At 37.8% G+C, this 49,887-nt stretch carries 61 protein-coding genes; 16 read left to right on the top strand and 45 right to left on the bottom strand.

Going from position 1 to position 49,887, the window contains the following annotated elements; all coding sequences use genetic code 11:
- The coding region (locus CTN07_RS22965; protein ID WP_211315305.1) for a hypothetical protein at window positions 1-227 on the bottom strand (227 nt) is incomplete at its 3' end.
- Between the two features lie 1,665 nt (window positions 228-1,892).
- Between CTN07_RS22965 and CTN07_RS18445 the strand changes: the two genes are divergently transcribed.
- Window positions 1,893-2,549, top strand: a complete 657-nt coding sequence (locus tag CTN07_RS18445; RefSeq protein WP_036766424.1) for a hypothetical protein — start codon at window positions 1,893-1,895, stop codon at window positions 2,547-2,549.
- On the opposite strand, the gene CTN07_RS18440 is transcribed toward CTN07_RS18445, so the two are convergent.
- From CTN07_RS18440 to CTN07_RS18420, 5 genes are all read right to left on the bottom strand, one after another.
- A complete protein-coding gene (locus CTN07_RS18440) occupies window positions 2,546-3,205 on the bottom strand; it encodes a hypothetical protein (protein ID WP_005307129.1) in 660 nt (219 codons plus the stop codon). The two genes, CTN07_RS18445 and CTN07_RS18440, sit on opposite strands and share 4 nt — an antisense overlap.
- 326 nt (window positions 3,206-3,531) lie before the next feature.
- Complete coding sequence (locus tag CTN07_RS18435) at window positions 3,532-3,810, bottom strand: hypothetical protein (RefSeq protein WP_036766422.1); 279 nt, start codon at window positions 3,808-3,810, stop codon at window positions 3,532-3,534.
- Window positions 3,811-3,909: 99 nt separating this feature from the next.
- Entirely contained in the window at window positions 3,910-4,059 is a 150-nt protein-coding gene (locus tag CTN07_RS18430; RefSeq protein ID WP_080551821.1) for a Hok/Gef family protein, read from the bottom strand.
- Between the two features lie 221 nt (window positions 4,060-4,280).
- Window positions 4,281-6,464: a DNA topoisomerase gene (locus CTN07_RS18425; protein WP_005307127.1), complete on the bottom strand. Its 2,184-nt coding sequence runs from the start codon at window positions 6,462-6,464 to the stop codon at window positions 4,281-4,283.
- 477 nt (window positions 6,465-6,941) lie between these two features.
- Complete coding sequence (locus CTN07_RS18420) at window positions 6,942-7,475, bottom strand: hypothetical protein (protein WP_036766420.1); 534 nt, start codon at window positions 7,473-7,475, stop codon at window positions 6,942-6,944.
- A gap of 117 nt (window positions 7,476-7,592) precedes the next feature.
- Between CTN07_RS18420 and CTN07_RS18415 the strand changes: the two genes are divergently transcribed.
- Genes CTN07_RS18415 through CTN07_RS18395 form a run of 5 tightly spaced genes read left to right on the top strand, consistent with a single transcriptional unit; the run spans window position 7,593 to window position 9,525 of the window.
- Complete coding sequence (locus tag CTN07_RS18415) at window positions 7,593-7,973, top strand: DUF6943 family protein (protein WP_232282501.1); 381 nt, start codon at window positions 7,593-7,595, stop codon at window positions 7,971-7,973.
- Window positions 7,974-8,029: 56 nt separating this feature from the next.
- Entirely contained in the window at window positions 8,030-8,302 is a 273-nt protein-coding gene (locus tag CTN07_RS18410) for a hypothetical protein (RefSeq protein WP_050787875.1), read from the top strand.
- 11 nt (window positions 8,303-8,313) lie between these two features.
- A complete protein-coding gene (locus CTN07_RS18405; protein ID WP_036766416.1) occupies window positions 8,314-8,595 on the top strand; it encodes a hypothetical protein in 282 nt (93 codons plus the stop codon).
- Between the two features lie 54 nt (window positions 8,596-8,649).
- Window positions 8,650-8,928, top strand: a complete 279-nt coding sequence (locus CTN07_RS23445) for a BrxR family helix-turn-helix transcriptional regulator (protein ID WP_470381926.1) — start codon at window positions 8,650-8,652, stop codon at window positions 8,926-8,928.
- A 9-nt stretch (window positions 8,929-8,937) separates the two neighbouring features.
- Complete coding sequence (locus CTN07_RS18395) at window positions 8,938-9,525, top strand: hypothetical protein (RefSeq protein WP_005307124.1); 588 nt, start codon at window positions 8,938-8,940, stop codon at window positions 9,523-9,525.
- Window positions 9,526-9,565: 40 nt separating this feature from the next.
- On the opposite strand, the gene CTN07_RS18390 is transcribed toward CTN07_RS18395, so the two are convergent.
- The 31 genes from CTN07_RS18390 to CTN07_RS23335 all read right to left on the bottom strand — a co-directional run bounded on the left by CTN07_RS18390 (window position 9,566) and on the right by CTN07_RS23335 (window position 34,838).
- Complete coding sequence (locus tag CTN07_RS18390; protein WP_005307121.1) at window positions 9,566-9,946, bottom strand: H-NS family histone-like protein; 381 nt, start codon at window positions 9,944-9,946, stop codon at window positions 9,566-9,568.
- 295 nt (window positions 9,947-10,241) lie between these two features.
- Window positions 10,242-10,766 (bottom strand): lytic transglycosylase domain-containing protein, encoded by a 525-nt coding sequence (locus tag CTN07_RS18385; RefSeq protein ID WP_036766410.1) that lies wholly within the window; start codon window positions 10,764-10,766, stop codon window positions 10,242-10,244.
- Window positions 10,767-10,773: 7 nt separating this feature from the next.
- Window positions 10,774-11,298 (bottom strand): conjugative transfer signal peptidase TraF, encoded by a 525-nt coding sequence (gene traF / locus CTN07_RS18380; RefSeq protein WP_036766409.1) that lies wholly within the window; start codon window positions 11,296-11,298, stop codon window positions 10,774-10,776.
- The gene (locus tag CTN07_RS22840; RefSeq protein WP_153274594.1) at window positions 11,285-11,452 is read right to left on the bottom strand and encodes a hypothetical protein; all 168 of its coding nucleotides are present in this window, start codon (window positions 11,450-11,452) and stop codon (window positions 11,285-11,287) included. The genes traF and CTN07_RS22840 overlap by 14 nt, the downstream gene beginning before the upstream one ends.
- Before the next feature lie 116 nt (window positions 11,453-11,568).
- Window positions 11,569-12,591, bottom strand: a complete 1,023-nt coding sequence (locus CTN07_RS18375) for a trypsin-like serine peptidase (protein ID WP_005307118.1) — start codon at window positions 12,589-12,591, stop codon at window positions 11,569-11,571.
- A 175-nt stretch (window positions 12,592-12,766) separates the two neighbouring features.
- On the bottom strand, window positions 12,767-13,234 hold the full coding sequence (locus tag CTN07_RS18370) for a hypothetical protein (protein ID WP_107183738.1): 468 nt from the start codon (window positions 13,232-13,234) through the stop codon (window positions 12,767-12,769).
- Between the two features lie 15 nt (window positions 13,235-13,249).
- Window positions 13,250-14,179 (bottom strand): type II secretion system protein, encoded by a 930-nt coding sequence (locus tag CTN07_RS18365; RefSeq protein ID WP_005307202.1) that lies wholly within the window; start codon window positions 14,177-14,179, stop codon window positions 13,250-13,252.
- Window positions 14,176-14,667 (bottom strand): type II secretion system protein, encoded by a 492-nt coding sequence (locus CTN07_RS18360; protein ID WP_015389006.1) that lies wholly within the window; start codon window positions 14,665-14,667, stop codon window positions 14,176-14,178. The genes CTN07_RS18365 and CTN07_RS18360 overlap by 4 nt, the downstream gene beginning before the upstream one ends.
- A 1-nt stretch (window position 14,668) precedes the next feature.
- Window positions 14,669-15,232 carry a hypothetical protein gene (locus CTN07_RS18355; RefSeq protein ID WP_005307199.1) on the bottom strand — a complete coding sequence of 188 codons (564 nt, stop codon included), beginning with the start codon at window positions 15,230-15,232 and terminating at the stop codon, window positions 14,669-14,671.
- A gap of 11 nt (window positions 15,233-15,243) precedes the next feature.
- Window positions 15,244-16,233: a hypothetical protein gene (locus tag CTN07_RS18350; RefSeq protein ID WP_005307196.1), complete on the bottom strand. Its 990-nt coding sequence runs from the start codon at window positions 16,231-16,233 to the stop codon at window positions 15,244-15,246.
- Window positions 16,230-17,789 (bottom strand): GspE/PulE family protein, encoded by a 1,560-nt coding sequence (locus tag CTN07_RS18345; RefSeq protein WP_005307192.1) that lies wholly within the window; start codon window positions 17,787-17,789, stop codon window positions 16,230-16,232. The genes CTN07_RS18350 and CTN07_RS18345 overlap by 4 nt, the downstream gene beginning before the upstream one ends.
- Before the next feature lies 1 nt (window position 17,790).
- On the bottom strand, window positions 17,791-18,342 hold the full coding sequence (locus CTN07_RS18340; protein ID WP_015389009.1) for a hypothetical protein: 552 nt from the start codon (window positions 18,340-18,342) through the stop codon (window positions 17,791-17,793).
- Window positions 18,343-18,352: 10 nt separating this feature from the next.
- The gene (locus CTN07_RS18335; protein ID WP_005307186.1) at window positions 18,353-19,486 is read right to left on the bottom strand and encodes a hypothetical protein; all 1,134 of its coding nucleotides are present in this window, start codon (window positions 19,484-19,486) and stop codon (window positions 18,353-18,355) included.
- Complete coding sequence (locus tag CTN07_RS18330; protein WP_005307184.1) at window positions 19,483-20,943, bottom strand: type II secretion system protein GspD; 1,461 nt, start codon at window positions 20,941-20,943, stop codon at window positions 19,483-19,485. Before CTN07_RS18330 ends, CTN07_RS18335 begins: the two co-directional genes overlap by 4 nt.
- Window positions 20,943-21,875, bottom strand: a complete 933-nt coding sequence (locus CTN07_RS18325) for a hypothetical protein (protein ID WP_005307180.1) — start codon at window positions 21,873-21,875, stop codon at window positions 20,943-20,945. The genes CTN07_RS18330 and CTN07_RS18325 overlap by 1 nt, the downstream gene beginning before the upstream one ends.
- 13 nt (window positions 21,876-21,888) lie before the next feature.
- Complete coding sequence (locus tag CTN07_RS18320; protein WP_005307178.1) at window positions 21,889-23,076, bottom strand: TraB/TrbI/VirB10 family type IV secretion system protein; 1,188 nt, start codon at window positions 23,074-23,076, stop codon at window positions 21,889-21,891.
- Window positions 23,066-23,491: a conjugal transfer lipoprotein TrbH gene (locus CTN07_RS18315; protein WP_036766460.1), complete on the bottom strand. Its 426-nt coding sequence runs from the start codon at window positions 23,489-23,491 to the stop codon at window positions 23,066-23,068. The genes CTN07_RS18320 and CTN07_RS18315 overlap by 11 nt, the downstream gene beginning before the upstream one ends.
- Window positions 23,488-24,360, bottom strand: a complete 873-nt coding sequence (trbG, locus tag CTN07_RS18310; RefSeq protein WP_005307175.1) for a P-type conjugative transfer protein TrbG — start codon at window positions 24,358-24,360, stop codon at window positions 23,488-23,490. Before trbG ends, CTN07_RS18315 begins: the two co-directional genes overlap by 4 nt.
- Complete coding sequence (locus CTN07_RS18305; protein ID WP_005307173.1) at window positions 24,360-25,058, bottom strand: VirB8/TrbF family protein; 699 nt, start codon at window positions 25,056-25,058, stop codon at window positions 24,360-24,362. The genes trbG and CTN07_RS18305 overlap by 1 nt, the downstream gene beginning before the upstream one ends.
- Window positions 25,059-25,068: 10 nt before the next feature.
- The gene (gene trbL / locus CTN07_RS18300; protein WP_005307169.1) at window positions 25,069-26,364 is read right to left on the bottom strand and encodes a P-type conjugative transfer protein TrbL; all 1,296 of its coding nucleotides are present in this window, start codon (window positions 26,362-26,364) and stop codon (window positions 25,069-25,071) included.
- 8 nt (window positions 26,365-26,372) lie between these two features.
- Entirely contained in the window at window positions 26,373-26,591 is a 219-nt protein-coding gene (locus tag CTN07_RS18295; RefSeq protein ID WP_036766459.1) for a hypothetical protein, read from the bottom strand.
- A 244-nt stretch (window positions 26,592-26,835) separates the two neighbouring features.
- Window positions 26,836-27,777, bottom strand: coding sequence for a P-type conjugative transfer ATPase TrbB (gene trbB / locus CTN07_RS18290; RefSeq protein WP_005307167.1), 942 nt, complete (start codon window positions 27,775-27,777; stop codon window positions 26,836-26,838).
- Window positions 27,778-27,889: 112 nt separating this feature from the next.
- On the bottom strand, window positions 27,890-28,666 hold the full coding sequence (gene trbJ, locus CTN07_RS18285) for a P-type conjugative transfer protein TrbJ (RefSeq protein ID WP_005307163.1): 777 nt from the start codon (window positions 28,664-28,666) through the stop codon (window positions 27,890-27,892).
- Complete coding sequence (locus CTN07_RS18280) at window positions 28,659-31,061, bottom strand: VirB4 family type IV secretion/conjugal transfer ATPase (protein ID WP_005307161.1); 2,403 nt, start codon at window positions 31,059-31,061, stop codon at window positions 28,659-28,661. Before CTN07_RS18280 ends, trbJ begins: the two co-directional genes overlap by 8 nt.
- Before the next feature lies 1 nt (window position 31,062).
- Window positions 31,063-31,350, bottom strand: a complete 288-nt coding sequence (gene trbD, locus CTN07_RS18275) for a conjugal transfer protein TrbD (RefSeq protein ID WP_050787877.1) — start codon at window positions 31,348-31,350, stop codon at window positions 31,063-31,065.
- Between the two features lie 9 nt (window positions 31,351-31,359).
- Window positions 31,360-31,680 (bottom strand): TrbC/VirB2 family type IV secretion system protein, encoded by a 321-nt coding sequence (locus CTN07_RS18270; RefSeq protein WP_036766457.1) that lies wholly within the window; start codon window positions 31,678-31,680, stop codon window positions 31,360-31,362.
- 78 nt (window positions 31,681-31,758) lie between these two features.
- Window positions 31,759-32,097: a hypothetical protein gene (locus CTN07_RS18265; RefSeq protein ID WP_036766456.1), complete on the bottom strand. Its 339-nt coding sequence runs from the start codon at window positions 32,095-32,097 to the stop codon at window positions 31,759-31,761.
- Window positions 32,098-32,801: 704 nt separating this feature from the next.
- Window positions 32,802-33,398 carry a hypothetical protein gene (locus CTN07_RS18250; RefSeq protein WP_005307158.1) on the bottom strand — a complete coding sequence of 199 codons (597 nt, stop codon included), beginning with the start codon at window positions 33,396-33,398 and terminating at the stop codon, window positions 32,802-32,804.
- 231 nt (window positions 33,399-33,629) lie between these two features.
- Complete coding sequence (locus tag CTN07_RS18245) at window positions 33,630-34,043, bottom strand: hypothetical protein (RefSeq protein WP_036766453.1); 414 nt, start codon at window positions 34,041-34,043, stop codon at window positions 33,630-33,632.
- A 275-nt stretch (window positions 34,044-34,318) separates the two neighbouring features.
- Window positions 34,319-34,498, bottom strand: a complete 180-nt coding sequence (locus CTN07_RS18240) for a TraY domain-containing protein (protein ID WP_036766451.1) — start codon at window positions 34,496-34,498, stop codon at window positions 34,319-34,321.
- Between the two features lie 97 nt (window positions 34,499-34,595).
- The gene (locus CTN07_RS23335; protein ID WP_036766450.1) at window positions 34,596-34,838 is read right to left on the bottom strand and encodes a helix-turn-helix transcriptional regulator; all 243 of its coding nucleotides are present in this window, start codon (window positions 34,836-34,838) and stop codon (window positions 34,596-34,598) included.
- Window positions 34,839-35,586: 748 nt separating this feature from the next.
- On the opposite strand from CTN07_RS23335, the gene CTN07_RS18230 reads away from it, so the two are divergent.
- From CTN07_RS18230 to CTN07_RS18220, 3 genes are all read left to right on the top strand, one after another.
- Entirely contained in the window at window positions 35,587-36,420 is an 834-nt protein-coding gene (locus CTN07_RS18230; RefSeq protein ID WP_005307155.1) for a hypothetical protein, read from the top strand.
- Between the two features lie 801 nt (window positions 36,421-37,221).
- Window positions 37,222-37,467, top strand: coding sequence for a DinI-like family protein (locus tag CTN07_RS18225; RefSeq protein ID WP_036766448.1), 246 nt, complete (start codon window positions 37,222-37,224; stop codon window positions 37,465-37,467).
- Between the two features lie 284 nt (window positions 37,468-37,751).
- Window positions 37,752-38,006: a hypothetical protein gene (locus tag CTN07_RS18220; RefSeq protein WP_036766447.1), complete on the top strand. Its 255-nt coding sequence runs from the start codon at window positions 37,752-37,754 to the stop codon at window positions 38,004-38,006.
- Window positions 38,007-38,116: 110 nt separating this feature from the next.
- Here the strand turns inward: CTN07_RS18220 and CTN07_RS18215 are convergent, their stop codons facing one another.
- The 6 genes from CTN07_RS18215 to CTN07_RS18190 all read right to left on the bottom strand — a co-directional run bounded on the left by CTN07_RS18215 (window position 38,117) and on the right by CTN07_RS18190 (window position 43,308).
- Window positions 38,117-38,548, bottom strand: a complete 432-nt coding sequence (locus CTN07_RS18215; protein ID WP_036766445.1) for a hypothetical protein — start codon at window positions 38,546-38,548, stop codon at window positions 38,117-38,119.
- A gap of 29 nt (window positions 38,549-38,577) precedes the next feature.
- Window positions 38,578-39,555: a coiled-coil domain-containing protein gene (locus CTN07_RS18210; RefSeq protein ID WP_005307150.1), complete on the bottom strand. Its 978-nt coding sequence runs from the start codon at window positions 39,553-39,555 to the stop codon at window positions 38,578-38,580.
- 474 nt (window positions 39,556-40,029) lie between these two features.
- On the bottom strand, window positions 40,030-40,587 hold the full coding sequence (locus CTN07_RS18205) for a hypothetical protein (RefSeq protein WP_036766443.1): 558 nt from the start codon (window positions 40,585-40,587) through the stop codon (window positions 40,030-40,032).
- Between the two features lies 1 nt (window position 40,588).
- Entirely contained in the window at window positions 40,589-41,698 is a 1,110-nt protein-coding gene (locus tag CTN07_RS18200) for a hypothetical protein (protein WP_005307148.1), read from the bottom strand.
- A gap of 287 nt (window positions 41,699-41,985) precedes the next feature.
- Entirely contained in the window at window positions 41,986-42,744 is a 759-nt protein-coding gene (locus CTN07_RS18195) for a carbon-nitrogen hydrolase family protein (protein WP_005307145.1), read from the bottom strand.
- 138 nt (window positions 42,745-42,882) lie between these two features.
- Window positions 42,883-43,308, bottom strand: coding sequence for an ASCH domain-containing protein (locus tag CTN07_RS18190; protein ID WP_036766441.1), 426 nt, complete (start codon window positions 43,306-43,308; stop codon window positions 42,883-42,885).
- 504 nt (window positions 43,309-43,812) lie between these two features.
- Between CTN07_RS18190 and CTN07_RS18185 the strand changes: the two genes are divergently transcribed.
- The 7 genes from CTN07_RS18185 to CTN07_RS18155 all read left to right on the top strand — a co-directional run bounded on the left by CTN07_RS18185 (window position 43,813) and on the right by CTN07_RS18155 (window position 47,723).
- Window positions 43,813-44,532, top strand: coding sequence for a ParA family protein (locus CTN07_RS18185; RefSeq protein WP_228125729.1), 720 nt, complete (start codon window positions 43,813-43,815; stop codon window positions 44,530-44,532).
- Window positions 44,533-44,591: 59 nt separating this feature from the next.
- A complete protein-coding gene (locus CTN07_RS18180) occupies window positions 44,592-44,813 on the top strand; it encodes a hypothetical protein (RefSeq protein ID WP_036766439.1) in 222 nt (73 codons plus the stop codon).
- A gap of 112 nt (window positions 44,814-44,925) precedes the next feature.
- Window positions 44,926-45,933: a hypothetical protein gene (locus tag CTN07_RS18175; protein WP_005307140.1), complete on the top strand. Its 1,008-nt coding sequence runs from the start codon at window positions 44,926-44,928 to the stop codon at window positions 45,931-45,933.
- A gap of 45 nt (window positions 45,934-45,978) precedes the next feature.
- Entirely contained in the window at window positions 45,979-46,242 is a 264-nt protein-coding gene (locus tag CTN07_RS18170) for a hypothetical protein (protein ID WP_036766436.1), read from the top strand.
- Between the two features lie 24 nt (window positions 46,243-46,266).
- Complete coding sequence (locus CTN07_RS18165) at window positions 46,267-46,599, top strand: hypothetical protein (protein ID WP_036766434.1); 333 nt, start codon at window positions 46,267-46,269, stop codon at window positions 46,597-46,599.
- A 158-nt stretch (window positions 46,600-46,757) separates the two neighbouring features.
- A complete protein-coding gene (locus CTN07_RS18160; RefSeq protein ID WP_036766432.1) occupies window positions 46,758-47,186 on the top strand; it encodes an antirestriction protein in 429 nt (142 codons plus the stop codon).
- A 156-nt stretch (window positions 47,187-47,342) separates the two neighbouring features.
- Window positions 47,343-47,723, top strand: a complete 381-nt coding sequence (locus tag CTN07_RS18155; protein WP_036766429.1) for a hypothetical protein — start codon at window positions 47,343-47,345, stop codon at window positions 47,721-47,723.
- A 73-nt stretch (window positions 47,724-47,796) separates the two neighbouring features.
- On the opposite strand, the gene CTN07_RS18150 is transcribed toward CTN07_RS18155, so the two are convergent.
- Both CTN07_RS18150 and CTN07_RS18145 read right to left on the bottom strand, forming a co-directional pair.
- A complete protein-coding gene (locus CTN07_RS18150; protein ID WP_005307137.1) occupies window positions 47,797-48,345 on the bottom strand; it encodes a hypothetical protein in 549 nt (182 codons plus the stop codon).
- Between the two features lie 2 nt (window positions 48,346-48,347).
- Window positions 48,348-49,887: TraM recognition domain-containing protein (locus CTN07_RS18145; RefSeq protein WP_107183737.1), on the bottom strand; the 1,540-nt coding region annotated here is incomplete at its 5' end.

Here is a 49,887-nt window from a genome sequence, read left to right as displayed (position 1 = left end):
ATATTTGATATTACATAAATCGAACAAATAATAGAAATGTGAGTCATAACAACAACTGGAAAGTATCTAGTAGTAATTGTATTCCAGAGCAATTCTAAACCTGTTAAATTTTCTTTCCTCAAAAATCTACTACTTAATGCAACATAAATAGATGTTGTAATTGATATTCCCGATATCAGGGATATCAATATCGGATTTTGATAGAAAAAATTCAAGTAGTCATACATATAATCATTCCTTAATTAGAGAATTGCTACGTGTTCTATCTTTCGATAGACACACGTAGCATGTTTCGTTATGGCGATGCTCCACGCCTGTAAATTTTGTTATGAAGTCCATTAAATCTAAAATAGATTACATAGCTTCGGTTAAATTGTTTCGTTGTGATCATAAGATCATTATTTAGTTCGTTATAAAACATAATTATTTCTCCAAAAGCTCACTGATAGAGGCCAGTCTATCAGTGAGGTTACTCAAATAGCGGTTTCCCGCGGTTTGTATGTGTTACTTCAAACTTTCAAGTACATATTGGAATTGCCGCCAAGCAATTTTAATCCAACTCAAATCTGGCATTCGGCAGTATCACCCAGATTCTTTCGCCTCTACTAATTCAATCTCCCTCGCTCTATATCTACTACTGTGCCAACAGATAGGTCATTGATATAGTCCGATTCCCACGTTAGTTTTTCTCATCGAAACAACACGCCGCTGAACTCCATATTGCTACTATTCATACGAATCACCCATCGGGTTTTCAGGGGACCGAGATTCCAAAGCATCTCCCTTACTCATAACAATATTTCAACATTCACTACCAGAGTCACTAACTCACGGCTTGTTGTAACTTACCCGAATGCAGCCTCTACGGTTGCAATTACAGGCTTGAGCTATACAGCGATCTATCCAGCTTGCGCCAAATAGTACCGAGCGTTCCAGTTTTCACCTCGCGCCCCTGACACCTCTCGATGCCCTCAGCAGCCCACCTGTCAGGATCAGGTTCTACCTTCTCAAGCAGCCCCTCATGTGGATTTTCACCACTTCAAAAAAAACAGGGTTCACACTGTCACCAGTGTTCCCGTTTCCGTGTCGCCCAAGCTCCCTGGAGGGATTGGGTCGAATAGGGGAGTTGCACCCCTAAGCGCCCGTCGTAGCCGTACCAGCGCAATTACGCGCATACGGCTTCAGCAACACAGCTTGTAAGGTTGGCAGCCTTACAAGCCTCGTAGCGATTGGCAGTCGCTACTTCTACAAACCCTCGAATCATCGAGTATTTAGCATCTGATAGATTGGCGTCTATCAGTGAGCTTTTGGAAACATAATTCATGCTTCCGTATATCTTTTCGTTAATTTCCCTTACGGGAATCCGCACGAAAAAAGCGGATGGCTTCGCCATTATGCTTGTTTCACAAGCATATTCAAGAGCAAAAGCATTCGAGCTACGCTCGAAAATCGCGCAAGCGCGGAATCTCTTTTAAAAGCTTCCACTCCTCAACCTTTTTCTTATATGATGATGGATACATTAGCCAAAGCTAATGTATTAACTATGAAAAAATAAATCCAGAGAAAAACATCTAGCTCATAAGATACGCTATATGGTATTTTTAACAGCAGAAGCATTAGAATTGAACTAACAAGTCCCGTATTTTTATTTAAGTTCGTGACTTACCCACATTACACACAAGGTCGCTCCGATCGTTTTAATGTCTCCGCTCCCATGTGGAAATGTGGATAAGTCCCTTGATGAAAGTGTTTCGTTTTGAGAATTAAAAAGTCGCTACTACATATGATATTAATTGTATTTGATAGTTATTTGCGATCTCTTAACAAAGAAGAACACTACGTTTATCATTCAACTTCAATTGAGTAGTGATTATCAAAAATAGAAAGCCCTTATGAATATGATAAATACTTATACAGAGCAAAAGGATTTAATGTTAAGAATTAGATTTATTGTCTCTAAAGGATACGTTAACTATACAACTGGAGAGTGTAAACCTAGCCAGAAACTAAAACTAATTTACAAGTTTACTGACCGTTATGAAGTTGGTGCTGATAAGGCCAGACGACAGTATGCTAAACGTATAGGGAAGGCCAGAACAGCACTAATCTTTTTAGAGTCAACTGACTCTAAAATGTTAACATTTTGGTTATTTGCAACGGAAGGTGAGGGGATAGTTTTTGAGTTGGAGGATATGAAGGACTCACGTAAAAAATCGTCACGCATTAGCATAGCTAATGGTGATTATGAGTTGTTACGTTTACCGAGGCCTAACGATAAAGCTCGTTGGACATGGTTAGTAACTCAAGAAAAATATAATGATATTTTGCAAGAAATTAAATTAGCAATAAGACATAAAAAAGATAAAACATTACGACAATTGCATTTTAAAATAGTGCGGATATATGGATTCAGTGGGATGCGGAAACAAGGTTTTGCATTGCTAAGCTATATGAAAAAAGAATGGATACGAACCAGAAAAGAAGAGTTTCCATTTCCTGATTCGTATATTGGTTATTTAAAAATAGCAAAAAAAAGAAAAGAAAATTAATCCCAAGGTGGAGTATCATCATCGAAATTGACACTCCCGGTCAGAATGCCAATATCAAGAATTGCTTTAAGTGGTGGTGTTAGAATCTTATGAATATTATATTCAAGAGATATCTTTGCGGTATTTCCCGTTTTATAATAAACAAAATTTCCACTAATTTGTTTAAATCTAGTGACTCGTGGAGTTTTCGTTATATAGTCTTTAGTTAATTCTAAGCCATCAAAAACATAGGGAAGTCCATTCATATGATAGTAATTATCTTGTGGGAGAATTGATTGATAGTCATTTTCAGTAACTCGTTTTAGTATATTCAACCACCGACAGATTAGAAAGAAATTATGTAGATTCACTTCTGAATTTTCGTTACAAAAAATCAAGTTAGATTTTTCTAATCTAAAATCACCTGAACACCAAATCATAGGTCGAGACGGTTTTGTTGGAACTGTCCATAAACCTGTAAATTGATATACTCCTTTTGTTTTTTTCTGTATATAAGCCTGTGCACAAATATTAATTGTGTTATCTTGATTTTCAATTTCTTCTGAAATTGAACCTAATATTAAGGTTTCACTATTTCTTAATTTGTTTAATCTGGATTTATAATAAATTGGTCTTCTGCATTTTTTGAAAAAATCAGCAGTGTTTAATAATTTCATGAATAAGCTCTCTTGTTAGGTTTATTTATGGTGATAAGTGAAAATTGAAAGGTATAACTATTCCCATTGGTCATATTTTGGTGGTTTTACATAGATAATTCGTTCTTGATTATTTTCTTGGTCATATGGTTTTGGTTTATATCCATAGATTAATTTGTATATTATTACGCGGGATAGTTTCATCGGTATTGTTCCTTCAAAATGGATTCACTTATCCATAGCCCAACAAGGGAGCGGAGACATTAAAACGATCGGAGCGGCCTTGTGGGGCTGTGGGTAAGTGAGATTTAACGGAAATTGAGGAAAAATAGGATAATAAGAGCTTATTATCCATTTGTATCTTTGAGTCTTTTTCGTTCTGCTATCTTCAATCTGATTAATTGTCGAATGGATAACAATTTAGTGGATTGAGATATTTTTGGCGTGTCTACAATTCCTTTGTAGGTAAGAGTTAATAATGATATCGACTCTTCAAGAGAGCTTGAGTCTTTTATAAAGTCGATAACATCATTTAATGTTTCTTCATCTTCACGGCTTAAATAAGGCTCACATTTTAAAATGAGCATCAATAAACCAATGTGATAAACAATAATATTAAGAGCCATATAAGAAAAACCAATGGGGCGATAGAATGGGTGCTCTTAGGCTGAACCTAAACAGTCTGAATCAGGTAGAGGCTTCTAAAGCCTCTACCTGTCCAGCATCTACTTAACTTCGTAGGCAAGTTTTGCTAGAAAAACGGTTTGTCCATCCTTGATTTGCAATTCACAGAGCGAATCGCGCACCATGAAGGTAAAACCTAGGATTGTTATACATATAACAATAAGCCCGATCAGGGCGGTTCTTCGTAGCATAAAACTTGCCTCTCAGTAAAATAGAGGCTACCATCAGTAGTGTTCAAGTACATTAGATTGCCTCGTTGGTTAAAGAAATTTAACTTTCGGGGCTTTCGTCTATTTGCCAAGGACAAAACCAGTGACGGGTATTTATTGCCCTCAACAAACAGCCAAGAGCACCCACCTGCATTATAACCATTTTTTCTGTTTTCACTAGCTTACGCCGATATCAGCGACGGCTAATTAAATTTTGGTTTGTTGTCCTGCTCCTGGTAAGAGGCTTTACACTGAGGATACCCAGAGCAGCCGTAAAAATATTTTTCGGGCTTATCTTTATCTGATTTCCCTTTACGTCTGACCAAAGGCTTTTGACACAGCGGACAGTTAAACTCAGAAACTTGGGGTTTTGCTTTAGGCGCAGTATCAGGTTTTCCACTTTTGTCTGGAAATGAGGTTTTACATTCTGGATAGCGATTACACGACCAGAATACGCCCTTACTACCGTTACGCTTAATTAAGTGCCCGTCTGCACAGTTAGGGCAATCAAACGTTTCTACGGTGATATTTACGCCGTTGGTTTTGACCTTATCGACATAGTGGGCAACAAAACCGTCGAGTTCATCCAGAAATTGCTCTACGGTCATATCACCATTTTTGATAGCCAATTGATGCTGTGACCAGATAGCGGAAATATCAGGGGCGGTAAATTCACTTGGCAACATAGCGCAAAATTCTTGCCCGAGCGGTGTTGTGATCCATACCTTTTGCTTATAGCCCTTCATTTTCACCACCTGGACTAAATCGCTTCTCGATTTAACCGTATCGAGGATATTTGCGCGGGTAGCTTCTGTTCCTATTGAGCCGCAGTTATCACGATCTCCTTTGTCTTTGGCTTCAAATTTTGCTCTAAGCTCAGGATCTTTGATTAATTTCCCTGCTTTTTTCATGAAGGCTATCAATGAGGCTTCATCATGATATTTAGGCGGTTTGGTTTTGCCTTTCTCGATAGTTGGGTTGCTGGCCTTGGTTTCTTGGTCGCGTTTTAACGTGGTTAAATCTACTCCTTCAATGGGTTTCTCAGCCTCAATATCGTCCTTGTATAGTACTTCCCAACCCACAACACTCAATTGGGTTTGATTGGCCTTAAAACGGTATTTATTTGCAAGTTCAATGGTCACTTCGGTTCTATCTCGCACTGAGGCGGGATAGAACAAGGCAATAAAGCTACGAGCGACAAACTCATAGATAGTTTGTTCGTCTTTTGTCAGGGTTAATCCTTTTGCGCTTGTTAACGTGGGAACAATCGCGTGGTGTGCCGTTATTTTACTGGCGTCAAATGCATGGTGTTTAAGGCTTAAATCGGCGTTTGCCACCATCGAGCTTAATTCAGGGATAGCCTCAGCAATGTTTTTAAAAATCGCTACCCGTTGTTCTAGGTGACTATCACCTAGAAAACGGTTATCGGTTCGTGGATAGGTTAGAACCTTGTGCTTTTCATATAAAGATTGGCAGATATCGAGTGTTTTTTTCGCGCTGTATCCCCACTTTTTCGCGCAAAGTTGCTGTAAAGAAGAGAGATCATACGGTCTTGGTGGTAATGATTTTGTTGGCTTGGTTTGCGCATCGATGATCAAGGCATGTTGGTTATCGGTGGCTTGCGCTATTTGCTTTGCTTCGGTTTTACTCAGTAAACGGTTTTGTTCGTCAACCTCATTATTTGTGGTTGGTAAATAACGCGCTTTGACGGTTTGGTTATTAAAAGCAAAATCGGCGTAAACCTGATAGAAATAGCTTTCTTGGTGCGATTGATTAGCAAGGGTACGCTCATTGATCATACCGAGCGCAACGGTTTGTACTCGACCTATGCCAAATGTCCCGCTGTAACCCATTTCACGGGCTTTAAGTGTGTAAGCCTGACTCATATTGAAGCCAAAAATTAGATCGCCTATTGAGCGGGCTAGAGCCGATTGCGTCCAACCGTGGAAATTCTCATTCGGCTGCATGTTGGCTAAAGCGCGTTTGACAGGCTCTAGGTTTAAGTCAGCCACCAATAAACGCTCAACGGGTTTGGTGTTGTGGCAGTACGTTAATATTTCATCACAGAGCAAATTACCTTCTTCATCGGGATCGGAGGCATTAACAATGCTATCTGCTTTCTTAATTAGATCTTGCACCACCTTAAATTGATCTTTTGTTTTTTCTATTGGACGCATTTTAGGTGGATATTCGCTTTTGATTGGTAGGTATTCCAGTTTCCATTGGTGTTCAGGCGGGGACTGCTCTAATAAGTGCCCCACGCACCAGGTCACAATATCATTACCGTTTTCGAAATAGCCTTGTTTGCGTTGAGTTTTTGGGTTGCCCCCTAAGCCTTCAAAGATAGCTTTTGCAAGAGACGGCTTTTCTGCAATGAATAATCGCATGTCATTATCCTTTTACTCGATTTGGTGTTGCGAAAAGAAAAGCGACTTACCCACATTTCCACAGGGTAGCTCCGATCGTTTTAATGTCTCCACAACCCTATGGATATGATGGATAAGTCGCAGAGCTTGCTGAGATATTGAGTAAAGCCGGTATGTTTGATGTTGTTGAAAATAAAAAGCGAGTTACCCACATTCCCACAGGGCAGCTCCGATCGTTTTAATGTCTCCACAACCCTATGGAAATATGGATAACTCGCCGTGTACTTGATTGGTTTCTTTTGTCATTCGACAGTTAAGATTTTTCCTTATTTCAAGCATGGGTTAAGAGCAGCCTAGCAGGGAAGGGGAGGTTTGCGGTTACTTTAATACTGTTTACTACGCGCCAGTTTAAGAATGGTAATTTCAATTAATGTTGTAAGGTGGCTTGTGCCTCGGTCGCAAGCTCCCTTTTATGCGCAAGCGCATAGTGTTCTAAGTCTAAAAGGGATATTCAGGTATTATTAATTCGGATTGTAAATACTTAATCATATCTGAATAACTTGATAATTCGTCATCGTGAGTAAATATTAGGCTATACCAATAAATAGCTTTTTCATTTTTCGTTATAAATAGTTTTAGAGAGCACCATTGAATAGGCGAAATAGAGTTGCCTTTTATTGTTTTGTTACGTAATTCATTGATTTCATTGCGTATGAATAATGACTCTTTATAACCTTCATCATCAATAGTTGAATCATGATCATCTATATAATCAGCACATCCAGCAGGGCAACAATTAATATCAATTCCATGACGGCAAGTAGATATATCATCAATACCTATTTCTTGTTCATTAAATCCCATACGCTTTGCTATTTCTATTATTTCGATACGTTCAGACTCAGATTTATCAGATAAATACAGTATTAATTCAGAATTAAATTTATCGCAGAAGATTTCATAGATTAGTCCAGATTGTTTATGGCAATCAGTAACTAATTTTTTTAGATCACTTTCATATTTATTTATCATAATTCAACCTATAGATAGTTAAATACTTGACGGGATATAAATATAGCCCTATAATATATAAGAACCAACACAGAAGGGGGTTCAACGGGAACACCCCTGTAGTTTGGGGAGTACACGATGATAATAAAAACCTTCAATCGTTCTTTAACAGCCAGTTTCTTTATCGCTAGAGTTGGTAACGTTGGTAAACCAATGTGGAAACCTTATACGGCTAATAACTCATACATGGTTATTAGTGAGCAACCTGATATAGATTTTCAACGAGTGAAAATTGCATATGAATCAGGTGCATTTAAGCCTTATACATTCGGTACTTGCCAGCCATTCATTCGGCTTAGGGATGTTATTAAGGTTGTTGCATGTTGCGGTGATATTAATGAACGTCATTTAAAGCAAGTTGCTCTACTTGAATCATATCTTGAGCAGGAGCAAAAGAAGCTGGATAAACAACGAATACTGTTAAAGGAAATGCAGAAGGCGATTTTTTCTAATCGTTAAATAGTTGGGGCATAGCCCCAACTTACTCACCCATAAAAATAGGTATAGGTAATAAAATGAAAGAATTAAATGTATTGGAAAATCGTTTAGCAACTGTTCAAAGCGTTTCTATATTACAAGTAGATAAAGATACTCGTTCGATAGGTATCACGTTTAATTACCAGGGAGAGATATACACTGGTTACATTGATGTGGTCACTGAAAATGTAGAGCTCATACTTCATGATCGTTCAGACATAGGCAGTATTCATAATGTTGGTTCAACGACTTTAAATAAATTAGTTTCATTTTTCGATGATTTACCGTCAATTCAGACCATATGCAGCTAAAGAGGCATAGCATGACAGCAATTCAAATTCACGTAGAGAACGGCCATGTTACCGTTTCTTATGAAGAGAAAACAGCCGAGAACATTACTAGGCGTTTAAATCAGCTTAAAGAAGCCTTGAATGTTACCTGGTATGGCGTAGCAACAGTGCTTGACATGAAGCCAACAGAAGGCAGCGTAAGGCTATTTAAACGTTGGGTTCGTGATCCATCCATGAGTAGCTATCAGGAAATGCCTGAATCAAAGTGGATGTTATTGCTCACTTTGATTGAAGGGCAGACTGCAATTAAATAAACATGTATTATTACTATACACTGTATACTAATGATATAGTCTTGATATGAGTTTATGTTTATGAATAATAACGTTTTATTAGCTTATATTGACGCTAGATTAATTGTTTTTGGTAATATTAAATCTAGCAATGTTTGTGATGTATTTGGCTGTGGTCGGATAAAGGCCAGTAGACTTTTTCAGCTTTATCTTAACCAAAGGCCGTCAAATATGAAATATCAAGCATCTAAAAAGTGCTACGTTCAGGGTTATGTTTTCGAGCCCGTATTTCTTGGTAAACGAAATGCTCGACAGTTCCTTGATGCCTTAGAGCTAATTTTAGAGCACAACTAGAGGTTACTTATGCCTTTTTTAATTGATGATGTAGATTTTAGCGATTTACTTAAAAAGCCAAGTACGAATAAGCAAGCAGCTAAAAGTTTTTTAGCTAAGTATCCAAAAGATTATGCTATCGAAGGTTTTAATGTACCTCAAGGATTTAGGTTAGTTAGTGCTAAATCAGAAAAAAGTATCAGACTTATTGATATACGTGATCGAGCAGAACCTAGGATCGTTTATGCTGTAGACATTATTCTTACTGGAGAGATTATTAATAATCGTTTTTGTACTCAAGTCATGGTTTGGGCTTCACCTAGTAACGAAGATCTATTGATCGGTTTACCTCGTAAGGTTTTTAATCACTTCTTAGAACGCTATATTATCGTTGTATCTGACGATGAACAAACAGCAGATGGTAAACGATTTTGGGAGCGTAGAATTTCAAATGCTTTTTCTGATGATAATCATGTTTATTACATTGAGAATGAACAGTTTAGAGAAATTTTAAGTGTTGACGATTTTTTTGAAAACTTTGAATCAATTGGTTGGGGGAAATCAGAAGCACACAAAGAGCGTTTATTTGCTATATCCAAGATACAACTGCTTAATTAGTAAAAGGTAGCCTTATTATCTATAAGGCTACCTCTAAGACTTATATTAGATAATCTTCAAGATTTTTATCTACTAAGAATTTAGGGGTGCGGCCTTGGCCTGTCCACGTTTTTTCTTCACCATGTTCAGTATAGCGATATTTTGCAGGGCGTTGTTTTCGAGTTTGTTTCTTTGGCGTTGCATTAATGGCTTGGATAAGTTCTTCTGGATCAATACCGTCAGCAAGGAGTAATTGACGGTACGTTTCTAATTTTTCTTCTTTTTCACGATTTTCAGCTCGGAGTTGTTCTTCTTCTTGTACTCGTTCATTAACTACTTGAGTTAATTTATCTAAACCTTCTTGTAGTTGTTCAAGAGTCATTTCACGAGAAATAGCACGTAACGAGCGTAAGTTTAATAAAACTTTCATCAAATCTGACATGAGATATACCAATAGTTATTAGGATGAAGATATTAATATTAATTGCAGAGTTAATGCAATTAATAAGTGGGTTCATATACTTTATTTCTTTCTTTTGTCATTCGACAGATAGGACTTTCCCTTATTTTTTACTTGGTTTAAGAGCTGGCTTAGCAGGGATGGAGGTTTTCGTTTTCTTCTTGGTTATTTCTTCTACGCGCCAGTTTGGTAAAGATCATATCAATTTATTTTGTGGGTGGCTTGTGTATCGGTCGCAAGCTCCCTTATATGCGCAAGCGCATGATTAATATTTAATCTAATATTTGTACAAGTCATTGACTGGTATATTAATAGGGTTAGATTGTTTTACTTGCTTATTCTGGTATCGAATGTTTTTAGTATATTTTTTCACATACCCATTCTTAAATCCACGATACATATTCCCAGTGTTGTAGATTGATAACGCATGACGTAGGGCGATTTGTGGGTGCTGATACTTAACTTTTGCTCTTTGATAGGCTTCGAGTAGGATAGTTGATCCAACTTTAATATTCTTGCAAGGATCAAACATATCATTAATAGAAACATCATAATACTGTAAGTTATTACTGTTAATTTGCATATAACCAAGATCGACGGTATAGCCATTACTAATATAATATCGAGCCAATTTTACCGCTTCACTTTTATTGCGTGGTTGTTTGTATCGAGGTTTTATCCCTGCCTTTTTGTTGACATTTATAGCAATGGGATTATTTCCTGACTCGACGTTGATAATACGTTGAATCATTGTTGGGTGAACTTGATTAATACACTGCATATATGGAGTGATATCTACCATAAATACCTCAAAATATGTATATAGGAATAACAAGACCTTTTATATTATCAATCGGAACTGAGCCGTAATACCGACTATCAAAACTCACTTTAGGTTTATGATCGGACAATAGAAAATATGAATTGCTTGGAACTACAAAATCAGCTAGATGCGGCAGATATCGCCCCATAGAATCATGATCTAATACGGTAGTATTTTTAATCGGATGGTAGTTAACATTAATAACGCCATCAGTGAATGAGATTATATCATCTGGCGTTCCAAAGACTTTCTTGATAACTGGCTCAAATCCGCCATTGCATATGCCATACTCTAAATATTTTCGATTGAGAGCTAATTGTAGCGTAGCATTGTTGGGGGGGCAGAATAAGACTAGTTGTCCTTTTTCATAACTGATTTGTTGTTTAGTTAGTTGATAAATGCCTTTAGGATATGATGTGCTGTGATTATAACGGTATCCTGAAAGGTAGAGGATAAAAATAAGGCTTATAAAAATAAGCCCTATTATTGAGATTGATTTAACGAATTTCATTGTCCTTTACTATATTGTTCATGACATTAAAGAACTTAGGTGAAATACGAATACCACCTTGTAATTTTTTCTGTTTAAGTTTCCCTGTGGGTTCAGAATGGCCTAAATTAAACAGATTATTTAATTTAATAATTGGTGTTGTACTGTTAGGCATTACAAATTCCCCCTTTATTTCAGCTAATTACGATCATTTTTATGAATATATGATCATTTCTTGTGACGTTTGCTTTTTGGTGCTGGAATCTTCATTATTCATAAATGCAATATGTATTATTTTTTACGTTTAAAAGCCAATACAAGTAAGCCAAGTAAGCTTAGATATCCCATTGAACCACCAGAACCGCCACCGTTGCTTGGTTGTGGATCTGGTTTTGGCTCAGGTTTAGGTGCTCGGTTGATCGTAATAGTATTACCATCATCTAGCATGATGTGACCTTCACCGCCTGTCGAAGATAGCTCAAGAGTACAAGTACCAAAAGGTGTTACGTCACCATCAGTGATACATGAGCCACCAGTAACCGTCACATCACCACTTGATAATGCACCATTATTCTGGCGAAGTGCAAGATTCGTATTCTTAACATGTAGTGACTGAATCTCGATAGTATTAGAACCTGTAAATTTAAGTTCTGTTGGGCTATGCCATGCGTTGATATTTTGTAATAGCCAGTCTTTAACAAAGCGAAGATTTACACCATTTTGGTTGCGGTCAATGCTTCCCGCTCCAGCGTAATTGATGGCAATAATTTTATTTTGTTCATTAAAAACAGGAGCACCGCTATCACCAGGGACGGAATATGATTGTGAATTACCATATATCAAAACAGATGGATATTCTTCTATTATGGAGTTAATACCTTTTCCTAAGCGGGGGATATTATCATTTTGGCCAAAACCAATAAAACTTACCTTATCTCCTACGGTAGGAATTGTATTAGGGTCATTTAAGTTATCAATAAACGCTATTGTATTCATTGGCGCGGTTTTTGGTAACGTCCAGAGCGCAATATCAGCAGATTTTTTTTCTTGATAATATGGTTCTGCATTTCTATGTATTGGCATCATTGTTGAGCCATCAGCAAAGTTTACGACCCTAGGGAATGGATTATCAATAGATGCACCGCAATGACCTGCAAGTAATATATATTTACCAGCAATGACGGTTCCAGTGCATTGAGACTCAACTATATACGGGTATTTATCCCATGAAAGAGAGACACCGTCTTCTACGGCGTAGCTTGGTACGGAAAAAAGGCTAGTAATGCCTAATGCTAGCAAACTGATTTGTTTCATGGGAAATCCCTTTAGGTTATTGTTTTATCTTGAAAAAAGTATATCAAATTAGACTGTTATTGTCGAAGGATCTAAGATTGGATTAATGTTGTAAGATACTGTTATTAAATAGAAAAATAATTAATTTTGGATCTTACAACATGAGAGTTAATTTTAAATGAATATCTTACAGTAATTATCTTACATATAACCCCGTAATACATTTTCCATATTCTTCTGCGACAACTTTGACCGAGTGATCAGATGCAAAAACAAAATAGATGTAATCATTGGTTCTTCCGTTACTATCAAATGGAATCACATACTTTCCTGTCGGGCGCCCATTAACCGGAATAATGATAGATCCTGTTTGCGCCTTTAATGAGCCAACACCAGTGACTAATACCTCTTGGTAATGGGATACACCATTACGTAACGTAAAATTATTGCTGCATCCGCGAAATAATGGTTTCCATTTGTTTGTTGATACTTCATTAGGTGGCTTATTATACCAATTCCATTGGTTATCAATATCGCCTTGGGTTACAAAATGATTTTGTGCAGCAAGATTGTGCATATCTCTATCGACATCAGCATCCGTTACTTTTGCGTATACAGTTGTTGATACCGAAAACACAAATATAAAAGAGAGTAATTTATACATAAATATATCCTTTTGTTATTGGTCACAATTTAAACGGACATTTAAAAAGCCAGAGTGCATACGAGCCCATTTTCCTGTGGATTTAATTTTGGCGTTATAGTCAAAATTCAATTCATAGAAAGATCCCCTATCAATCGCGTAAGGTTTGAAGTTTGATATACCAACATATTCTGTACTCGAATTGGGGGCCATTGGTGCATGAGCACTAACATGAATAGTTTGTCTCAAGCCTTCTGGACAAGACCAAGAGCTTTTATAAACACGGTCATTATGACGTGCTAAAAACTCTTTGACGGTTCCAGCATCAATTCTGAGTTGGGTTCCTGTTTGTGTACGAACACTGAATTTTTTTGCATTCAAAATTGATTGATTGCCAACATCCCAGGTTTTAGTTAGTTCGGTTGAACCATCTTTCTTCAACCAATCTTGCTGCAAGCCATCAAATACTTGCGACAACAAAGGATCTTCAACACTAATTTTTATATCTCCGTTACCTTGGGTTACGGCAAACGGAAGTCGTTTAAGTGGTGAAGCCCATTCGGTCGGAGGGGATGGAAGGATTAACTCAGCTTTCGTTGGGTTTGTTGACGTGACGCTGTAACCTAATTTTCTTGTTGTCCAAGGTACAGAGTCAGGACGTACACAACGATGCGCTTGTTCATCAACTAAACTGCATTGGGGCCAAAATTGACTGGCAATCATGAGGCCATCTAGGTTTGTCGGCCATACATTTTTTGATGATGGCGATATATGATCGATGGTCACTTTTTTGTATTGGTATTTCTGTAATTGATTAATCACTCGCTCGATATGAGCGGCATAAGCTTTAGCTTGTTGAATCTGATTGTATTTATTAACTCCTTTGATAATCATGGTTGAAACGATACCTAATATAGCGAGTGCCATAATGGTTTCTATTAATCCAAACCCTTTTTGTTTTTTCATTTAAAACATCCCGTGGTCGCGTCATAGTTCATCCGTTTTAATTGAGAATCTAAATACGAGACAGGTTGAGTAATCGAGAGTTGCTTACCATGACGAGTGAGCCATACTTGGGTTAACGTTGTTCCATGCTGGATTTGTTGTGCAAAAGCTTCTGTCGCTAATTCAAAAGAAAGCGATACATTACTGATGATTTTGCCGTTGGTTCCGATTGAGACATGAAGACGAGGTAAGGTATGCAACGTTTGTGTGGGTAAACCGAGTTCATTGACGGTAACAATGTGTGAAATTGAGCATTCTTCAATGCGTTTACTGACTTGATCTTGCAATCGTTCTAACGTTAATGAAATGGCTTGGTCGATTTCATTTTGTTGTTGCTGCATTGACAGCTTAGAAAGCAGTAATGGCACTGTTGTAGCGAGGATAACCCCCACTACAACGAATGTCAGCACAAGTTCTGTCAAAGTGAACCCTTGCTGATTTTTTTTCATATTATCGAGTCAAAGTGACAGAGTTACCCGTTTTCTTGAGCGTTGCACAGCCATCGGCTAATCGGCAGTTATCGAAAGAAAGCGGTGCAAGATCATTAGCAACAACATTTACGTAATTGGCATCAATACCTGTGATGTCAATTTGAACACGAGATGGATTTGCTGGATCAACTTTAATCGCGTAATTTCCGCCATACGGGTTAGCGTTCGTACCGTTTTTCGCTGCACCACAAATTTCATTGGTCAGGTAATGACTGCCTGCTTCACACAGTTTGGTCATACTAATTCCTGTCTTGTTGTTTCCGCCCCATTGCTGACTGGCTGCAATGATCACTCCTACATCCGATTTCACGGTCATGTTACGTGCGCCACTGGTTGCTTTCATGTAAAGACCCACGATAACAACCAGGATTAAACTGGCAGCGATCATCCAGAAGATGAAGTTTTCAAGGCTGGCACCTCGTTGTTTGTTTTTAAAGAAGGCTTGGTTTGATGTGTTCTGCTCCATGTTTTTTTCTTCTTGTGTTTGTTGTTGATTGATTTGAGTTGATACTGGGTATTGCATGGTATTTTCCTTTAAAAATTAACTGTGGATAAAAGTTGAGAAATAGCGGTTCCAATTAATCCGCCAAGTAATGAGATAACTAAAAGCAAGCCAATTTTATTCAGTGAATTGGACATTCGACTTAAACGCTTATCTACGTTGGTTTGATGATTGTGAGCACTTTTCAGTAAGAGTTTTGCGTATTCAGCGTGCCCACCAAGGATCTTTAATGTGCCAAGTTCAAATGGCAGAATAAGTCCTGTATCAACGATTTCACCGAGATTCATTTGTCCTATCCGCTGTTGCCGCATAAGCTCAATATGTGCTCGAACATAAGGGACACTGTTTGTTCCCATCGCTTGAAGTGCATCATCGAGTTTAAGGCCACAGGCTAAGAGGTTGCCAAGTGTATTAAGCACACTGGCTGCGGTAGCCGTTTTATAGATAGAGAAAATGGGGAGATTATCGAGGTTCTTTCTAAGGGCTCCCGTGAGTGTGGGAAGTGCTAATGCTGTCGCTATCAGTAAAGCTATCAGCATAATGGCAATGGGAAGCCCATACGTTGATACAATGGTGTTCATGGTTTGCCCCATGCCCTCCTTTTCAGTCAAACTTTTCAATATTTCATCAGAGACATATAGACCTAACGCGCCTGTCACTATCATTAAGACAAAGGGGAACCACAATGCTTTAACAATGTTGAAGATGATGTTTTGTCCACCTTGAAGTTGGTTGATTGCTGCATCCAACCCTGCTTGTCTATCACCCGCTTTTTCAGCGGTGGCAATAGCACAGACAATCATAGGTGGCATCCAATCCATCAGCACATCGGTGAAGTGTTTGCCATGAGCGGGGGCATCTCGTCCTGCTTGTCCAATTTCCTTTGTGGCCGAAGTGCCATTTTCAATTAAGGCTTCACAAAATTGTTTGGTGGTTAATCCGTACTCATCACAGTTTTTCCATTGCTCAAGCAGCGTGATTTGTTCGTTCTTAAAAAACAATAACTGATTGAAGGATTTCACAATTCCTCCATCATGTTCTTGTACACTTCATCTGCTTTGATTGGCATCAAATCATTAATTTGCTCAGACGCTGATTCAATATCAACTTGTCCTCGCTTGATACGCGATAACGTATGATCTCGAATGTCAGGCCATCCTCTTGATTTCAACGATTGTTTCCATGCCAGGTAATCTTGAGCAAAAATATATTGGCGATCACTATCATCGAGAACGACCAACTCCATAACTACTAAGCGCCCTTTTTCTCCTTTTCCACCACAGGCTGAACATCCTTGCGGTGATTTAACACGGCAATGTTGATAATGATTAGGCAAGAGTGTAGACAGCAATTGTGCTTTGGCTTTTGTTCGAGGTGACTCTATGGCCTCCTGGTAACTTAAAGCGCAATGTGGGCATAGTTTTCTGACCAGCTTTTGGTGAACAAATAAGCGCATCAAATCAGGGGCGGCAACAATCGCTGGAGAGATCCCCATTTGTTCGATAAAGGTTTGAGGAATACCTAACACCGAGTTTGTATGCAACGTAGTGATAGCGAGCCCGCCTGTTTCTGCTTTTCGGCAAAACTCTTTAGCTGCTGCGTGATCTCGAAGTTCACCAAATGGTGCAACATCAATATCGTGGCGCAATTGCTCCTTGGCATAATATGCGTAGTCTTTATAGATCCCTGAGCCTAATTTGGTTTCTGTATTGGGCTCTACCGCCGTTTTGCATATCCCTGCTTGTTCAAATTCAACAGGATCTTCTAATGAATGGATACAACGAGCGGTACTGTCTACCGTATCGAGCAGAGCATAAATTAAAGAAGATTTACCACTTCCCATTGGCCCTGTGATCACAATGGCCCCGCCTCGTTGATTGACTGCTCTAATAAGCTGGTCGGTATAACTGGAGGGTAAATCCATGTCAGAGAGTTCTAACGGTTTATCACGAGGGGTTAGGCAACGAAGTGTGAGTTTGATGCCTCTATCAAGGGGCATGAGTGCTGCTCGAAATTCAAAGGTCTTAGGTTTTTCATTCCATGTTAAGTTGACATCAAAACTGTCATTAGCGGGTTCGCGTTCATTAACATCTTGATTTCCTAGGGTAGAAAAGACATAAGACGATAAATCAATCCCTTTGCTTCTGTCCTGGTGCAGTGCACTTTGACCATCGGCAAATCGAGCTAATATTTCACGCCTACCATCGACACGAATCAGATAACGAGTGGTCTTTCGATACACTTCGATATGAATGTCACTGGCTCCCTTATCGACCGCAGCTTGGCAAAGAGCAACCAGGTGCAATCCTAATAATGACTCTTTCTCTTTATCTTGTGGTGAGTGGGTAGAATGAGTCAGAACTTCAAGTAACGTTTCAATATAATCTTGAGATACCGAGGTGATGATTGGAGATTGTCCAGCCATGAAAGACAATGACTGAACCGCTTCGATAATATCATCCAGTTTTGCACTGTGAGGGTTGGCGCAGAGAATTTCGCCCTGCTCAGTGACACAAGTATGACCATCATCTAGGCATAAACGAGTAATAGTCGGATCTCGTAATACCGTATGATTCATATCACTCTCCTTTTAAAAGTCGGGTTTGCTTTCCTTTGCGTATTTCAATGCCATTAGGCGAAATACGGGTAACTTTAATTCCTTGAAAGATAGAGCCGACTTGAACCTTAAAGGGGGCGTTATCAGCAATAGACAAATAAGCTGTTTGATTTTTCCCATTTCCAATTAAGCCACGAAATTGAACTTGGTCTAATGGATTCATTGTGGGTGTTTCAAAGCCCGTATCTTCGTCAGTGAGGAACGTTTTTGACATATCAGGTACTTGATATGTCATAGGCGTGCGCACTTCAATGTCGAGTTTATTCAGTGCATCGTCTAATTTTTTCTGAACTAACTCATTGGATTTTTGAATGATTTTTTCTGCATTTGAGTCCAGTTGGATCACAATTGAGGGTTGAGATTTAGGGGGCTCAGGCAGAGACGGTGTTGTGATGTTTTGATCTTGAGATACGGGTTGAACGGGGCTTGGTGCTGGTGACTGAGGATAAAATAAATACCCTATAGTAGGAACCGTAACGACTCCAAGTATTATCCATTTTATGTGTTTTTTCATTGTGAACCTTTTATTTTTGACCCATAAACGCAAATCGGATTTGGATCTTAAAATATCCAACGGCTCCACTTGGCGTTATGTCTAATTTTGTGATTGTCACAGGCAGTTGCGAGACCATTTGACTGAATGATGCTAATTCAGAGAGAGCTGTTTCTTTTGTGGCCGTCCAATGAGACGTGGTAGAAACTAACCCATTATCGGTAGTGAGCTCCGTCATTTGCCAGCCCAGCGCAACTTGAGTGTCAATGACACTCGATAATGACGGCTCAGTAGGCATGATTTTGTTGTGCCATTTCTGCAATGTTTGAAGCAGAGGAATAGTAATGCTTAATGAATCTAACGATACTTGGCTGTAAGGTAAAAGCTGAGGATGTTGCTTTAGCCAGCTCATAATCACAGTGCGTTGACCGTTAGAGGTTCGTTCTGCAGTTAAGTTGATTGCGTCGCCTTGCAGTGAAACCGTTTTAAATTGCCATCCATACGGTAATCCGCTTCCTATCGCTCCTAACGATAAAGCGTTATGCAGTATTTCAGGGGCAAAAAACGATTGATTCACGGTTGTTCGATAAGCCAGATACGGATCCACTGGTGGGGGTAAGGGCTCAGGTTTTGTGGCTTCCCGATAGGCATAAGATCCCGCTATTCCAAGGATCGTTAACAGAGCCAAAAGAGAGATGGCTTTTATCGGTATCTTTTTATGCTTTTTTAGGGCAAAAGGTGCCAGTTCAGACGGTGTCAGTGGTGATAATGGCTCTACATGATATTTAAGTAAAGCTTGGTGCTGAGAAGACTCAAGGCTTGAAGCCAGTTGATTTGAGTCAACGATATACAGGACTTTACAACGTTCTAGTAAGACTGAATCCAGTTGTTCAAACGAGCCAACATATGCTTTGATAATGTCGCCTTTTCCCACAAACATGAAAAAGAACTGGTTATTATCAAGCGGTTCAATTAATCCCCATTCCGAGCTATTTATTTTCTTCAACCACGCTTCAGCGAGAGCGAAACTTGGCTCTTGACTGGTGTAAAGATGATAAAACCCATTACGAATAGTGAAGTAGAGATAAGGGGATGGATGTTGGCGTTTAAAACTTTCTTTGCTGACGGTTTGAATACTGGCTTTAAAGAAAGTAGCTATATTCACTGTGTTCTCCTTGGTGTGAGTAACACAAGCGTTTCAACGGTCTCATTAGTCGTAGATTGCATACCGAGTCCGTCAATCCCAAATGATGAACTCTTATTGGCTCCCGTTGATTGTTGCTTGATTGAACCAATGACAACGGTTTGCCCATAGCGTAGCTTATTAACAAAACTTAAATCGGCATCACGAGTTTTGATAAAACGCAACGTGGCATCATTGATTTTTTCTGTTGTATCTCCCGCAATCTTTGTCAGTTTTCCCGTGACTCGCAATGAGACAACCCCTTTTTGTACTTTGGCATTGACCATCATATCAACCCCTTCAACTACTTTATCGCGTGTAGTGGAGGTTGAGGTTGTTGTTTCTGTGACTTCTGTTGAGACATCAGATAAGTACGGGGTGGTTATGGTTTGTGAAATTCGTGCAGGATAACCGCTAATAGTCAGCATTGAGATAGGCGTTTGAGTTGATACCGTTCCTTGTTCTTCAAGTGCTTTGATAAAGGCAGTCGTGCCGTCCCATTTCCCTGTGCCTGTAAACGCGAGTCCCGCAGGATTGCCTGTGGCGGTTGCGGTTGTTCCTGGAATTAAAAACTTAATTGTGCCATCACCAACGTTCTTTAACAGTTGCCAATCAATCCCTTGATCTTTTCCAAGGTTCGAGCGGAACTCCAATACGGTAATTTCTAACAAGACTTGTTTAGCCAACTCTTGCTGGAATTTATCAACAACTTGGCGAACTTGAGCCATGCGACTAGGTGTTGTTCTAACGGTGATACTGCCCATTGACGGAACCGACTGAACATCACCAATCAGTTTGTTATCTTCGCTATCTGATTTTAGTACCACTTTGATAGCATTTGCGATTTCATTGAATGCGTTCTGACTTTCAATGGCAGCATTAATAAACTGACCTTCAACTTTGGTGTTTTCGCCTTCGCCTTTGGTTTCACCTTGTGAGCCTTGCTGGCTGGTGATTGTGCCAGTAGGCAAATTAATCATGAAGGTTTCGGTGAGATAGCGTTGAACTGAAAGGCTGTGCTCGCTAGGTGCAAATCCATAACCTGTTTGGCTGGATAATAGGTTCAAAATATTCTGGCGAGTCGTATCAGCATTAATCGAAACGGGAGTATTGGCTCGAACATCACTAGAAAAGATAACTTGGGCTCCTGTTCCCTTGAGTACCGTATCTAAAACGAGTGATAACGGCAATCCAGAAACTTGAACATGAATGTTATCGTTGAGCCAGGCAATCGCATGTTCTGTTTCTATGGGGGTAATGTTAATGGGAGGACGAGAAATACTCTCTACATTAGCCAGTACGCCTGTAGGTCTAATTTCATCCATATGTTGTTGTAGTTGTTCAGCTTGTTTTTTGTTATCCAGGTAACTTTGAGAAACGCAACCTTGTAGCAAGGTAATACTGACCAGTATTGCGACTTTTGTTCTAATGAACTGCATTATTCTTTCTCCACGACAAAGATATTTTTAGTGGCATATAGCAATTGAGCTTGTACGGGATAGCCGTCAAGAACGGTATTTAAGGCGTAAGCAAAATCACCACGAGGGGCGACAACGGGATAAGGGGCAATCAGCGTGTAGTTATCAGGTGCCATCCACGAACTGTTGTCACCGTTTTTCCATTGCCAGTGATATTGAAGTGTTAGATTTTTTACCGCATCTTTGATGGTTGCACCGTTGATCCACAGAATATCAACACTGCCCTTTATGTTATGGATAGCGGCCATTCCCTTAGCATTGCGACTGAAATATAGCGGTTTCCCGACCTTATCACCGACTTGCTTAATGACACTCTCAATATCGCCTTTAAATAAATTACCATTGCTCGATGGTGTATTTAGAGCCGCAACCGTTGCCGGTGGCAATGACCAAGCAACCCGCGAGAGCTTATTTTGGGTTAACCAATTTCGAATGGCCGTCATGTAGGTTTGGCCTTGAGATACATAAAAACTAGGCTCAGCAGAAGCATTTATGCTTTGAGGTGGTAACTTTTTTAGTAGTGGTGGTTTACTTTTGGCTTTAGCTGCTAAATCTGCTCTTATAGGTGGTAAAGATTTAGCCTGACTTGGTAAATTTTGGATGCCTTTTGGTTTCTCTCTCCCTTGTTTGGGTAAATGTTGTGCTATATGTTTTACAGGCGTTTTCTCCGTTATTACAGGAAGAGGTTTTCTTTCTTGGTAGATATTTTCTGCTTTCACCTCATTTCTGGTTGGTGCAATAAAGGGAGGTGGTTTGGGAATATTTTGGATCACGATTTGTTCGTGGCCATCATTACTAATGAGTTGTGCGATAGGTTGTGCTGCTAAATAGGACGGATGAAGCGCAAGCGACATCACCCCCACAATAGCTGTGTGGATATACGTCAATTTCATTATTGAAGGTCCGTTATTTTGTTGAGTAAGGAGGAATAACGATATCTTTGGTTAGAATGATATTAAATTCATAACCACTAGGGACGGTGATAGTCGGTGCTATCTGTAAGTTTTTTTGGATTAAGGTAGTACCCACTTGTGAATACTGCTGTATCACGCCATTAGCAATAGTTTGACTTGGACTCACACTATCACCATTATCATTTGTGGATATGGCCGCTGTTGTACCTCCTGCAATTAAGCCTAACAAGGTTGATTGTCCGAACAGTCGCCAGTAGTGATTATTAACATCACCTTCAAAGCCCGTTTGTCCTTCAACATCAACTCCGCTCATACCACGTAAATTAACAGTAGAGCCATCGGGGAAGTTAATTCGATACCATTGAACTGGTAAGCGTTCTTGACCGAATGCTACTTGCCCGTTGTATTGTCCAACTAATTCAGCTCCTTGCGGAAATAACAATGTAGAACCCGTCGCACTGTCATAGACATTTTGGGATATCGTAGCGGTTACGGTTCCTGCAATATCTGAATTTAATGCCCCGCCCAGAGTTGCGGGTATTAACGTCCCTATAGACAATGTATAAGGGCTTGAGAGAGCCGTTCTTGTGTTATCTAAGTAACCATCGAGCGTACTTTTAGTTTCTGCTTTAGGGTTGCCAGTGCCACTTACACCATCTCTCATTTTTTCTAGTGCAGCCAAGTGAGCCTTAGCTTCATCAAGGGTACTATTTGCAGCATTAGGGCTATTGGTTTTTTCATACTCAATATGAGTCGGGGCTTTAAGTGCGGCTAGAAGAGCTTGTGATTTTGCTCGCCTCATGACCAAATATTCTTTAATGGCCTCCTCTTTCAAACGATTTTCAATGCTGTTCTCATCATTAGCCTGGCGTAAATCTTCTTCTTTTTTTGCTACCTCTTCTTTGGCTTCCATAATTGCCTGTTTTGAGGGAATAACATTTTCAGAAGGTGCAGAAGCCAAGCTCATATTAAGACTTTGGTCAACATCTAATGCGTTTTGTTGCGTAGTTTGTTCTTGTGACTGTGCCTGTGATTGTTTTTGTTGGCCTTTACCAGCAATCACCATCATAGTGACAAGCACAATAAAGAAGAGGATAAAAGAAATGACCGCAAGGATCTTTTTATTAGCGATCTTTCTGGCTCCCGTCCCTAATCCACTAATTGAACCTTTAATATCCAAGTTCTCTCCCTCCAAAAATCGTTCTGGTAGGTAATGGGACTAATTTATTATCAACTAATGCCCATATTTTGGAAAAGTGACCTTTACCTATAATAATAGTGACAACAAATTGAGATTGGTTAAGCTGCTCAATTCGATAATTCACCTCTGGATAAATTGCTTGTTGCTGTGTGACTCCAATACCGCTATAGCGCAAGGTTTCATCTAAAACACGAGCAAATGTGCTGTTATCTCGGTTGAGATTAATGACTCCTTTTACCCCAATCGTTTGTTGCAGATAATGAGTAATGTCATTAGCAATAATTTTGGCCTCAAAATCAGTTAATACCACGTCATTATAGTTACCGTACTTGTCAGCGTCGTAACTGGCACATCCACCTAGTAAGAGAGCTAAGAGAAATAATACACGCTTCATCTATCCCCCTTAGTGATTAAGACTGATTTCTGATATTTGCCAGAACCAAGTAATAAGATGATTTGTTTTGGTAGACCATCGACAATGAAACGGCCATTTTTATAGCGATAGTTGATTTGTTCACGGCGGCCATCATTAACTACCAGTAGTGTAGGTAACTTTCCAGTAGCAACACTGCGGGGCATTTCAAGAATGGTTTTCACCGAGTTGTTGTAAACACGAATAGGAACAAAATCAGCCTGACCTTGGGTTTTGTAGTTAAAATCGAGATCATCAATGCTAAGGCCATTACCAAGAATTTTTCGCTCTTTTGCTTCTTTGGTGCGGGTATAAAGTGATTCTAATGTTTGGCTAATCACTTCTGGATAATCAAAGTTAACTGTTGGCATCCATTCTTTTTGACGACTAATCAGCTTGATATTGTAGGTTCGCTTATTTGTACCAATGACTAAGTTTGATGTTAAACCTGAATCTGTTGGTTTAACCATGACATGCGTAATTTGATCATTCGGTGAATTTGATACCATTGGTGTAATAGTCCAACGAACGGTATCACTGGCATTAAGTCCCTTTGGTAAAATTTCTTCTCCTGGTTGTAATTGGATATCACATAGATTTAAGGGTGAGCACACCACCGTTGGCATCACCGCACCATAAAAGTAAGTGACGCTACCATCCCCTCGCGTGATTGGTTTTGTTTTTCCATTTATCCATTTTTGAGCCAGTTTAACGCCTGCACGCTCAACAGTAGAAAGAGGGATATCAGGGCTAAGAAAGTCGAGGGAGTCTTGAGAGAGAGGCGGGACGATATTTGCATAAGAACTACAGGATACCAGTAGCCCTAATGCGAACAATTTAGTTTTTTGCATTACTGTAATTCCACAATGTTAAAGGTTCGAATAAAAAAGCCAAGAGGATTTCTATTGAGCTCCTTAGTATCGGTTGGTATCGAGACAAACGTATTCACTGTTGCTTTAAATCGTTTTATATATGGCCTTACTTGTCCATTTCGAGAAGTGATCGTTTCTTCCCATTCAACCTGAAAGGTATTTTCAGAAATAGGTAGAACACTGGTTATATTCACTGTGACTAATTCCGTTTGAGCCCGCTCAAAAACATTGTGATTTTTGTAATATCGAGACGTTGCTGTTAGAGCGGGAGTATTTGGCATTAGCATTGAATATACGTCTTCAATCAACTTTTTTTGTGCTGATACATCAACCAAGACTGAACGCCTAGCTTCAACAAATTCACGAAGTTGTTTTTCATGTAGAGCATTGATTTGAGATGGCGGCATTTTTGCTAATGGGCCGATAGGAATAGCTTGATTATTTTGTAGAGCCACGCCATACGGAACAATCTTTGACTGGCTACCGATATAAGCAATGCCAGCTACGGCGGATAAAGAGACGAGGATTAGGCCAAAACAGGCCATTTTCCATGAATGGGCTTGTGATATTGCACTTCCCATTCGTTCATCCCATTCTTGACGACCTTTTTGATAAAGAATGGATAACTCTTTGGCTCGTTCTAGTGCGATATCATTGTTATCACTATTTGCTGACACAGCATTTCTCCTATTTATTTAATTCATCCATCATGGCTTTGGCGAGATTGCGAGAGGCTTGATTCTTTTTTGCATCAGCCATCGTTGGTGTTGCGGTGGTTGAGTCGTTGGTATTTGGATTTGGACGGTTCGCCCCGCCCATACTTCTATGAGCTTGACTTAATGCTCTACCTATAGGGCTTTGATTAGCTAAAGCTTGCATTCCCACTTTTGCCGCTTTCCCAGCGACACTCCCTGCGCCTGTCATTACTTTTGCCGCTCCCTGCGCTCCTTTCATTGCTGCAAATGATTGAGGCGAATGACTCATTGCTGATTGAGTGGCAGAGCTAAACTTAGATAGGATATTTTTTCCTGCATCACTTGCCATAAACTTACTCATGGCCGCGCCGCTAGCTCCTCCTGCCACACCTGATGCAAGTAATCCAGCACCAGCGGCAGCTCCAGCGATTGCTGTTGCTGCTGCAACCGCACTTCCGCTACCGAAACGGAAATTACCAGTAGCGAGACTTGATGCGATGTTAGGCATAACTTTTATGAGAGCAAAATAAACAATTGCCATAGCAAGAAGCATCGCTATTGATGCAAGGGACGTATCTTCAAGTGTTAGATAGGCAGAAAAAACTTGATAACCGATTAGTACGGTTAATTGCATAAAGAATAACTGTGCAGCAATACCTATTACTGATGTGAAGTAGTTCATGGCATAGTTACGAGTCCATTCACTACCCAGAAACGCTAGCATGATAGTACCGCCAGAAACCAACATATAGGCCCCAACAATCAGCACTATCATCTCAGCGGCAATCATAGCGAAGATCACTATAATCACGAGTCCTACTACTGAGAGGAGAATGCCATTTATAATGCTAAAAGCAGAGGCTTTATCCCATATCTTTGTTGCGATAGATAATCCAAATTCGAGTATATCTGATGGACTAAATTGCTGATTAGTCCCTGCTAAAATCCCAGAGATTTTGCTAAAACTGGCAATTAAGGCTCTTGATAAATTAGGACCATCGCTAAGTAAATAGATTGAAACGCCGATAGACATTGTGCTTTGAAATAGAAACACAATGGCATCTACAACGCCGCCTTGCTTGAGTAGGACTTGCGCCGCCCCCCAGACGAAGCTAATCGTAACCAAGCCCACAAATAGCGACATTGTATATTTGTGGATAATAGGCTCCCATGCTGATGTTTGCTCATAGAAACGTTGCATGATCTTATCAACGGCATTATCAGATTGGCTAGCAAGGGAGAGAGGACTAAAGAGAAGCAGGCAGAAGATAAGATATATTCGATACATATTAGCCTCTACTGTTGTAAACGCTGTTTAACCCATCGAGCGGTTACGGTCTTGAGTGTTTTTCCTTCACTATTACCTATTAATGCCTGTTGGACTTGGGATGAATAAGGTTCCTGTTTTTTAACTTGTTCAGTTGCAAGCAATAAGGCCGTTTTATCAGCACTGTGACGAGCTTTTACTTGTTCCCTAAGTGCTGCAATGGCATTGGTCAAACTTTGTGTTTTCATGAGCAATTTCCTAATTTTGATGTGATAGATATTGAGCCTTATATGATGATGCCTGTTTAAAAAACAGAATAAGTGCAAGACACGGAATGAAATAAAGCCATGCTTGCAGGTTATGGAAATACAAGCATGTAATTGAAATAGTGATGATGGCTGCTAATAGTAGAATTAAAGTTAATACATGTAGTACGGGATAAGAGTGTGAAAATTGAGCATATTTGATAGGTATCTTTTGCATAGCGTATTCTCAGATAATATTTGTCAAATATTGATTACCGTCATAACCAACAACTTCACAAATCTCTTTAATTTTGCGTCCCTCATGACTTTTTTCGATATAAATCAGGGTATGAACTGTAGAGGCAATCATTCTCTTATTGGCAATGGGTGTAACTTCTTCAATACATTGCTCGATACGCTCAAGCCCTAGCGCGGCACTATTTGCGTGTACTGTTGCAATTCCTCCTTCATGGCCTGTATTCCATGCTTTTAATAGTTCTAATGCCTCACCGCCGCGCACTTCACCAATGATAATTCTATTTGGATTATATCTAAGGGTTGCTCGAAGGAGTTCGCGCATAGTGACGTTTGCGCGAGAGTGAGTGCGAAATACAACTGAATTTTCAGCACTCGGCTGTAGTTCGTTGGTATCTTCTAGTATGAGATGCCGTTCATGAGGAAAGAGTTCGGCCATCTTAGCTAAGATGGCGTTAACTAAGGTTGTTTTACCTGACCCCGTTCCACCTACCACCAGGATATTTTTACGTTCAGAAATGGCTTGGCAAATATAATCAAATTGCTCTTGTGTGATGATCTTACTATCTAAATAATCTTCTAGGGTGAAAACTCGTGTTGCTTTTTTACGAATAGTAAATGACACATTTGGGACTACGGGAGGAACAACACCTTCAAAGCGACTCCCATCAGAATAAAGTTCACACTCCAGGATTGGGTGATCTCTATCGACAATGAGTTGAACAGAATCGGCAACCGCATTTATTAGGTTTTGAGCCAGTATAGGCTCAATCTTATGACTGATATAATAAGGTTTTCCAAATTCATCAATCCAACAATTCCCATCAGGATTGAGCATTATCTCAGTGACAGAATCGTTTGAGAGGAATGGAGTTAAACCGCATCGGTCGATATGATAGTTAATTGATTTGGCAATGCGTTTATTATTTTGCATAGGACCTCATTAGCTTATCCACATTTCCACATGGGAATGGAGACATTAAAACGATCGGAGTGACCTTGTGTGTAATGTGGGTAAGCTAGTTAGTGGAAAAGAAAGGTTTTGTTTAATTAGGCTTTTTCCCAAGGCGATCAAACCAGTTCACACCATTTCGATAATTGAGTTCTTCACTCAATTTACGTGAATGTAACTGATCATCAGCCGCTTTTTGTGCATCGAGCTTGTCATTTGCTGTTGATATTTCAGTTGCTGTCATTCGAATATCCGTTTCCATGAGAGCTTGTACTTTTTGTAATGATCCTAATGCTTGAACTTGCAATTCATTAGATGCTTGTGCTACTTGAACAGCTCCTTGAGCATTATTAACATGAGATTGAATTTCTCTTATTGCGTCGTTATCGTCTTTGCGACTTTGGGCCACTTGGTTAGCAAATTTAAGAGCATTACGAGAGGTATCACGTAAGGTGTTACTCCATTGCTTATATTGACGTGTTGTATTTTCAGGTGAGTTGGCTTGATGGCGATAAACATCATAACCTTGGAATTTATTATCCCATTCACGATTTAGAGATTCGACAGAAAGCGTAAGAGCTTGACCTTGACTGGCAATGTTAGAAAGATCACGGAGTTGAGAATCAATATCGCCCCATTCCATATCTCTAATTTTTGCCATGTTTTTGATTTGGTTTTCTAATTGCTTGATCGAATTTAATGTTCGTTGTACAGACTCTATATAATCCTTTGCTTGAGCAATATTTGCTTGTAGAGCTTGAGTATTTGTTGCGCAGTTAACACAGACAACCGCAATAGAGTGAGCACTGCTTGATAGTAATAGCCCGCTAAGAAGCATTGATAAGTAAGTTAATTTCGTATTTTTACGCAAAATCCAGTCCTTTTTCTTTTAACCAATACAAATACCAGTTTTCGTTATGCTCTTTTACTAACTCTTTTATTCGCAGAAGTGATTTTTTGTCAGAACTACCCACGACAGAGATAGCAATATCATCAAGAGAGAGATCGATTAACCGCGAAGAACTACCCTGGACAACATAATAATCCCGTTTTTTTGTCCCTTCTTTAATCAGTTTAATTTGCGCGTTAGAAAGCCCAAACGTTTTGTAGGTATGCTTGATATTGAGTGCTTCACTGTTAGGCAAAAAGATCTTTGTGGGACAAGATTCCATTAGAACGTCCAGTATCCCAGATTCAATAGCCGCAGAGAGTAATTGAGTTGAAAAAATCACAACGCAATTGAGTTTTCTTAGTGTAAGAAGCCAGTCTTTTAGCATATTCTTGAACTTTTCATTCTTTAGAGAAATCCAACCTTCATCTATAAGAATAAATGCAGGTTCACCTTTTAAACGTAATTCAATTTGTCTAAATATATAGCTCAAAACTGGTGCGCAATCTGTATCTCCCCTATCCATCAAAGATTTAATTTCAAACACAGAAAGCGAACTTAGTGAAAATTCATCAGATTCACCATCAAGGAGATCGCCACCGTTGCCATTAATAGTGTAATACTCGATATGAGACTTAACATCTTCATTCTGGCACTGTGTTCTAAACTCAGATAGCGTTTTGATATTACTGCCTTTCATTGCCATTAACGCATTGTATATCGCGGTTCTGTGGGTCGGCTTAATGACTAGCCCTTGCAAAACAAGTAACTGCTCAATGAAGTTATTGCACCAACTAAAATCTGTATCCAAATTAGAAAGCGGTGCAAATTGTGATGTATCGTTTCCGATATCATAGTGACGGCCACCGCATTGACTTAACGCATACATGCTCATGCCAACATCAAAGGCATAGATAGCAGCATTTTCATAGCGATTCATTTGAGCGGCAAGAGTGGCAAGCAGTGTTGATTTGCCAGCCCCCGTAGGACCGAAAATTAATGTGTGACCTAAATCATCGACATGAAGGTTAAGACGAAAAACAGATGATCCTTGCGCAGATGCAACTAATAATGGTGGTGATTTAGACGGGTAAAATGGGCAAGGACAAAATTCATTTCCCGTCCAGATAAAATTTAAGGGCATTAAATGCACTAAATTATCAACAGATAGCAGAGGTTTTCTGATATTGGCGACACTATCACTAGGTAATGTACCAATAAACGCATCGGTTGCATTCACTGTTTCTACTCGGCAGTGCATACCAGAAATATATCGAATACATTTATCAACATATTCAGTTTGTTCGTTTAACTCGTCAATATCAGTATGGCGTAGAATGATAGTTGAGCTGTATTGTCCGTATGCTGATTCACCTTTATTGATTGCCGTTTCTGCCAGTTGATATTGAGCTACCATGCTTGCAGCGGCTTGATCAATTTTTGGATCTGCTACATTGAGTAGCTTATCCTTAAACGAGATAACTTTTTGTTCCCATTTTTTACGTTCAGTTTTGAGTAATTTTTGAGCTTCAAAATCATCAAAGAAAATGAACCGAGTTGACCAACGATACGGAATACTTAAATCATCAAGAGCCGCTAGGTACTGCGGGTGAGCAACAGACGGGAACCCATCAATTGTTATAACTGAGATAAACTCTTTATCAACACGAGGCGTAAAGCCAGGGAGGAAATCAACACTACCAATAAAACTGTCTAGTGCCATAGGACACGGAGGTAGTGCTATTGGATGCCAATTACCCGTTACAGTGTAACTAAGGTAAGAAAGGAAACTATCACACCAAACCTGACACGTATCATCAAAGTAGGCTCTTAATCGCTCTATATGACATGCACTTTCTAAACGGGTTGCCAGTGTATCAACGGCAGAATTAAATCTATCCAAATTGCGTTGTGCAAAGTTTATTTGCTTTGACTTTTCACCTTTTTCAAAAACGAGATCAGCTAATTTACTAGCTCGTCGGCTCGGAGGCATATAGGTAACAATGAGGATATAGGTTGAGGTAAATTTATTGCCTTGGCTTTCAAAATAAAGTCGTCTTGAATCATCTATGAGTTGAAGCAATGGGTGAGTAAAGTAAGAACTATTTTTATCAACATAAGCTTCACTTTTAGTTCGAATGGCATCGACTTGTACCATCCAGCCAGAGCCTAGCTCACGTAGAGCATTATTAACACGCATACAGATATCGTTACGATCTGTATTTGATGAACTGGATACATCAATGCCCTGGTATAAAAACCCAGCGGAAAAAGCCCCGTCTTTATTAAGGATAGTTCCATCACTAACAAGAGCGGCCCAGTTTAGTAGATCACTCATGCCGTGAATGCCTTCACGAAATGATTTTAATTTAAACATATCACTTCCTTTGTTTTGAGCTAAACGCGGGATAGAACGCTTGATACTTACGAGAACGCATAAAAATGTGTCTCATAGTGGGATCGCTTTTAGCGAGAGTTCGAAATGCCCATATAGAGCCAAATGCTAGTCCCAATCCTAGAATTGCGGCTAAGATATTTTGAAGCACGACAATTAAGATAAAAGACAGTAGCAATGAAGATAGGACGAGTTCACGATCCCCACCCATATATAAGTGAGGACGATTGAACTCAAAAATAGGGCTATAATTTAAAGGTTCATCGTCCATTGCATCACCTTAAATAACAAGAGTTGAAGATATGCCGAATACGGAGGATAAAATATTGACTGCTAGTACAATAAACGCAATAACAAGTACAACACCAATTAGCATTTTGATAAATCCAGATAGATCTGCATTTCCGAAAATTAGTGTACCGCCAGCGGCAACAATGCCTAAAACAGAAATACCGAAAGCAATAGGCCCTGTTATAGAGTTAACAATTTTTTCAACGGGTGATTCCCAAGGCATACCAGTGCTAGAGGCATGAACTAGAGAGGGAAACAGTGAAAAAAGAAATAAGCTAATATTTAAAATAATAGCATTAATGGTTTTCATAATTTGTATATTTTCCTATTGATGTATTGAATAAAGAAAGGGTTAGTTACAAAATTAATGTAGATTAAATAGATTCTATTAATTATTTTCCTCCAGTTTTTGTATAATTTTGTCACTTTCAACTTTAAGTTGAGATTCAAACCTTTGGTCTTTGATTTTATTTTCTAACCTTTCAAGTTGAAATTTTTCATAGAAACTTATGCTTCCATCTTTATAGTAATCAAGTAGTTTTGAATTAAATTCAGGACTATTTAAATCGCTAATTGTCCTATCATAACTAACTAAAGCTTTAGCTGGATATTTAAAGATGGCAAAGTATCCTAAAGAGGTAACAAGATAAAATATAAGAGATATGCCGACCCAAGGTATTATCCAATCTATTAATAATTTTTTAAGTGGCAATAAGCGCTTAATCATATCTGTCCTTAATAGTAATATTAAAATAAGTTATAAATTCCCAAAATAATTGAGACTTTCTATATTTTTCGGGATTTAGTTTGTAGTCTTCATATGTCGATAATGGAGCATCCAATAGAGAGCCAACTAGAGGTTTTACAATTGGAGTGATAAGAAGAAAAATAGCTAAACCTAGAGTAAGGTTGCCACCATCAAACTTAAAATAAAAAGTGAAAACTTGAAAGGAACTAAATAGTATCCAGATTAATATCTTTGGAACTAAATCAGGAAAGAATGACTCGAAAGCTTTTAATTCATTGATAATAGGTCTATGTATCATAAAAGCCTCAACTATTGAGATACAAGAAATACCAATCCGATGACACCAGTTAGTATCATGGCAGCGGTAGCTAATGAAAATTGTGAATTAAAACTTTCTATATCTTTAGCGGAATTAGCTATTATGTAAATTGTTATCGCGTAGCTAACAAACATTATTAATAATTGCCAAGTAAGTAATCCATCTGGTAGAGAATTTATTATTGAATTATGATCAATATCACTGAGTTTCATCTCGTTATTTTCCTATTCAAAATGGTTCTACCAAGTTTGCTCCATATTAAAAAATGGCTCTATCAAAATAGAATAGAGCCGTAAAGTTAGTACTAATTATGGTTTGTTTAATAATAATTAGCACTGCAACAATTGCTCCAGAGTACTACCTCTTATCTGAATTTTTGAGCAAGTCGAGCAGCTCTAGGATAATCAATAAAGGTTTTCCAGTTGTTAGAATCTAACTCTCCTTTAATTCTCTTTTCAGGTGCGATTAATGAAAATAGTCCGTCACGGTTGATTAGGTTTGTAAGAACATCCATATTATGCCAACGTAAAAAAACGGTTTTTGCTTGGGTTTTACCGTTGCCCAATTTGATGTCTTGCGGAATACGCATTAATGCAGCGAAAGCAATATCATTACTAGCGTGAGGTCTTGGACAATGACCACAAGATTTCATGACAGTAATATCAAGTAGCTCAATATCTTCAAGTCCACAGTAAAATAACTCGTTACCTTTTAAATATGCTAGCCAGTGATTTACCGATTTTAATATATTTCTCTTAATTTCACTTTTGGGAAACTCAAAGAAAGGCTGTGGCATATAAACCCCATAAACTAATGTAAGAGGTAAAGATTGTTCATCATCAGGCGCATCGCTAGGAATAAGTTTATCAAGGCCGTCAAATAAGGATTTAAGTTCATTAGCATCAACTAAAAAACGATAATCATTTTCTGGATTTGGCGATTCTAATAGTGCATATTGCATTGAAACTTCCTTTAGGTAAGAAGCAACAAAGACCGCCAACTGAAAGAAATTTAAGTGTAAACTTTAGTTAGGGAAAATCTTTGTTGCTTCTAATTTTGGAATAAAAAGGCAGCGTGAGTAAAAGGAACGCTGCAAACTCAAGGCTAGGTTTGAGTGAAAATTAGCTTCGACAGAAATGCTGATATAAGTCCTGATACAATAAAGCTAAAGATAGCGAGATCATAAAAAGATTCAAACATAGTATTCACTGCTATTAGAGACAGAAACGTACAAATCAACAATAGTTTTTCGTTTGCCGATAAATTGTTTCCAGTTTCGGGTTGTCAAAACTAGATTTTTAGCTTTTCTTTCTCTCTTTTTTCTTGCATGTTCAGTAAGTAGTAGTTCTTGTTGATGTGTTAATTTTCGAATGTTTCGTATTTGTGGTTCAGTAATTAAGATATTATTAATCTGACCACTAAATAGCGGATATTTATAGTCATCATTATTTTCTACCAATGCTGAAAACAATATACCATTCTGTAATTCTTCAAGAAATTTTACACCTAAGATTGCTTTAGAATCATAGGAAAACCCAGCAAGAAATTTTATTCCGCCGAGTTGCGGCAAATATTGGTAGGGTAATACTCCGTATATGATATTCATCAATCCTCCTTAACAACCTTTCGAAAGAAACTCTTTCGGGAAGCAGCTAAGAGTGGGCATCTTTCAATGCCCAGTCACGATATATCGCTTATGTTTGATCGTGATTCAAACGACTTGACTAAAGCAGCAATACTCTATGTAGTCTAAAATTAACTTGTATTCCCGTTTATTACGCGGTTGTCGCCCAAGGTGGCTAACTCCATTTTTTTAGGCTATTACCCGCCTGCCCCGTACTTAGGGCTTTAGGTCTTATACATAGGTATTTAAATTGAGTTCTAGCTAATAATAAAATCTTTATTTTTTAGCAAATGATCTTCAAGGCGAATAGATACTTCTCCTCTTCTACTTCGCTTTGAACGCTTACACGCGTCTAGTAGAAGAGCTGCATACTCACCATGTAAAGTTACTGTAACTGTAACCTTTTCATCATTCACAAAGGAATTTGAGTTATTCATGAGTATCCTTTTTTGTTCATTTAGATCTATTTTAAATTCATCATAAATACTTTAGAGGTTAGGAAAATCCTAACCTCTAAATAAAATGAGCAAATAGCTAAATATTAAGGTTCGTTATAATTCTCATAAAAAAAATAACACGAAGTTCACTAGAATTCTGGCAGTTAAATTTATACCTTATTTCTGTTAAATGCTTTTCAATAGCAGTTCTAGAACAACCCAATGAGATCTGTATATCTTTAGCACTTTTCCCTAATGCATAATGAAATAAGACTTCAAATTGCTTCACTGTTAATTCAGGAAAGATTTTTGGATGTATGCTAGACTCTTTGGAAATCATATTAGATTCTCCTCTTTTATGATTTAGTGGGTGATAAAGAGAGAGATTTATCACCCACCTTTCTGTAAGACAGAATCTTACACTACTGTAAGACAGATGTAAAAGAGAAGCGCGTGAATAAAAAAACATATAATCCATCAACAACATCAAAAACGACATCAATTACATTTCGATGCCCTAATGACATAAAGGTTAGAATTGATAATAAGATCAAGGAATTAAATTGTAGTTCTTCCAATGGTAAAGTAAAGATAACTCAAACTGAATGGCTAGTTTCAATAATTGAAAATGCACTCCAAATGGATCAAAAAGATCCGAATTAGTACAGTTTTGAACCTTTACTTTTCCTAATTACTAGCTATAATATTTCATAAGTTCGATAGTTAAGTGCATTACATAGCACGTTTACTACATAGCTTGCTATGTAGTGTATTTTTCGAATTAGAGTGTGTTGAGCTTCCAACTTGACTATGTAGCATTCGCAAAAAAGCCTGAATTTCCAGAGGATTCAGGCTTTTTTGTTTTCTGTCTTACAGTGGCTTGCAATTATTCTCGTTTAGTTATAGTATCTAGAGAATTAGGCGTGGAACCCTAATGTTGGTTTATAATCTCTGGAAAATTACTATGAATATTATTTCTAGCTGCATGGAGCAGCATCAAAGACGATACACACCCCCAGGCATAGATTATAGAGATGTTACGCTGTCACAGAGTAATACTTCTCATCTTGTGCATGAGGACGTGTATCATGTCAGCATCTAAGCACAAGCATCCTAAGAATCTACCTGTTAGTTCATCTTCTGATCGTCAGACTGCTGTAAAGAAACGTATTACAGAGTTAGGCTCTCGTAAGAACGAGTTTAAGAAGTCTTACTTTCCCTATTATACGAAGCGACTATTATTGGCGTTTGCTAACTTTATTGACAATCCTCATGGTTACAATAATCAGTTACACGATCTTTATTACTGTCAATCAATCATCTATGGCCTACAAGAACGTCAACGCGAAAATTGCGTTAAAGTAATGACCGTTCTTTGCAGTTGGCTTGAGGTTGAGACTAATCAAATCGGGCTAGCAAAGCATGAGCATATGGATACAGTCACTCATGGCTCAGTGATCAAGCGTTACAATAAGTTTTGGGGCGAATCTATAAGCCTGAAACGTTACTATCACACAATTAAGTTACTAAAAATGGCTGACTATTTAGTGATAGATGCGATCTTCCTACAGGATGCTGATATTCTATCGAATCTTGATTTGAAAGATGAAGAGTTACCACGCGTTTACTCAAAAGCGGCCTATAAATCACTGACTCAAAAGTTTGTAAATATTTTTGGTCTACATACGGATGATGGTGTAATGAAGTCTAAGCGACGTTCAATCACCAAGCGTATAAAGGCAGGATTACAAACTATGTGGGTGACGTGGCAATCATTCTCTGATACCTATCAATGGATCAAGCGACAGAGAGCGAATCTCAAGCGTGTTGACCCTATAACGCATGAAGAGTCAGAACGCTATCCCCAAGGGCGCACAATAGACTCTAGCATTCTTGGTGGTAACTACATAACCGAACATTAAAACCGCTAACAGCCAGAATATGCCGCTTAATTGCGGCTTTTGTCGTATCTCAAAAAAATTTTGTATGAAAAACATTCAAAACAACTAGGTTTTTCGTTAGTTGTGTGTGCGTTCCGCACCGGCAACACTCCAAACCTGGTTGTTTTTCGTTAGATTGAGTTAAGGTTGTGGATAAATCTGTTTATATATAAATAAAGAGATAGTGTGAACAAAGTATATGAAGCAACAGCGGTTTTTAGTATATATTTCATATATATCACTCAGTAGATATAAATATCTATTATTCAGAAAAGGTGGCAAGCCACCAAAAGTACTTCCCATTAAAACGACCATCTACCTTAAACAACCTTCATCTAAACATTCCCATTTAACTATCTTTGTTCAAATAATCACATTGTCGTTTTAATAGGCCCCAATTCTTTTACGCTTATTGTTAAACGAACAATACTACCTTTGCAAACGCCTTACTTATGAGTTCACTTGATATCTTTCTTTTGTCATTCGACAATTACCCTATTTTACTTATATCAACCACCACTAAGAGCAGCTTAGCAGGGATAAGGAAATGAGCTTGCTTAAAGTATAGTGTAATTTCAAAATGTACAGCTTGTGGTTAGTCTTTTCCCCTTATCGCTACGCGATTGCTTAGCATTCCTCGCGCGGCTCGTCATAAGGCTTTACAGGAACTATTTACGATTCCCCATTTTAATTAAACAGATAAAAATAATTGTTTCCACATCTTAGAATACTGTATATATAATCAGTACATATGTTTTTATCCATAGTATTGAGGTGACTAAAATGCTCCGTATTGATCTACAAATCCCCAAAGAGGGTGCTGGCTTACCAAAAGATGGTATAGAGTTAATTGAAAGCGAATTAGATCATCGTATTCATTGTCGTTGGCCTGATGCCTTGATTCGAGTTCGTCGTGGGACTAACACGAACCTTTCTATCTCAGGGACAGTAAAAGATGAGAAAGAGGCCATTAGTCAAATTATTGAAGAAATGTTTGATGAAGCGGCTGATTGGCTTTATGTCCAATAATTTTAAAAGTGACAATGTAACGCATAGCGACATTATCGCTATTTGTAATTATTGCCTTAACCAGGGAATACAACGTTGGGACAACGAGCATTCTTTATATTGGTGCGTCATGTGTGGTTGTTATCAGGGATATTGGCGTGACGTACCAAAAGCAAGAACCGATTGTGTTAGAAACTAAGTAAAGTTGGTTTTCTACACTAACCCCTCATAAGGCTTTACAGAGACTATTTTGACTTATCTAAAAATGGTAACGTTATGTATAAAATAATAACAGAGGTCGTTATATGACAACTTATCGAGATAAATTGAAAGAAGAAGTTGATGGTGATTTAGCATTTGTGGTTGGATGTGGCTTGGATCGTTTAGAAAGGTTTGTTTCTAATGCTGAAATTCAAAGAGCCATTGATTTCTATTATGCTTATAAAGAGGAAATAAACTACTTTCCAATTAATGCGCGTAGACAAGCTATATGTGATTATATACAAGATGGTAAAGTGCCATCATATATTTTAAATCGACGTAGTAAAACACCTGTATAATCAGTATGTTTTTCTGATTCCAATCAAGGTCATTTTGAATGGGTGCTCTACGGCCTGCTCTCAAACAATCTGAATCGAGTAGAGGATTCGGAATCCCCTACTCACTCCAGCTATTTAACTTTGGTTGGCTTACCAACCTTTTCAAAATAGCGTTTAAGATTTTCTAGCATTGATAAACGTTCATCGTGATTGCCATGGTCAAGAGTCATGTACGCATCCCATAGCAATTGTTTTTCGTCTAGAGGCAACTGTTTTTCTTCAAATATAGGGATTTCGCTAGCATGTTTAACTCGTAAATTTGCTTTGTCTCTAGAATGTAGTTCTTGATCACCCAAGTGCTCCAAATGCTTTTCGAGAATGAACATTGTGTAACGTTTGTCAGTCGCGAGTCGAATAAAATATCTAAAGCCATTTTTCTGCTCTCTAACATTAATAACCGTCACTACTCTTCCCAAAAAAATGGTCTTTTTGAAGATACTGTGTTTAGGATTTAGGGATGAAACAAATGCTCTTTGTCCTATTTCAAACTCTGAATTAGCCATCGGCTCCCCTCTGTCTGTCGAACAACGAACTATTTCATTGGTGTGTTTTTTATCAAATTAGTATTTTCTTCAATGAGTCGATCAATTCTAACTCTTTGCCCCTCAAGTTCCTTGTTCTTTTCTTTAACAGCATTCTGCATTGAATTTATTAGAGTCGTATGTTCTGTTTTGAGTTTTTCTAAAGATAGAATCGTTTGACTGCTATTTGTGAGCTCTTGCTTAGCCTGGTCTAGCGATGATGTAGTCAGTTGAAGTTGGCCTTCTAGCTTAGCATTGAGCTTTTCGAGATTCTGTACTGTTTGAGCTGATGAAATAGCGTTTGCATTTAAGCTATCAATCTCTTTCTGAGCAGATATTAGCTGAGTATTTAATTGAGTATTCTTCTGCTCTAATTCTTGGTTTTTTGATTGTAATTCAGAAAGTTGTTTCTCATTAGCATTGAGCTGATGTTTTAGCTCTGTATTAGCTTGTTCTGCGTTTTGTCTATTATTTTCAGATAGCTCATACTTTGTTTTTAGCTGATTAAGCTCTTGCTGAATCAGCCCCATCTTTTCTGTTAGCTCATCAATATCATCTAGAGCATCTTCTAATTGCTCAAATGCTTTATTTTGTTGCTCTAAGCTATCAGCTTCCCTTTTAGCTGCTTCGGATGCTCTAACATTCGCCTCATTAATAGCACTGTTAAGACGCTGTTCTACAGTGAAATGAGCATGGTCATTAATACTGTGGATCATGCGCTCGATATCAGCCAGCATGATAGATGCTTGATCTGCTATTTCTGGCGGCAAAACTTGATGTTTAATTTCTGTTGACTCAACGACGGTTAGTTGTGGTGTTTCAATCAACCCTTTCTCTTTCAATTCTTCATACGCACTCATTAATGCCGTCGGGCGGCCAACTCCGATCTGATTGCGTAGAGAAGTGCCATTAATGTTTTTTCCATCAATGATTAATTGACTTACTGCATTAATTATTTGCTGGTCTGTGAATGATCTTTCTCTAGCCATTTTTATTACCTAAGTTTGTTTGTATTGTATGTTTGCAGTATAGCAAACATACAATACAAACATTGATATTATTTCGTTATAAAAAATTGAAACAATATGTGTTTTTGTTTTGTAAAACTTTACTTTGTGAAAAATAGTCTTTTGAGCATCAATTTATCCCCAAACTGTTCCCCTACTCTTTAAGTTTCGTTTCGAAACTTTTTCGCATTAACTTTGCTTAACGTGATCTGATGGTTTTGAGGTGGCTTGATGTGATCTTTTGGTGGTGATTTGAGGTTAGCGTGATGGAGCATGAATAAATCACTGTAAAATTAGTGATTTAACATAATAGGTATATCGTGAAATTCAACGTTGGACTTAACAGACTTAACTTAATTTTGGAGGAAATTAATATTCGTGACACATGAATAACATTAGGCAATGATAATGAGGAAGACAGAAAGCACCGCTACATAATCGAGTAGCGGTGGTGTTCTATAGATCTTTGTTGGCTAAGTTTTCTGTGTTTTTCTTGTGCAGTTCATTTACAAACTGAATGTTGGTGAACATAACAGTGAGAATCGCAACTACTTGAATGACAGCTAAGTAAACGACAGATGTAACCGCTAACAGTTTAAAAATAGATTTATGCTCCTGCACATAATCAAGAGGTTGGAGTAAAACCACTGACATATTGAAGATAAGAATCCCAATGATCACAAAAGCTGACGTTAAGATAATTAAAACCAAATTCTCGATCCGCTTTGTTTCATCACCTGATGCCAAAATCACCTTATCTGGGTTTGTGTATGCTGAGATTGCTTCGGGATATGAATAAGCAATCCAAATACCAGCTAGAGTAAACACTGCTGCTGATATATTTTGTAGCGTACTTAATATTGGTGATAAACTGCATAGTGCTAAAGTATCAACAGTAATGAATGCTACACCTAACGAAAAAATTAAGTATATAGAGTGCCGAACAAATCGACTCAATACAAACAGAGCAAGCATCGCTATGATCTTGTAATAAAACAAGAGCCTAGACTTCATTCTACTCTCCTACTGCAACGGGGACGGGCTCATAATTGTCACTGATAACGGTTTGCAATAAATCAGAACGACTCTTTTGAAGCTCATTGAGTAAGCTTTTCGCTGAATGGAAATTCGAATTTCTATCTAGTGGCTCCATCAATATATGCTCTTTGCTTACATATTTATTGAACCATCGGGTAGTGTCGTTACCATCCTCTCTGAAACCTAAATTATTCCACGTATCAGTTTGCTTAAATTCTTGGTGATACACTTCTAGCATTGATTCAAGTTCCTCTTCAGAAAGCCTCCGTTCTTCAATAATTTCAACTTGCTTCTGAAACTTCTTTTTTAAGCTCTTTCCTTGAATGAGGTCAAACAGTCTGAAACACGAATCCTTCTGGTCCTCCTGAACAGTTGAAATCGTATCTCTGACTACTATATGCGTGATTTTTTTACATAAATTTTTGATATTGGTCTGTTGTGATGAAAGCTCCTTCATATGAACATCAAACTTGTAGTTCATAGAAAATTTGCCATCTTCAGACTTGTAATTAACTCTTTTAATCGTTTGTTCTCGGTTAGCAAACTGATTAAACGACCTCTGCTCAACTACTTTCTTTCTTGGGTGAGAAATTCGAAGATCTATACACCGTTTGATGTAGTTACATACATCGGTAGTAGAAGCCACTGAGTGCGGAAAATTAATTGAAGCTACTACATTTAGTTTAGGAATAAACCAGTAATACATTGGCTCTCCCAAAATTGCACTTTGACCTTTAACTTTAGCGTCAATTTTTATCGAGTCTTCAGGGTTTGAGCCGAATTTAGCGTCTGGCGAAATCCCTTTAACCTTTCCACTATCATCGCCGTATCGCTTCCATAAAACAAACAAAGCGTCTTCCGTCACGGGATCAACTGCAATATCTTTACAATAAATTTGAGTTCTCAAAGGAGAACATTTGACATCCCAAGGCACTGTTTGAGTAAAGTCTCGACCTTTAACCCATTGCTCAACGAGAGCTAATGAATCTGTCAGCGAGCCTTCTACGTGCTCACTATCTTTATTATTCCTAATTCGGTAAAAACCACACTCATTAACCTCAAAAAAGCTGATTAAGCCTCGTTCCATCAACATTGCTCCAATCGAAAAATTTACATAATTATCAGTATGCTAACGTTATTATACAACAAGTTACTTAAAAGGTAATATGGAAAACTGGTCAATAGTAGTTGTTTTAATATATTCTATCTTATGTATGGTAACGTTGGGCAGACAAACGTCCAGCTACAAAAAGACCGCCTCAATAGACGGTCATTTAACAGTAAATCTATTTATGCGCACTGGTGAGTTAGCTAAAGTTTAGACATTTTCGCGTTAGAATATCTAACCAAATGCTAACGCTTGTATGTACTTATTTAATCAATAGGCTGAAAGTTGATATCATAAATAATATCGTTCTCAATGGTGCAAAGGGTAAGGCCTTCTTCAGAAGGGCTTCCTTGAACTACAGCGTTACCTTCCTTATCCCACACACTGCATTTACCAGCTGTATCCCAATCACCAGTTTTGCCAAGAAAATTTGAGAGTAAAACAGGAGTTCTAATCTTAATCGCTATACGGGATAGCAACGCGCTATCTTGGGAAAATCCCTCCTTTGAAATAAGTGCACTTACTAAATAAACAACAGCTTTTTCAGTAAACGCATCAGATTGATGGCGAGGTTCCGTAAAGTCTGCACATACAGCCAATGCAATCTTTATCTTATTGACATTGAAAAAATAGTTTACGGAACCAGCAACACAGAACTCACTTTCTCCTTGGTGTAGATACTGTTTTGAGTAGAAATCAACTTCGCCACTAGGATGACAGATAATTGCGCCAATATATGGCTTCGATTGCCCACTTTTGATGGGGCATCCAGCGATAACAACAATGCTATTTGAAACAGCAAATTGAGACAACTCATGAACATGAGTAGAAGACATGTCTATCGCCAAATCATTTAGCAATGATGGCTCGTATCCTGTTAAAGATAACTCTGGAAAGGTAATGATGTCAGCCCCTAATTGTGCCGCTTTAGAACAAAACTGTTTATGGCGGTTTAAATTTTCTTTGATATTTCCTTTTATCGCCTTGTGCTGCGCTAAAGCAAATCTAATTTTACCTGACTCCATTCTTTCTCCTTGCGCTATCTTAATAAAAACAAAGTATTATCATAGCATTCTACTTGGTATCAGCATATTCATACTAATATTTAAGATCGTTGATTAATTCTATGATCCGATAGACTCGATGCAGATTGTCGGCATATGCTAGGCGTAGGAGTAAACGTCTATTTCAATTGCGTACACTCCATATTTATCAATACTGTCTTTATAACTAGGGAAACTATGAATAAACTCAATTCCTTTCTCTATACTCCAAGGTACAGATAGCGTATTTTCCGTACCTTCAATTTCAAATAATGTTCTTACGTTAGGGTAATGAGCAACACGAATAACCTTCGTATCTATAATGTCACCGGAAAATTCATTAATAAAACGTAACGTATTATTAGGTTTAACTATAGAGTAATCGAAAGGGCGAACATCACTATTAGCTCTAATTTCAATTGTTTTTTTTCCTGACTTTATTGCCCCAAAAGGTTTATCCATCAAGCCTACAATATGAGTGTTTCCCTCAGAATATTCGATTAATGTGGGGGTGCCATTTATGTAAATTGTGATCCCTTTATCCATATTGTTCAACTTAGTTGTTTGTTAGTCGAATTATTTATAATCAACACTGTACTGATAAGAGTTTAACCAATCAACTATTCATACTGATGGTAAATAATCTAAAAACGGCTGTATTTAACATATTGTATCTTTTGTGCACTCAAGAACACTGTACAATTAATTTTCACTACCCTAACCCTCAAAATACACTCTTTTCTACCTCAAAACTGTCCCCATTTTTTGTGAATAAGTTGTTATCAGAATTTGCCGATCCAATTTCAGCCTAAAAATCGACTCTAAGCCTCAAAAGATCATGTTTTCTTATTGTTGATAGAAAAAAACGATTAATTCGAGCCATTTAATCGCTAGTAATTATTTGTGATATTTGGCTATCAATTAACCCTAATTGATAGGACATTTTTATCAAAAATAGTAATTAGGGAATAGCTATTAATAACACGTAATCAATTGTTGTTTTATTTATTTCACATAATGGGCATAACTAATAGGCAACGAATGTTAAACATGAAATCATTAATTAATGAAAGCATGAAAATATTAATTAATGATGTAATGTTTTCATTAATTAATGCTATAATGAAAACATTAATTAATGGAGGTCTTATGATTGTCAGTTTTCTTAGTCAGAAAGGTGGTGTAACTAAAAGTACATTAGCTAGAGCTGTCGCTGTAGCTTTTGCTGATAATGATTGGTCGGTTCACATTGCAGACATGGACTGGCAACAACAAACATCATGCAAATGGGCAGCTCGACGAGATGAAAGAAAAATAGAGCCATCAATTTCATCATCATCTCACCGTAGGGTTGATAGTGCATTGAAAATTGAAAATGCTTATAACCTTCTAGTCATAGATGGTCGCCCTTCGGCGGATAAAGATTCTATTTTAATTGCAAAATCATCTGAGCTTGTGATTTTACCTACAGGAACTTCGCTTGATGATCTCGAACCCCAATTGCATCTTGCTAATGATTTAAGAATGAACGGAATTAATAATGAAAAGATTCTTTTTATTGTTAATAAGTCACCCACAGATACCGAGGCGAATAACGCACTAGATACAATAAAATCATGGGGATTTAAAGTTTGCTCTCATTCTATACCATTTAAAGCGGGTTATTCTACTGCTCAAGATTCTGGGTTATCTATAACAGAGACTCGTTATAATTCACTTAACCAATTGACATCTAAAGCAATTCAAGAAATTGTTGATTTAATGATTTAATGATTTAATGATTTAATGATTTAATGATTTAATGATTTAATGATTTAATGGTAAAAGTTATGACTAAAATAAAAATTGCACCGCCAACTAAACAAATTCCAACGCATGTGACCGAAAGTCCAGCGAGTAGTAAACAATCATCAACGGATGAAACAAAAAATATTCAATTTAAAGTAACTCCAGATAAGCATATAGAGATTAAATCATATGCTGCTGAAAGAGGCTTGTCATTGAAAGAGTTCTTCTTATCATTGTATGAGAATGAAAGAATGAAAGAATGAAAGAATGAAAGAATGAAAGAATGAAAGAATGAAAAAGCCCTAAACTCCCCGACTAAAAGTTGTTTAGGGCTTAGCGTTACCAGCATTATTTCTATATAAGGATTAGTAACAAGTGAACAATACTATGATCAAAGGGCTTTGCATAGCCCTATCAGTGGCTACTGCTGCATTATCCGCTACTCTTACTACTAAATTCATGTTTTCTATTGGTGAAGATATGGGTTCTCCTCAGTTGATGGCATCGCTTGGCCTACTTCTTGACTTAGCAAAATGTGCAACTCCCCTCTTTATTATTTTCCTATGGTCGCAAAAAATGCGCCTGGCTTCTATGCTTGCTCTCGTTCTCAGCATTACTTTGAGTGCAGTTTCTTTCTCAGCGTCCGTCGTTGCATTAGAAAGTGGCGTTACGGCCAGTCAACAAAACTCAGTGTCTTATCAGCACATCGAGACTCAAATTAATGATTACCGCGATCAGATTGTTGATCTGCGACAACTAGCCCAGCGTCAACAAGATGCAAAGCAAATCACCAAGTCACAAAAGACACTCTCACAAATCCCTGCCCTTCTTGCTCATGTTGATAAACTATCAACTCAACAATCACAATTAAGTTCTGGTGATTCTGTTGTATCAAAGTACGGCATGATCATTTCCTATATCACCGCTGCTGCGCTTGAGCTTCTTTCTTGGATGTTTGTGTGTGTGTCATTTGCATTGAAGAAAGCCAAACACACTCAAGCACAGTCAGGTACAGTCGTGCACACTCATGAAAATTTGAGCGTGCAACCTATTGATTTAAAAACGGAACACACTCAAACACAATCACACTTGTTCACAGAGGTTACACACTCATGCAAACTTGAGTGTGCAAATGATGCCTGTTTTTCTACTGATTGTGAAAGCTGCATTATTGGGTGTGAACACTCTCAGTCAACTAAATGCGATACTCAACTGTACTTTGATATCCGTGATGCGATTTTGGCTAAAGAAATCACACCATCTATTCGCGGCGTGAGTAGTAAATTTAAAGGTGTGAGTAGGGGACTTATCAATCACGTTTTAACCGACTTATATCAGACTGGTATCTTAAAGAATTTCCGTAACGGTTACGCTTTTGCTTAATAGCAAAGGAAAGATTTATTTTATCTATGGGGTGTAATTAAGGTTATGAAATATATTAATTTTCTAAGATGTGTATTATCAGATGTTCTTGGGATTATCCTTTCTCTTATTGAGCCATCATTAAACATATTAGCTCGTCTCGCTTTTCCGATAGGCTTAATTTGGTTTGGCTATACTAGCTATAAAGTACAAGGGCTAGGTGATATGAGGGCTGTCTATGTTATGGTACTTTCAGCTATCGTATTAATAAGTCTATATTTTTTAAGTCTTTTGGTTGTATTTTTAAAACCTGCTGAGTATCGGAATTAACTTATAAATTGAAGGATAATTGTGATGGTAATAAAAAAACATAAAACAGGGGTTCCATGGTTTGATGATGGAACTCGTGAGACTGATCCTAATTTTCGCAGCGCTGTATTTAAAGATGAATTTGAATTGATACTGGCTGCTGCATCGTTACGACGGAATCCTTATAAAACTATGGTAAAAATGCATGATATTTGGATTGAAGTTGATAGGCAAGGAGAGCAGATAGAGCAAATTCTAAAACAACAAGCAGAAGCAAGAGCCAAAATACAAGAACATTATGATACTGGTGGTAGTGAAATAGAGCTAGAAATACCTAGTTGGCTGATAAATAAAAAAACGATGACTAAATATCATTAAGAACAAAAAGAGGCTGCAATTGCAGCCTCTTTTTTATACAATAATAGCGTAGATTGTCTACAGCTACGATGAACTTACTACTCAAACAAGTGGTAAGAGCACTTGTAGATAGGTATTAAGTTCACTTTTTACCATAACTAAATCTAAGGTAATTATACATGATTACAGAACTAATTGTACCAGAAAATGAGCGTTGTACATTCTATCCTTCGATCTCTCCTCGATTTATACATATTGAGGCATACTGTTATCATTTGGCATCTAAATATGTTGATGGTTATAACGGTGGATATTGGGAGTTTGTAGAATTACACAAAGATTCATCATCAGGTGTTGTTGGCCGTTACGCTAGTTTAGTGACTAATGGGACTGTGCGTTTAGTTAATCCTATGAACTATTCAGATGTAACGCTATCAAGTAGTGCTGCGGGTATTGCGTTATTTATGATGCTATACAGCGATTATGCAAATATTTTGCATAAGTCAAAACCTGATGAATGTGAGTATTTTTCAAAGCTTTATTTTCAACTAAAAGATTATGCTTGCGAGCATCACGAATCTGATAAAATTTTTGCCTTCTTAGATTAAGGTTTAATCTATCAGAACGAGGCCCTAGATATTGCATCTAGGGCTTTTTTATGTAGACTAAAAATATACGGTTGTGAATGTTGCCATGTTAAGACGTGGTAACCACGCCTTAGCTTGTAAGTTCACTTATGAGCATAACTAATAAAGGTACTCGATATGTCATATGACAATGCTAAATTTAATCACCTGTTAGACTTACCTGAAAATGTTGACACTAAGTTTTATCAGGAACATGCAGAATGCATGGCTTGTCACTTTGGATGTAATGAAAACTGCACTTGTGAACGACATGAAATAGAATCTGAACGCTTACTAAGCTTATGTATAAATGACAGTTTTGTGTTATCTATTACCCAAGAGCTACTGTTCAGAACTTTACAGTCATATCAACTTGAAAGTTTAAGCGATAAAGTTGCTTTAAAGTGGGTTTTAGCATTAACAGATGAACAGTTACAAGATGTTGTTTCTGATGTTAAAGCAGGATGTTCGAAACGTGATGTGATTTCTAAGTTAAGTGAATTTAGTACGAGCAAATAAACATTAGCAAGTAACTAACTAGATTTTCATCTAGACAAGCCCTAATTGATTGGATCAATTAGGGCTTTTTTGATTATTGATTCTTACGTATTTGATGGAATTGGGAACAAATTTTTTTGAGCTCTGTCAGTAATACATTGATCTTCTTAAACGCATGACTCTGATAAGCACTACATTCTGTAGAGCTTATATCTCCATCTACTTTTGCTTTATTTGCAGTGATGATGTGATTATCGACAGCTATAAACAGCTTGATTAGAGCAAGTACGTTTGGCGTGATCTTATCCTTATTTATAGTGATGTCTATAGCGTCTGGTTTCACAAAGTTTGAAACAATAGATGTAGTTGCCATACGATCTAATTTTCGCTGTTCCTGGCGAATATATTGACGTGTATCACCAATAAGATCACTGATTTTGTTATCTACACGCATAGCAAGAGCTTTTATAACTGATTCATTTTTACTTGTTGAATACACATAAACAGAAAAAATGTTACTACTAATAAAAGCACCATCAACATGTTTAAACCCTTTATTTTTAAAATGGTCATGTTGCCAAAGCGACACAAGGCGTTTGCTATGTAAGTTAACATTATCTAGTGATGTCTGATTTTTTTTCATGTTTAGAGATCCATTTGTTTGAAGAGAGCTTCCGCTTCATCATTGATTTTCTTTACATCATTAGAAGAGATTTCTTCATGTTTGTGAGCAGAAATTTCTTCAACAAGGTTATCACTATGCGTATCTATTATCATATCGTTACTTGGAACTGCCTCACTTGGGTAATCTAAGAACTCTTTAACAGGTATCCAGCACGTTTTAATGATGCAAGCAAGACTACCACCATTAATAAAGGCTCCAACCCTAGGATTAAAGCTTAGAATGCGATTAGTGTTAATCATATATTCTTGATCTTGGCCGTATGTACGTTTACCTGTTTTAGTTTCCACTCCAAACTGATTTGTCTCAACATGATCTGATTTAGTTATGCTAAGACGTTTGGTTCCCGTCATACCCGCGATCCACTTAGCGGTTTCTTCATCATGGCCTCGATAACTCATAGTGATCAGTGTGTTTGTTTCAATACCATTCATGATTGAACCAACATTGAGTGTTTGATCGGGTGAGTTCGCTAGATCGTTTTTAGCCTGGTATGCAATCGCCATGTTGATTTTTTTAGATAAAAGGGTCGCAAGAGAGTTAGCTAGTTTATCTGTAACCAAAAATCGAACTTCATCAAGAACCATGAATATCTGCTTGTTTTGTTTTTTACCTAAACCAAATTGAATAAATTCATCGAGAAGGGCGATATTGGCATTTCGCACTAAATCATCGGTCAAACTACCTTTAATATAAACAACAGAACCTTCATCCATTAAGTCACTAATTATAAATTGTTGTCTATTATTTGATGGCTTCAATACATCTAGTTTTGAAAATTCTCTAATACGCTCTCTTAGAGTCCCTCCTTGCTCCTTTATCATTTCTTTATCTTCATCAGACAAGCAACTAGGTAAACTTCTACAGTTTAATAGCTCCGTTAAATGAGTTAGGGAACCATCCCAATAAGGCATTAGTAAATCTAAAATTTGACGATTTCCGAGCTTGTAGTGGTCGGCATTAGTTCCTGTGTCATTTAACTTGCATGCCCGCTTGATTCGTTCTTCTCGTTGTCGAACAGTACCATTTTTAAAAGGTTCATAAGTTCCATGAGTACCATTAAGATCTAAATAATTAAGTTTTCGACCTGACTCTTTACAAGCTTGATTCATAATATGATATATAAAATCGTCAGGTTTAATATCGTTAAACCATACTCCCCAGCCTTTTTTTATTGCTTGATCTATTAGTACACCAAGACCCACACCTTTACCTGTTTGGGAAGGACCTAATATTTTGGCATGACGAGAACTAAAATCTTTATCAGAGAGATAGATCGGTTCATTTTCTTCATTTAATCCGAAGAAGAAAAAATCATCTTTATAGTAGTCGGATGGAACAAATTCAATAGAACTAAGTTCTGTTATTTCTTCTCTAATATCACTTAATTTATCTTCTGATTGTCTAATGATTCTTTTTTCTTTTATTTTTACCAATTCAGGGATTAAAACCCTATTAATGCTAAATAAGACAATTGGAGCAATAATTAAGATTAATGGATAT

It is taken from the genome of Photobacterium damselae (genome assembly GCF_003026815.1).
GTDB classification, from domain to species: Bacteria; Pseudomonadota; Gammaproteobacteria; order Enterobacterales; family Vibrionaceae; genus Photobacterium; species Photobacterium damselae.
The sequence above is the reverse complement of the archived record's forward strand: the minus strand, read 5'-3'. Positions and strand labels throughout refer to the sequence as shown.

Coding starts and splice junctions, on each gene's coding strand:
- CTN07_RS18385 (WP_036766410.1), bottom strand. CDS start 10,766: ATGGTAGATATCACTCCATATATGCAGTGTATTAATCAAGTTCACCCA.
- CTN07_RS18345 (WP_005307192.1), bottom strand. CDS start 17,789: ATGAATCATACGGTATTACGAGATCCGACTATTACTCGTTTATGCCTA.
- CTN07_RS18435 (WP_036766422.1), bottom strand. CDS start 3,810: ATGGCTCTTAATATTATTGTTTATCACATTGGTTTATTGATGCTCATT.
- CTN07_RS18220 (WP_036766447.1), top strand. CDS start 37,752: ATGACAACTTATCGAGATAAATTGAAAGAAGAAGTTGATGGTGATTTA.
- CTN07_RS18250 (WP_005307158.1), bottom strand. CDS start 33,398: ATGCAATATGCACTATTAGAATCGCCAAATCCAGAAAATGATTATCGT.
- CTN07_RS18440 (WP_005307129.1), bottom strand. CDS start 3,205: ATGAAATTATTAAACACTGCTGATTTTTTCAAAAAATGCAGAAGACCA.
- CTN07_RS18190 (WP_036766441.1), bottom strand. CDS start 43,308: ATGGATAAAGGGATCACAATTTACATAAATGGCACCCCCACATTAATC.
- CTN07_RS18445 (WP_036766424.1), top strand. CDS start 1,893: ATGAATATGATAAATACTTATACAGAGCAAAAGGATTTAATGTTAAGA.
- CTN07_RS18360 (WP_015389006.1), bottom strand. CDS start 14,667: ATGAAAAAAAATCAGCAAGGGTTCACTTTGACAGAACTTGTGCTGACA.
- CTN07_RS18155 (WP_036766429.1), top strand. CDS start 47,343: ATGTCATATGACAATGCTAAATTTAATCACCTGTTAGACTTACCTGAA.
- traF (WP_036766409.1), bottom strand. CDS start 11,298: ATGAAATTCGTTAAATCAATCTCAATAATAGGGCTTATTTTTATAAGC.
- CTN07_RS18330 (WP_005307184.1), bottom strand. CDS start 20,943: ATGCAGTTCATTAGAACAAAAGTCGCAATACTGGTCAGTATTACCTTG.
- CTN07_RS18185 (WP_228125729.1), top strand. CDS start 43,813: ATGAAATCATTAATTAATGAAAGCATGAAAATATTAATTAATGATGTA.
- CTN07_RS18370 (WP_107183738.1), bottom strand. CDS start 13,234: ATGTATAAATTACTCTCTTTTATATTTGTGTTTTCGGTATCAACAACT.
- CTN07_RS18280 (WP_005307161.1), bottom strand. CDS start 31,061: ATGTTTAAATTAAAATCATTTCGTGAAGGCATTCACGGCATGAGTGAT.
- CTN07_RS18165 (WP_036766434.1), top strand. CDS start 46,267: ATGGTAATAAAAAAACATAAAACAGGGGTTCCATGGTTTGATGATGGA.
- CTN07_RS18295 (WP_036766459.1), bottom strand. CDS start 26,591: ATGAAAACACAAAGTTTGACCAATGCCATTGCAGCACTTAGGGAACAA.
- CTN07_RS23445 (WP_470381926.1), top strand. CDS start 8,650: ATGTTTATGAATAATAACGTTTTATTAGCTTATATTGACGCTAGATTA.
- CTN07_RS18430 (WP_080551821.1), bottom strand. CDS start 4,059: ATGCTACGAAGAACCGCCCTGATCGGGCTTATTGTTATATGTATAACA.
- CTN07_RS18415 (WP_232282501.1), top strand. CDS start 7,593: ATGATAATAAAAACCTTCAATCGTTCTTTAACAGCCAGTTTCTTTATC.
- CTN07_RS18230 (WP_005307155.1), top strand. CDS start 35,587: ATGTCAGCATCTAAGCACAAGCATCCTAAGAATCTACCTGTTAGTTCA.
- CTN07_RS18225 (WP_036766448.1), top strand. CDS start 37,222: ATGCTCCGTATTGATCTACAAATCCCCAAAGAGGGTGCTGGCTTACCA.
- CTN07_RS18390 (WP_005307121.1), bottom strand. CDS start 9,946: ATGTCAGATTTGATGAAAGTTTTATTAAACTTACGCTCGTTACGTGCT.
- CTN07_RS18395 (WP_005307124.1), top strand. CDS start 8,938: ATGCCTTTTTTAATTGATGATGTAGATTTTAGCGATTTACTTAAAAAG.
- trbL (WP_005307169.1), bottom strand. CDS start 26,364: ATGTATCGAATATATCTTATCTTCTGCCTGCTTCTCTTTAGTCCTCTC.
- CTN07_RS18375 (WP_005307118.1), bottom strand. CDS start 12,591: ATGAAACAAATCAGTTTGCTAGCATTAGGCATTACTAGCCTTTTTTCC.
- CTN07_RS18205 (WP_036766443.1), bottom strand. CDS start 40,587: ATGAAGTCTAGGCTCTTGTTTTATTACAAGATCATAGCGATGCTTGCT.
- trbD (WP_050787877.1), bottom strand. CDS start 31,350: ATGGACGATGAACCTTTAAATTATAGCCCTATTTTTGAGTTCAATCGT.
- CTN07_RS18355 (WP_005307199.1), bottom strand. CDS start 15,232: ATGCAATACCCAGTATCAACTCAAATCAATCAACAACAAACACAAGAA.
- CTN07_RS18315 (WP_036766460.1), bottom strand. CDS start 23,491: ATGAAGCGTGTATTATTTCTCTTAGCTCTCTTACTAGGTGGATGTGCC.
- trbB (WP_005307167.1), bottom strand. CDS start 27,777: ATGCAAAATAATAAACGCATTGCCAAATCAATTAACTATCATATCGAC.
- CTN07_RS18160 (WP_036766432.1), top strand. CDS start 46,758: ATGATTACAGAACTAATTGTACCAGAAAATGAGCGTTGTACATTCTAT.
- CTN07_RS23335 (WP_036766450.1), bottom strand. CDS start 34,838: ATGATTTCCAAAGAGTCTAGCATACATCCAAAAATCTTTCCTGAATTA.
- CTN07_RS18270 (WP_036766457.1), bottom strand. CDS start 31,680: ATGAAAACCATTAATGCTATTATTTTAAATATTAGCTTATTTCTTTTT.
- CTN07_RS18180 (WP_036766439.1), top strand. CDS start 44,592: ATGACTAAAATAAAAATTGCACCGCCAACTAAACAAATTCCAACGCAT.
- CTN07_RS22840 (WP_153274594.1), bottom strand. CDS start 11,452: ATGCCTAACAGTACAACACCAATTATTAAATTAAATAATCTGTTTAAT.
- CTN07_RS18425 (WP_005307127.1), bottom strand. CDS start 6,464: ATGCGATTATTCATTGCAGAAAAGCCGTCTCTTGCAAAAGCTATCTTT.
- CTN07_RS18265 (WP_036766456.1), bottom strand. CDS start 32,097: ATGATTAAGCGCTTATTGCCACTTAAAAAATTATTAATAGATTGGATA.
- CTN07_RS18170 (WP_036766436.1), top strand. CDS start 45,979: ATGAAATATATTAATTTTCTAAGATGTGTATTATCAGATGTTCTTGGG.
- CTN07_RS18420 (WP_036766420.1), bottom strand. CDS start 7,475: ATGATAAATAAATATGAAAGTGATCTAAAAAAATTAGTTACTGATTGC.
- CTN07_RS18195 (WP_005307145.1), bottom strand. CDS start 42,744: ATGGAGTCAGGTAAAATTAGATTTGCTTTAGCGCAGCACAAGGCGATA.
- trbG (WP_005307175.1), bottom strand. CDS start 24,360: ATGCAAAAAACTAAATTGTTCGCATTAGGGCTACTGGTATCCTGTAGT.
- CTN07_RS18200 (WP_005307148.1), bottom strand. CDS start 41,698: ATGGAACGAGGCTTAATCAGCTTTTTTGAGGTTAATGAGTGTGGTTTT.
- CTN07_RS18410 (WP_050787875.1), top strand. CDS start 8,030: ATGAAAGAATTAAATGTATTGGAAAATCGTTTAGCAACTGTTCAAAGC.
- CTN07_RS18340 (WP_015389009.1), bottom strand. CDS start 18,342: ATGAAAAAACACATAAAATGGATAATACTTGGAGTCGTTACGGTTCCT.
- CTN07_RS18240 (WP_036766451.1), bottom strand. CDS start 34,498: ATGAATAACTCAAATTCCTTTGTGAATGATGAAAAGGTTACAGTTACA.
- CTN07_RS18245 (WP_036766453.1), bottom strand. CDS start 34,043: ATGAATATCATATACGGAGTATTACCCTACCAATATTTGCCGCAACTC.
- CTN07_RS18405 (WP_036766416.1), top strand. CDS start 8,314: ATGACAGCAATTCAAATTCACGTAGAGAACGGCCATGTTACCGTTTCT.
- CTN07_RS18325 (WP_005307180.1), bottom strand. CDS start 21,875: ATGAAATTGACGTATATCCACACAGCTATTGTGGGGGTGATGTCGCTT.
- CTN07_RS18365 (WP_005307202.1), bottom strand. CDS start 14,179: ATGAAAAAACAAAAAGGGTTTGGATTAATAGAAACCATTATGGCACTC.
- CTN07_RS18150 (WP_005307137.1), bottom strand. CDS start 48,345: ATGAAAAAAAATCAGACATCACTAGATAATGTTAACTTACATAGCAAA.
- CTN07_RS18215 (WP_036766445.1), bottom strand. CDS start 38,548: ATGGCTAATTCAGAGTTTGAAATAGGACAAAGAGCATTTGTTTCATCC.
- CTN07_RS18210 (WP_005307150.1), bottom strand. CDS start 39,555: ATGGCTAGAGAAAGATCATTCACAGACCAGCAAATAATTAATGCAGTA.